The organism is Novosphingobium sp. BL-S-32, assembly GCF_056857055.1.
Window position 1 is genome coordinate 2,207,797 of sequence record NZ_CM166476.1, and the last position, 56,600, is coordinate 2,264,396.

At 61.7% G+C, this 56,600-nt stretch carries 49 protein-coding genes, 2 tRNA genes and 3 pseudogenes (2 of these 54 only partly in view); 38 read left to right on the plus strand and 16 right to left on the minus strand.

Features of this window, described 5'->3' with window-relative positions; translation table 11 throughout:
• A protein-coding gene (locus AC1VVK_RS10300) for a glycosyl transferase (protein WP_482902898.1) crosses the window boundary here: on the minus strand, positions 1-652 show its beginning. The gene continues 683 nt to the left of window position 1, outside the view; the window shows 652 of its 1,335 coding nt (coding positions 1-652); its start codon is at positions 650-652; its stop codon lies off the left edge, out of view.
• A gap of 350 nt (positions 653-1,002) precedes the next feature.
• On the opposite strand from AC1VVK_RS10300, the gene AC1VVK_RS10305 reads away from it, so the two are divergent.
• From AC1VVK_RS10305 to AC1VVK_RS10315, 3 genes are read left to right on the plus strand one after another with little or no spacing between them, the layout of a single operon-like run.
• Entirely contained in the window at positions 1,003-1,755 is a 753-nt protein-coding gene (locus AC1VVK_RS10305) for an alpha/beta fold hydrolase (protein ID WP_482902899.1), read from the plus strand.
• Positions 1,756-1,770: 15 nt separating this feature from the next.
• The gene (locus AC1VVK_RS10310) at positions 1,771-2,655 is read left to right on the plus strand and encodes a tetratricopeptide repeat protein (RefSeq protein ID WP_482902900.1); all 885 of its coding nucleotides are present in this window, start codon (positions 1,771-1,773) and stop codon (positions 2,653-2,655) included.
• Entirely contained in the window at positions 2,652-3,644 is a 993-nt protein-coding gene (locus tag AC1VVK_RS10315) for an LLM class flavin-dependent oxidoreductase (RefSeq protein WP_482902901.1), read from the plus strand. The genes AC1VVK_RS10310 and AC1VVK_RS10315 overlap by 4 nt, the downstream gene beginning before the upstream one ends.
• Positions 3,645-3,806: 162 nt before the next feature.
• Here AC1VVK_RS10315 and queG read toward each other — a convergent pair whose 3' ends face one another.
• Positions 3,807-4,871 (minus strand): tRNA epoxyqueuosine(34) reductase QueG, encoded by a 1,065-nt coding sequence (gene queG, locus AC1VVK_RS10320; RefSeq protein ID WP_482902902.1) that lies wholly within the window; start codon positions 4,869-4,871, stop codon positions 3,807-3,809.
• Positions 4,872-4,939: 68 nt separating this feature from the next.
• Here queG and AC1VVK_RS10325 point away from each other — a divergent pair, with 68 nt between their 5' ends.
• Genes AC1VVK_RS10325 through msrB form a run of 3 tightly spaced genes read left to right on the plus strand, consistent with a single transcriptional unit; the run spans position 4,940 to position 7,731 of the window.
• Positions 4,940-5,938: an ABC transporter ATP-binding protein gene (locus AC1VVK_RS10325; RefSeq protein ID WP_482902903.1), complete on the plus strand. Its 999-nt coding sequence runs from the start codon at positions 4,940-4,942 to the stop codon at positions 5,936-5,938.
• Positions 5,935-7,182 (plus strand): ABC transporter permease, encoded by a 1,248-nt coding sequence (locus AC1VVK_RS10330; protein WP_482902904.1) that lies wholly within the window; start codon positions 5,935-5,937, stop codon positions 7,180-7,182. The genes AC1VVK_RS10325 and AC1VVK_RS10330 overlap by 4 nt, the downstream gene beginning before the upstream one ends.
• Before the next feature lie 57 nt (positions 7,183-7,239).
• On the plus strand, positions 7,240-7,731 hold the full coding sequence (gene msrB / locus AC1VVK_RS10335; RefSeq protein ID WP_482902905.1) for a peptide-methionine (R)-S-oxide reductase MsrB: 492 nt from the start codon (positions 7,240-7,242) through the stop codon (positions 7,729-7,731).
• Positions 7,732-7,738: 7 nt separating this feature from the next.
• On the opposite strand, the gene AC1VVK_RS10340 is transcribed toward msrB, so the two are convergent.
• From AC1VVK_RS10340 to AC1VVK_RS10350, 3 genes are all read right to left on the minus strand, one after another.
• Positions 7,739-8,410: a PilZ domain-containing protein gene (locus AC1VVK_RS10340; RefSeq protein WP_482902906.1), complete on the minus strand. Its 672-nt coding sequence runs from the start codon at positions 8,408-8,410 to the stop codon at positions 7,739-7,741.
• Between the two features lie 214 nt (positions 8,411-8,624).
• A tRNA-Leu gene (locus tag AC1VVK_RS10345) sits at positions 8,625-8,709 on the minus strand.
• Between the two features lie 214 nt (positions 8,710-8,923).
• The gene (locus AC1VVK_RS10350; RefSeq protein WP_132387833.1) at positions 8,924-9,205 is read right to left on the minus strand and encodes an integration host factor subunit beta; all 282 of its coding nucleotides are present in this window, start codon (positions 9,203-9,205) and stop codon (positions 8,924-8,926) included.
• 277 nt (positions 9,206-9,482) lie between these two features.
• On the opposite strand from AC1VVK_RS10350, the gene AC1VVK_RS10355 reads away from it, so the two are divergent.
• The 3 genes from AC1VVK_RS10355 (at position 9,483) to AC1VVK_RS10365 (ending at position 13,859) form a co-directional block, all read left to right on the plus strand.
• The gene (locus tag AC1VVK_RS10355; protein WP_132387835.1) at positions 9,483-11,105 is read left to right on the plus strand and encodes a peptide MFS transporter; all 1,623 of its coding nucleotides are present in this window, start codon (positions 9,483-9,485) and stop codon (positions 11,103-11,105) included.
• 73 nt (positions 11,106-11,178) lie between these two features.
• On the plus strand, positions 11,179-12,564 hold the full coding sequence (locus AC1VVK_RS10360; RefSeq protein ID WP_482902907.1) for an amidohydrolase: 1,386 nt from the start codon (positions 11,179-11,181) through the stop codon (positions 12,562-12,564).
• Complete coding sequence (locus AC1VVK_RS10365; protein WP_482902908.1) at positions 12,561-13,859, plus strand: amidohydrolase family protein; 1,299 nt, start codon at positions 12,561-12,563, stop codon at positions 13,857-13,859. The genes AC1VVK_RS10360 and AC1VVK_RS10365 overlap by 4 nt, the downstream gene beginning before the upstream one ends.
• 216 nt (positions 13,860-14,075) lie before the next feature.
• On the opposite strand, the gene AC1VVK_RS10370 is transcribed toward AC1VVK_RS10365, so the two are convergent.
• Positions 14,076-14,366, minus strand: a complete 291-nt coding sequence (locus AC1VVK_RS10370) for a GNAT family N-acetyltransferase (protein WP_482902909.1) — start codon at positions 14,364-14,366, stop codon at positions 14,076-14,078.
• A 62-nt stretch (positions 14,367-14,428) separates the two neighbouring features.
• Between AC1VVK_RS10370 and AC1VVK_RS10375 the strand changes: the two genes are divergently transcribed.
• Entirely contained in the window at positions 14,429-15,424 is a 996-nt protein-coding gene (locus tag AC1VVK_RS10375) for a threonine aldolase family protein (RefSeq protein ID WP_482902910.1), read from the plus strand.
• Positions 15,421-16,350, plus strand: coding sequence for a DMT family transporter (locus tag AC1VVK_RS10380; RefSeq protein WP_482902911.1), 930 nt, complete (start codon positions 15,421-15,423; stop codon positions 16,348-16,350). Before AC1VVK_RS10375 ends, AC1VVK_RS10380 begins: the two co-directional genes overlap by 4 nt.
• Here the strand turns inward: AC1VVK_RS10380 and AC1VVK_RS10385 are convergent.
• On the minus strand, positions 16,263-17,108 hold the full coding sequence (locus AC1VVK_RS10385) for a Rossmann-fold NAD(P)-binding domain-containing protein (RefSeq protein ID WP_482902912.1): 846 nt from the start codon (positions 17,106-17,108) through the stop codon (positions 16,263-16,265). The two genes, AC1VVK_RS10380 and AC1VVK_RS10385, sit on opposite strands and share 88 nt — an antisense overlap.
• 85 nt (positions 17,109-17,193) lie before the next feature.
• Between AC1VVK_RS10385 and pepN the strand changes: the two genes are divergently transcribed.
• The 7 genes from pepN (at position 17,194) to AC1VVK_RS10420 (ending at position 24,529) form a co-directional block, all read left to right on the plus strand.
• Positions 17,194-19,824, plus strand: a complete 2,631-nt coding sequence (gene pepN, locus AC1VVK_RS10390) for an aminopeptidase N (RefSeq protein ID WP_482902913.1) — start codon at positions 17,194-17,196, stop codon at positions 19,822-19,824.
• A 10-nt stretch (positions 19,825-19,834) separates the two neighbouring features.
• Positions 19,835-20,617 (plus strand): peptidoglycan editing factor PgeF, encoded by a 783-nt coding sequence (gene pgeF / locus AC1VVK_RS10395; protein WP_482902914.1) that lies wholly within the window; start codon positions 19,835-19,837, stop codon positions 20,615-20,617.
• A 365-nt stretch (positions 20,618-20,982) separates the two neighbouring features.
• The gene (gene petA, locus AC1VVK_RS10400; protein ID WP_482902915.1) at positions 20,983-21,516 is read left to right on the plus strand and encodes a ubiquinol-cytochrome c reductase iron-sulfur subunit; all 534 of its coding nucleotides are present in this window, start codon (positions 20,983-20,985) and stop codon (positions 21,514-21,516) included.
• 23 nt (positions 21,517-21,539) lie between these two features.
• A complete protein-coding gene (locus AC1VVK_RS10405; protein WP_132387855.1) occupies positions 21,540-22,838 on the plus strand; it encodes a cytochrome b in 1,299 nt (432 codons plus the stop codon).
• 27 nt (positions 22,839-22,865) lie between these two features.
• Positions 22,866-23,678 carry a cytochrome c1 gene (locus tag AC1VVK_RS10410; protein WP_482902916.1) on the plus strand — a complete coding sequence of 271 codons (813 nt, stop codon included), beginning with the start codon at positions 22,866-22,868 and terminating at the stop codon, positions 23,676-23,678.
• A gap of 118 nt (positions 23,679-23,796) precedes the next feature.
• Entirely contained in the window at positions 23,797-24,333 is a 537-nt protein-coding gene (locus tag AC1VVK_RS10415) for an adenine phosphoribosyltransferase (RefSeq protein ID WP_132387859.1), read from the plus strand.
• A gap of 122 nt (positions 24,334-24,455) precedes the next feature.
• Positions 24,456-24,529: transfer RNA gene (locus AC1VVK_RS10420), tRNA-Gly, on the plus strand.
• A 413-nt stretch (positions 24,530-24,942) separates the two neighbouring features.
• Here AC1VVK_RS10420 and AC1VVK_RS10425 read toward each other — a convergent pair.
• Positions 24,943-25,518, minus strand: coding sequence for a sterol desaturase family protein (locus tag AC1VVK_RS10425; protein ID WP_482902917.1), 576 nt, complete (start codon positions 25,516-25,518; stop codon positions 24,943-24,945).
• Positions 25,519-25,656: 138 nt separating this feature from the next.
• On the opposite strand from AC1VVK_RS10425, the gene AC1VVK_RS10430 reads away from it, so the two are divergent.
• On the plus strand, positions 25,657-26,436 hold the full coding sequence (locus tag AC1VVK_RS10430) for an SDR family NAD(P)-dependent oxidoreductase (RefSeq protein WP_482902918.1): 780 nt from the start codon (positions 25,657-25,659) through the stop codon (positions 26,434-26,436).
• Between the two features lie 3 nt (positions 26,437-26,439).
• Here the strand turns inward: AC1VVK_RS10430 and AC1VVK_RS10435 are convergent, their stop codons facing one another.
• Complete coding sequence (locus tag AC1VVK_RS10435) at positions 26,440-27,918, minus strand: LTA synthase family protein (protein WP_482902919.1); 1,479 nt, start codon at positions 27,916-27,918, stop codon at positions 26,440-26,442.
• 250 nt (positions 27,919-28,168) lie between these two features.
• Between AC1VVK_RS10435 and AC1VVK_RS10440 the strand changes: the two genes are divergently transcribed.
• From AC1VVK_RS10440 to AC1VVK_RS10450, 3 genes are all read left to right on the plus strand, one after another.
• The gene (locus AC1VVK_RS10440; protein ID WP_482902920.1) at positions 28,169-29,446 is read left to right on the plus strand and encodes a capsule biosynthesis protein; all 1,278 of its coding nucleotides are present in this window, start codon (positions 28,169-28,171) and stop codon (positions 29,444-29,446) included.
• Between the two features lie 66 nt (positions 29,447-29,512).
• A complete protein-coding gene (locus tag AC1VVK_RS10445) occupies positions 29,513-29,779 on the plus strand; it encodes an ArdC-like ssDNA-binding domain-containing protein (RefSeq protein WP_482902921.1) in 267 nt (88 codons plus the stop codon).
• Positions 29,704-30,027: a zincin-like metallopeptidase domain-containing protein gene (locus AC1VVK_RS10450; protein ID WP_482905196.1), complete on the plus strand. Its 324-nt coding sequence runs from the start codon at positions 29,704-29,706 to the stop codon at positions 30,025-30,027. Before AC1VVK_RS10445 ends, AC1VVK_RS10450 begins: the two co-directional genes overlap by 76 nt.
• Here the strand turns inward: AC1VVK_RS10450 and AC1VVK_RS10455 are convergent.
• Complete coding sequence (locus AC1VVK_RS10455) at positions 29,931-30,203, minus strand: hypothetical protein (protein ID WP_482902922.1); 273 nt, start codon at positions 30,201-30,203, stop codon at positions 29,931-29,933. The two genes, AC1VVK_RS10450 and AC1VVK_RS10455, sit on opposite strands and share 97 nt — an antisense overlap.
• Entirely contained in the window at positions 30,148-30,429 is a 282-nt protein-coding gene (locus AC1VVK_RS10460; protein ID WP_482905197.1) for a hypothetical protein, read from the minus strand. The genes AC1VVK_RS10455 and AC1VVK_RS10460 overlap by 56 nt, the downstream gene beginning before the upstream one ends.
• A 62-nt stretch (positions 30,430-30,491) precedes the next feature.
• Here AC1VVK_RS10460 and AC1VVK_RS10465 point away from each other — a divergent pair.
• A pseudogene (locus tag AC1VVK_RS10465) lies at positions 30,492-30,644 on the plus strand (IS5/IS1182 family transposase); the annotation flags it as partial.
• A 76-nt stretch (positions 30,645-30,720) separates the two neighbouring features.
• Here AC1VVK_RS10465 and AC1VVK_RS10470 read toward each other — a convergent pair.
• Positions 30,721-31,875: a polysaccharide biosynthesis/export family protein gene (locus tag AC1VVK_RS10470; RefSeq protein WP_482902923.1), complete on the minus strand. Its 1,155-nt coding sequence runs from the start codon at positions 31,873-31,875 to the stop codon at positions 30,721-30,723.
• A gap of 183 nt (positions 31,876-32,058) precedes the next feature.
• Between AC1VVK_RS10470 and AC1VVK_RS10475 the strand changes: the two genes are divergently transcribed.
• Genes AC1VVK_RS10475 through AC1VVK_RS10495 form a run of 5 tightly spaced genes read left to right on the plus strand, consistent with a single transcriptional unit; the run spans position 32,059 to position 37,456 of the window.
• The gene (locus AC1VVK_RS10475; protein WP_482902924.1) at positions 32,059-33,222 is read left to right on the plus strand and encodes a KpsE/RkpR family capsule polysaccharide export protein; all 1,164 of its coding nucleotides are present in this window, start codon (positions 32,059-32,061) and stop codon (positions 33,220-33,222) included.
• The gene (locus AC1VVK_RS10480) at positions 33,222-34,019 is read left to right on the plus strand and encodes an ABC transporter permease (protein WP_482902925.1); all 798 of its coding nucleotides are present in this window, start codon (positions 33,222-33,224) and stop codon (positions 34,017-34,019) included. The genes AC1VVK_RS10475 and AC1VVK_RS10480 overlap by 1 nt, the downstream gene beginning before the upstream one ends.
• Positions 34,016-34,663, plus strand: coding sequence for an ABC transporter ATP-binding protein (locus AC1VVK_RS10485; protein ID WP_482902926.1), 648 nt, complete (start codon positions 34,016-34,018; stop codon positions 34,661-34,663). Before AC1VVK_RS10480 ends, AC1VVK_RS10485 begins: the two co-directional genes overlap by 4 nt.
• A gap of 7 nt (positions 34,664-34,670) precedes the next feature.
• Positions 34,671-36,515 (plus strand): HAD-IIIC family phosphatase, encoded by a 1,845-nt coding sequence (locus AC1VVK_RS10490; RefSeq protein WP_482902927.1) that lies wholly within the window; start codon positions 34,671-34,673, stop codon positions 36,513-36,515.
• A gap of 56 nt (positions 36,516-36,571) precedes the next feature.
• A complete protein-coding gene (locus AC1VVK_RS10495) occupies positions 36,572-37,456 on the plus strand; it encodes a class I SAM-dependent methyltransferase (protein WP_482902928.1) in 885 nt (294 codons plus the stop codon).
• Positions 37,457-37,471: 15 nt separating this feature from the next.
• Here AC1VVK_RS10495 and AC1VVK_RS10500 read toward each other — a convergent pair whose 3' ends face one another.
• Positions 37,472-38,353 (minus strand): class I SAM-dependent methyltransferase, encoded by an 882-nt coding sequence (locus AC1VVK_RS10500; protein ID WP_482902929.1) that lies wholly within the window; start codon positions 38,351-38,353, stop codon positions 37,472-37,474.
• Positions 38,354-38,598: 245 nt separating this feature from the next.
• On the opposite strand from AC1VVK_RS10500, the gene AC1VVK_RS10505 reads away from it, so the two are divergent.
• Genes AC1VVK_RS10505 through AC1VVK_RS10520 form a run of 4 tightly spaced genes read left to right on the plus strand, consistent with a single transcriptional unit; the run spans position 38,599 to position 46,356 of the window.
• Entirely contained in the window at positions 38,599-42,897 is a 4,299-nt protein-coding gene (locus AC1VVK_RS10505; RefSeq protein ID WP_482902930.1) for a methyltransferase domain-containing protein, read from the plus strand.
• A gap of 20 nt (positions 42,898-42,917) precedes the next feature.
• A complete protein-coding gene (locus tag AC1VVK_RS10510) occupies positions 42,918-43,970 on the plus strand; it encodes a GHMP family kinase ATP-binding protein (protein ID WP_482902931.1) in 1,053 nt (350 codons plus the stop codon).
• Complete coding sequence (locus tag AC1VVK_RS10515) at positions 43,967-45,193, plus strand: HAD-IIIA family hydrolase (RefSeq protein WP_482902932.1); 1,227 nt, start codon at positions 43,967-43,969, stop codon at positions 45,191-45,193. The genes AC1VVK_RS10510 and AC1VVK_RS10515 overlap by 4 nt, the downstream gene beginning before the upstream one ends.
• Complete coding sequence (locus tag AC1VVK_RS10520) at positions 45,190-46,356, plus strand: AGE family epimerase/isomerase (RefSeq protein WP_482902933.1); 1,167 nt, start codon at positions 45,190-45,192, stop codon at positions 46,354-46,356. Before AC1VVK_RS10515 ends, AC1VVK_RS10520 begins: the two co-directional genes overlap by 4 nt.
• Positions 46,357-46,600: 244 nt before the next feature.
• Here the strand turns inward: AC1VVK_RS10520 and AC1VVK_RS10525 are convergent, their stop codons facing one another.
• Positions 46,601-48,019 carry an IS4 family transposase gene (locus AC1VVK_RS10525; RefSeq protein WP_482902934.1) on the minus strand — a complete coding sequence of 473 codons (1,419 nt, stop codon included), beginning with the start codon at positions 48,017-48,019 and terminating at the stop codon, positions 46,601-46,603.
• A 276-nt stretch (positions 48,020-48,295) separates the two neighbouring features.
• On the opposite strand from AC1VVK_RS10525, the gene istA reads away from it, so the two are divergent.
• The 6 genes and pseudogenes from istA (at position 48,296) to AC1VVK_RS10555 (ending at position 54,025) form a co-directional block, all read left to right on the plus strand.
• Positions 48,296-49,822 (plus strand): IS21 family transposase, encoded by a 1,527-nt coding sequence (gene istA / locus AC1VVK_RS10530; protein ID WP_482902935.1) that lies wholly within the window; start codon positions 48,296-48,298, stop codon positions 49,820-49,822.
• A 10-nt stretch (positions 49,823-49,832) separates the two neighbouring features.
• Positions 49,833-50,572 (plus strand): annotated as a pseudogene (gene istB, locus AC1VVK_RS10535) (IS21-like element helper ATPase IstB).
• Between the two features lie 190 nt (positions 50,573-50,762).
• Positions 50,763-52,334 carry an IS66 family transposase gene (gene tnpC / locus AC1VVK_RS10540; RefSeq protein ID WP_482905149.1) on the plus strand — a complete coding sequence of 524 codons (1,572 nt, stop codon included), beginning with the start codon at positions 50,763-50,765 and terminating at the stop codon, positions 52,332-52,334.
• Positions 52,334-52,531 (plus strand): hypothetical protein, encoded by a 198-nt coding sequence (locus tag AC1VVK_RS10545; RefSeq protein WP_482902936.1) that lies wholly within the window; start codon positions 52,334-52,336, stop codon positions 52,529-52,531. Before tnpC ends, AC1VVK_RS10545 begins: the two co-directional genes overlap by 1 nt.
• Positions 52,532-52,787: 256 nt before the next feature.
• A pseudogene (locus tag AC1VVK_RS10550) lies at positions 52,788-53,012 on the plus strand (IS256 family transposase); the annotation flags it as partial.
• A gap of 158 nt (positions 53,013-53,170) precedes the next feature.
• Positions 53,171-54,025 carry a class I SAM-dependent methyltransferase gene (locus AC1VVK_RS10555; RefSeq protein WP_482902937.1) on the plus strand — a complete coding sequence of 285 codons (855 nt, stop codon included), beginning with the start codon at positions 53,171-53,173 and terminating at the stop codon, positions 54,023-54,025.
• A gap of 321 nt (positions 54,026-54,346) precedes the next feature.
• On the opposite strand, the gene AC1VVK_RS10560 is transcribed toward AC1VVK_RS10555, so the two are convergent.
• Both AC1VVK_RS10560 and AC1VVK_RS10565 read right to left on the minus strand, forming a co-directional pair.
• Positions 54,347-55,282, minus strand: coding sequence for a phytanoyl-CoA dioxygenase family protein (locus tag AC1VVK_RS10560; RefSeq protein ID WP_482902938.1), 936 nt, complete (start codon positions 55,280-55,282; stop codon positions 54,347-54,349).
• A 311-nt stretch (positions 55,283-55,593) separates the two neighbouring features.
• Positions 55,594-56,600, minus strand: partial view of a TylF/MycF/NovP-related O-methyltransferase gene (locus tag AC1VVK_RS10565; RefSeq protein ID WP_482902939.1) — the 3' portion only. Its footprint extends 307 nt past the window's final position; only the last 1,007 of its 1,314 coding nucleotides appear in the window; its start codon lies beyond the right edge, outside the window — the gene reads right to left on this strand; the stop codon is at positions 55,594-55,596.

Sequence of the window (56,600 nt, forward strand, 5' to 3'; positions counted from 1 at the left end):
GCAGGCGCTTGCCCATCGGCTTCATCCGCAGCCAGTCGACCAGGAAGATCAGCGGCACAGCGACCAGAGTCTGCGCCTTCACCAGCGTCGCGAAGCCGAACACCAGCCCGGCACCGATCAGTTGCAGGCGGTTCTCGCGCGCGATCACGGCCCAGCATGCGGCCATCAGCAGCAGCGTGTAGAACACCTCGGTCAGCGCCAGCGGCACATAGGCGATGGCATTGGGATAGATCGCCAGCAACAGCAGCCCCAGCCGCGCCGCGCCCTCGCTCGCGAACAGGCGGCGGCCCAGTGCGAGCGTCAGCAGCCCGATCAGTAGCGCGGACACCAGATTGAAGATCCCCAGCGTCACCGGAGAGACGCCGAACTGGCTGAACGCAAAGCCCAGCGCCAGCGGCCAACCCGGCGGCCAGAACGCGGTCGGCTGGCCCAGATCGCTGAGGTATCCGGCGCCCGAGGCCATGCCCGCCGCGCGCAGGGCATACCACTGCGCGTCCGAGCTGGGCGTCACGTCCACGAACAGCACGGCGACCCGCAGCGCGAAATAGACCGCCCAGATCGCCAGCAGGACCGAGCGTTCGGTGGCGAACCATTCCAGCCGCAGGGCCAGCCGGCTCGGTCTCGTGGGAAAATCGAGTATCTGCGCGGACATCGTGCGGCGGGATCCTGAAACGGGCGCTTGCGGAATGCCTTACGCGCTGCACGGGGGGCGCGGCAACCGTCTGGTATCGGTGCGCCCCGGAGAGGGTGTGGTCAAAGGACGGATCTCCGCACGCTGACACGAGACAATCAAACCTCGTCGTCCCCGCGAAGGCGGGGACCCCGCTTTTCTTGCGGCGTGGAAAGAAGGAAGCGGGGCCCCCGCCTTCGCGGCGGCGACGGGAGGTTATTGGGGCGAACTCATGCAGGCCTGCCGCCCAAGCTGAACCTTCACCCACTCTCCGGCATCTTTCCCCTCCTCACCCCTTGCCGTCCCCCGGCCGCACCCCCACAATCGCGGGCATGACCGAAATCCGTTTCCACGAAATGCCCGACGGGCGCCGCATCGCCCATCGTTTCACTCCCGGCGTCGGCCCCACTCTCATCTTCCTGCCCGGCTACATGTCCGACATGACCGGCAGCAAGGCTACCGCGCTGTTCGACATGGCGGTCGCCAGCGGCCGCGCCTGTCTGCTGCTCGACTATTCGGGCTGCGGGGAGAGTCCGGGCGATTTCGCCGATGGCACGCTCAGCCGCTGGCGGGACGAAGTGCTCGCGCTGATCGCCGCAGCGGGGCTGGGGGAAGTGGTGCTGGTCGGCTCGTCGATGGGCGGCTGGCTGATGCTGATGGTGGCCGAGGCGCTGCCGGACCGGGTGAAGGGGCTGGTCGGCGTGGCCGCCGCGCCGGACTTCACCGACTGGGGCGTGGCCCAGATGGACAAGAACGTGCTGGCCGATGGCGAGACGATCTGGGAAGACAATCCTTACGGCCCCGAACCCACGCCCACGCATCCCGGCTTCTGGGCGGACGGACAGGCTAACCTCATGTTGGAGCGGCAAATCGCCTTCGACGGCCCGGTCCGCCTGCTGCACGGCCAGGGCGATCCCGATGTGCCCTGGGAGATTTCGGTGCGTCTGGCCGAAAAGCTGCGTTCATCCGAGGTGCAGGTCATTCTCATCAAGGACGGCGATCACCGTCTCTCGCGCGAATCCGACGTCCATGTCCTGCTGCGCAGCGTGGCCGAACTGGTCCTTTCCCGAGCCCCGGCGGCCTGATCCGGAGACCATCCCATGCCCGTCCTGCTCCCCCTCATGCTGATGCAAGCCAATTTCGATCCGAGCGGCATCAACAGCCCGTATTCTTCGGCGCTCCCGCGTGAGATTGTCGACAAGAAGAATGAGGAGGACCGCAAGCGCCGGGCCGAGCAGGCGGCCGATGCCGCCGCCGCCGCTGGCCCGGCGGTTCCGGAGTCGAACGAAGGCTGCATGCTCGCGGTCGAATCGGACCCCGCGCACTCGGCCGAGGTCGCCCGGCAGGCGATGAACGAGGCGCAGGGCCGCACGCGCGTCCGCGCCGGGCTGTGCCTGGGCGCCGCGCTGGCCGCGCTGGACCGCTGGGACGAGGCACGCACCGCCTTCATCCAGGCGCGCGATGCCGCCGATCTCGAAGACCATGTGAGCCGCGCGCGCCTTGGCGCCATGGCGGGAAATGCCGCGCTGGGCGGCGGCAAACCGGGGGAGGCGCTGTCCATCCTCGCGCCCGCCGTCGCCGATGCCAAGGCGGCGGAGGACAATGCCCTGCTCGCCTCTATCTCGCTCGACCGCTCGCGCGCGCTGGTCGCGCTGAATCAGCTGGACGAAGCGGGGACCGCGCTGGCCGATGCCCGCACGGCCGCGCCCGGCGATCCGCAGGTCTGGCTGCTTTCGGCTACGCTGTCGCGCCGCCAGAACAAGCTGGCCGAAGCCCAGACCCAGATCGAGAAAGCCGCCGAACTCGCCCCGCAGGATCCCGAAGTCGGGCTGGAGGCAGGCGTTATCGCCGTGCTGGCGGGCCGCGACGAGGCGGCGCGGCGCAGCTGGAATTCGGTGGTCGCCACCAGCCCCAACAGCCCGCAGGCGGCAACCGCCAAGGGCTACCTTGCCCAGCTCGGCCCCGAAGCGAAAGGCCATCCATGATCCCACTTTCGGTCCTCGATCTCGTTACGGTTCGCGAAGGCGGCACCGTTGCCGAAGCGCTGGCGATTTCCGCTCGTACGGCACAAGTTGCTGAAAAAGCGGGCTACAAGCGCTTCTGGGTGGCTGAGCACCACGGCATGGACGGCATTGCCGGCGGGGCCACTTCGGTCGTGCTCGCGCATGTCGGCGCGGCCACCTCGACCATCCGCATCGGCGCGGGCGGCATCATGCTGCCCAACCACACGCCCTATGTGATCGCCGAGCAGTTCGGCACGCTTGCGGCGCTGTTCCCGGGCCGGGTCGACCTTGGCCTCGGGCGCGCGGCGGGGGCCGATGGGCGATTGGCCAATGCCTTGCGCAAGGACATCGTCGGTGCATCGGAGCGCTTCCCGCAGGACGTGGTCGAATTGCAGGCGCGCTTCGCCGGGCAGGCAGTGGGCGGCGTTTCCGCACCGCAGGCCGACGGCGCAGAGGTCGAGATGTGGATTCTCGGGTCCAGCCTGTTCGGCGCGCAACTGGCTGCCATGCTCGGCCTGCCCTATGCCTTCGCCTCGCACTTCGCGCCTGCCATGCTGGACGAGGCCGGACGGATCTATCGCGAGCGGTTCCAGCCGGGGAAAGGGCTCGACAAGCCGCACTTCATGGCCGCGATCAACGTCTTCGCGGCGGATACCGACGAGGAGGCGCATTACCTCGCCTCGTCCACCGACCAGAGCTTCGTGGCGCTGCGCACCGGTACGCCAGGCCGCCTGCCGCCGCCGATCCGCGACTATCGCGCCGGTCTGCCGGGATCGGCGCGGGCGATGCTGGAACAGGTCCGCTCGGTCAGCGCCGTCGGCACTCCGGCGCGGGTGCGGGATGAGATTCTTGCCTTCCGTGATCGGACGCAGGCGGACGAACTGATCGTCTCGGGCGCGATGTTCGATCCGGATGCGCAGATGCGGTCGCTGGAGCTGGCGATGGGGGCTTTGGAAGGGGCGAAGGTTTAAGGCGCGGATCGGGGGCGTCCTGTTCCTCCCCTGCAAGGGGAGGGGGACCGCCCGAAGGGTGGTGGAGGGGTGTCAGCCTTTCAGCCGAGCGCCTCGCCGAGAGCGTTACACCCCTCCGTCAGCCCTGACGGGCTGCCACCTCCCCTTGCAGGGGAGGAATTTCTAGGTCCTCGTCAATTCTCCGGCAGCCCAAACGGCCGCATCGGCAACCGCCTCGTCGGCGTCGCCCAGCAACGCCTCCACCACCGGCAATAGCGCCGCCCGCCCGCTGTTCCCCGCCGCATAGAGACAATTGCGCACGAAGCGATTGCGGCCGATCCGCTTGATCGGCGAGCCGGAAAACAGCTTCCGAAACCCCGCATCGTCCAGCACCAGCAGGTCCGCGAGTTCCGGCGCGGTGAGTTCGGCGCGCGGCAGGAATGCCTTCATCGTATGCGCGGTCTCCGCGAATTTGTTCCACGGGCAGACCGCCAGACAATCGTCGCAGCCGTAGATGCGATTGCCCAGCGCAGCGCGGAATTCCTCCGGTATCGGCCCCTTGTGCTCGATCGTCAGATAGCTGACGCAGCGCCGCGCATCGAGGCGGTAGGGTGCGGGAAAAGCGCCGGTCGGGCAGGCATCCTGACAGGCGCGGCACGATCCGCAGCGGTCGCGGCCGGGGGTGGAGAGCGGCAGGTCCAGCGTTGTGTAGATCTCGCCCAGGAACAGCCATGAGCCGTGCTCGCGGCTGACCACATTGGTGTGCTTGCCCTGCCAGCCGAGCCCGGCCTCGGCCGCCAGCGGCTTTTCCATGACCGGCGCGGTATCGGTGAAGACTTTGACCCCGGCCTCCCCGAAACCGCGCTTGCGGGCCTCTTCGACCAGCCAGCGGGCGAGGTGCTTGAGCGCCTTCTTGACCACGTCGTGATAGTCCGCGCCTTGCGAATAGACCGAGATCCGGCCCACTTCGGGCGTACCGGCCAGCGCGAGGGGATCGGCGGCGGGCGCATAGCTCATGCCCAGCGCGATGACCCGCCGCGATTCGGGCCAGAGCCCTTGCGGCGAGCGGCGGTGGTGGGCGCGGTCGGCCATCCACTCCATGGAGCCGTGCATGCCCTCTGCCAGCCACGAATCGAGTCGGGCCGCACGGGCGGGATCCTCTTCCGCTCCCGCTATGCCGAAGGCGCAGAAACCCAGCGCGCGGGCTTGCGCTTCAAGGTCCCCCGCCAATAGGCTCAGGGGGGGCACTTCACTTATCGGGTTGTTAACCAAGCTTGCGGATGCTCCGGTTCACGGCATGAGGATAAATGGCCTCCATGAACATCGCACTAGGAGATTGGCCCTTGGCCAGCAATGAGGGAGGTCAGGCCGACGGGCGGCCTCTCGCGATCGAGGCGCGCGGCCTCGTGAAGCGCTTCGACGGGTTCACCGCGGTCGACGGGGTGGACCTTCAGGTGCCGGTGGGCGCGGTCTACGGCATCCTTGGCCCCAACGGCGCGGGCAAGACGACGACCTTGCGCATGCTGCTCGGCATCATCGATCCGGACGAGGGAACTCGCCGGATTCTGGGCGCGGAGCGGCCGCACGACGTGGCCCATGCCATCGGCTACCTGCCCGAGGAGCGTGGTCTCTATCCGGCGATGAAGGCGACCGAGGCGATCGCATTCCTCGGCTCGCTGCGGGGCCTGCCGCTGAAGGAAGGGCGCAAGCGCGCGCACGAACTGCTCGAACGCCACGGCCTCGGCTATGCGGCGGACCGGCAGATTCGCCAACTTTCCAAAGGCATGGCGCAGCAGGTGCAGATTCTGGGCACGCTGGTCCACCGCCCGCGACTCGTGATTTTCGATGAGCCCTTCTCGGGCCTCGACGCGCTGAATCAGGGCAAGCTCGAAAAGATGATGCGCGGGCTGGCGGAGGAGGGGACGACGGTGATCTTCTCCACCCACGTCATCGCCCATGCCGAGCGGCTGTGCGACGATGTGGCGATCATCGCCGGCGGCAAAGTGCCTTTCGCGGGCCCAGTCGACGTCGCGCGCGATCGCATTCGCCCGCAAGTCCGGCTGGAAACCCGCGCCGAGGACGGTCCGTGGCGGGCTGCGCTTCCCGCCGACCTGCGGCGTGAGGGCGCGTTCTGGAACTTCTCGCTGCCCGAAGCCGGTGTCGAGCCGCTGCTGCGCGCGCTGATCGAGGGCGATGCGGGAATCCTCTCGCTCTCCATCGAGCGCGCGGGGCTGCACGATGCCTTTGTGGCCATTGCCGGTGAGGCAGCGGCGAGGGCGCTGGAAGAAAGCCCCGAACAGGAGCAGGCCCGATGAGCGACAAGACCCGCACTGGCATTCGTACGGGCCGCCTCTCGGTCCTTGCCGCCGCCTGGGTGGTGGCCCGGCGCGATTTCACGGCGATCCTGTTCAGCCGCAGCTTCTTCTTCTTCCTGCTGGGGCCGCTGTTCCCGGTGATCGTCGGCGCTTTGGCCGGCAGTGTCGGCGCGCGCGTGCAGGCGAGCGCGGAGCAGCCGGGCCTTGGCGTGGCGATGAGCGCCGCCGATGTCGATGCTCTCAGTGCCGCAAGGGCGCGGCTCGTCCCGGCGCTGGGCGATGCGATACCCAATCTGATCGTGCTGCAAAAGCTGGCGCCCGGCCAGACGTTCGACGCCCGCGCGGCGCTGGCGGGGAAAAAGGGCGTCGCTGCCGTCCTTACGGGCACGCTGGCCGAACCGGTCCTGACCGGCCCCGATGGGCTGATCGGCAACTGGCGCGGTCCGGTCTCGATGCTGGCGGTGCAGGCCCGCTCGGGTCACGTGATCGCCTATCCGGAGATCGCGCTGCAACCCGTGGCGACGAGTTCGGCGGGCGAGCGCCGGGGCCGCCTGACCACCGCGCAGAGCGCGCAGATGATGCTGTTCCTGCTGACGATGATGCTGGCGGGCATGGTCCTGTCCAACCTTGTTGAGGAAAAGGGCAACAAGATCATTGAGGTGCTGGCTGCCGCGATTCCGATGGATTCGGTGTTCTTCGGCAAGCTTTTCGCGATGCTGGGTGTCTCGCTGGTGGGCATCGGCACCTGGGCGGCGGCGGGATCGCTGGTGTTCCTGCTGGGCGGATCGCACCTGCCGCATCTGGCCGAACCGGCGGTGGGCTGGCCGATGCTGATCGGGCTGGGCGTGGTCTATTTCGCGATGGCCTATCTGTTGCTCGGCTCGGTGTTCCTGTCGATCGGTTCGATGGCGACCACCGTGCGTGAGGTGCAGACCCTGTCGATGCCGGTGACGATGCTGCAATTGATGGTGTTCTTCTTCGCCAGCTTCGCAATGACCCAGCCCGGCAGTACGGTCGAGACCGCTGCCCTGATCTTCCCGTTCAGCTCGCCCTTCGCGATGCTGGCGCGGGGGGCGCAGGATCCGGCGATCCTGCCGCATGTGCTGGCCATCGGCTGGCAGGCGCTGTGGGTCGTCGTGTTGGTGCGGATCGGCGCGCGGCTGTTCCGCTCGCGGGTGATGAAATCGGGACCGGCGCGCGCGGGCAAGCGCACAAAGGCCCGCCGCGCCGCGGAAGCCGTGTAACCGGACGGGAGCGCACGGCGAACTGGGAGTAGAGGACTGGTTGCCGGGAGAGCTTCGATGCCGATTCGATCGACGCGCCGCGAGATTCTGGGCTGGCTGGGGGTGGGCGCCGCGATGCCGGTGCTTGCCGCCTGCGGCATCGACCCGGCCGAGGCGAAGAACTATCCCGTCAGCTACAGCACGGCGGACTGGCGGCGGCGGCTGACGCCCGCGCAGTTCCACGTGCTGCGTGAGGCGGGGACCGAAGCGTCCTTCTCCTCGCCGCTCGATAGCGAGCACCGCAAAGGCACATTCCTTTGTGCCGCCGATGGCAATCCGCTGTTCTCCTCTGCCACCAAGTTTGACAGCCACACCGGCTGGCCCAGTTTCTGGAAGCCGCTGCCCGGCGCGGTGGAGATGTCGACCGACTATATGATCGGCGTCCCCCGAACCGAGGTGCACTGCGCGCGTTGCGGCGGGCATCTCGGCCATGTCTTCGACGACGGGCCGCCGCCGACCGGCAAGCGCTATTGCATGAACGGCGTGGCCATGGCGTTCCGCCCCGGCTGAGCGCGACTCAATCCTCCGGCGCGGCGGAATCCTTGGTTGCCGGTACCGCGACCTGCATGCGCGAGGTGCGCAGGGCCAATTGCTCCAGACTCAGGAGCTGGCCGAAGACCAGGCCATAGTCCGGATGCCGACGCCAGCAGACGGTGGCATCGAAGCCCGGCAACTCGCTGGCGGAAAGCCGCAGCCTCTGGCCTATCGCGAGCATCTGATCGGTTTCGATTCCGGCCCCTTGCCGCGAAAGATCGCGAATCGTGGCGGGATAGTCCTGTCCGGCAAAGGCGATCACCGCGGGATGATCGACCCGCAGGCGTACCGGGCGCTTGGGGAAGGGGCCGGCCTCGGCAATGAAGCGGATCAGATCGACCGGGCCGACGAAACGGAAACCGGCCTCACCGCCTTCTTCCCACACCTGTTCCATCGGAAAGCGCTCTCCGGTGGTGATTTCAAGCGCGTAATCGTCGGCGACGGGAAGGTCATGGAAGAGCTTGAGCTTGACCCCGCTCTCGGAAACGTCGCGCACGATGCACAGATATTCGCGCCCGTTTCCGATCAGCTTGGCCTGACGCAGCAGCAGCGCGAATCGCGGCTGGTCGCGTTGGTCAGGGGCCCGGCCGGTGGGTGCGGGCGATGGTTCGATATCGGCCTCTGCGCCCGGCGGCACGCGGTCGGGATAAGTCATGTCGTGGTGCACCCCTGTCGATCGTTCTGCCCGAATTCCGGCGAATCGCCATCCGTCCGCCATGCCGGCGCGAAGGTGAGCGACCGCGATCGGTCCTGAGACCGGTCGGATTCGATATCTGTTGCGAGCCAAGCGGGTACGTCACCGAGAATACCGATTCGCGGGTTACCGAAGTGTGAAGACTATTCCGGGGGAGGCTGTCCCGTTCAGGGGCTGGTGCGGGCGGCGGGACTCGAACCCGCACTGGGATACCCAAGGGGATTTTAAGTCCCCGGCGTCTACCATTCCGCCACGCCCGCACAGCGTGCCTGTGCACGCAGCCGCTGGCGATCTGGCAGATCGCGGCGCACCGGGCAACAGCGTAAAAGCAGGATCCGGGGACAACGATTGTCTGAAAAGAGCGATTGGACGGGCCGTCACAGCGCAACAGCCCGCGCGCTGGTGGCGCCGGCTATCTCACCGAACGGCCGTGCAAATCGGGGCAAATCCGGACCGGGCCGGAGTTTGCGGACCTCAGTGCACGTTCAGGCGCGCGCGCATTTCCTTGCCCGGCTTGAAATAGGGCACGCGCTTTTCCGGCACTTCCACGCTTTCGCCGGTTCGCGGATTGCGACCCTTGCGGCTTTCGCGGTGGCGCGTGGAGAAAGCACCGAATCCACGAAGCTCCACACGGCCCCCATCGGCGAGTCGCTGGGCGATCTCGTCAAAAAAGGTGTCGACAGCGCGCTCCACGTCTTCAGAGCGCAGTTCGGGATTTTCCTTCGAAAGGGCTTGCAGCAGTTCAGATCTGATCATCGCGCACCTTCCCTAGAGCCAGCCGAAAAAAATCCGCGGCCACGCCCGAATCACAATATTTCGCGTGACTTGGATCGCTCTGAACCAGAAAATGCCACTGCCGGGGCTTTCGCGCAATGCTCCTACCGGATGAGTTCTTTTTGGTGCTCCAGCCGGGCCTGCGCCGCTCAGCTGAGCCATTTCGCCCGGCCGCAGCCCCATTTACAGCGCCGATTTGCCCGTTAACGTCCGCTTTTTTACCGCCACGGGTCGGCGTGAACAAAGCACAAGAGGGCGCATGAAGGATATCGGAACCTGGAACGAGGGGGACTGGGTCGGCGCGATCGGCGCGATCCTGCTGTTCGCCATTTTGGCGATCGGCGGCGTCATCGCCTCGCGCAAGAGCCAGGAAGTGGTGGGCCACCCGCGCGGTCTGTTCGTGCTGTTCTACACGGAAATGTGGGAACGCTTCTCGTACTACGGGATGCGCGCCCTGCTCATCCTCTATCTCACCAAACATTGGCTGTTTGATGACGGCAAGGCGAACCTGATCTACGGCGCCTACACCAGCCTCGTCTACATCACCCCGGTGCTGGGCGGCTATCTGGCCGACCGCTACCTCGGCCAGCGCAAGGCCGTGCTGTTCGGCGGCGTGCTGCTGGCCTTCGGCCACGTGCTGATGGCGTTTGAGGGTGTCGGCGGGCAGAGCGATCCCACGATCAACGTGTTCTGGCTGGCTCTGGCCTTCATCATCGTCGGCTCGGGCTTCCTGAAGGCGAACATCTCGGTGATCGTCGGTCAGCTCTACAACCTCACCGACGAGCGCCGCGACGGCGCCTATTCGCTGTTCTACATGGGCATCAACACCGGCGCCGCGCTGGGCACGATCCTGGTCGGCTACCTCGGCGAGACGATCGGCTGGGGCTATGGCTTCGGTCTTGCCGGCATCGGCATGGTGCTCGGCCTGATCATCTTCATGGTCGGCAAGCCCGCCCTGCGCGGCCGGGGCGAGCCGCCCATGCCGCTCACCAAGAACCGCGAATGGACCTTCTACGGCATCGGCACGGCTTCGGTCGCGGTGCTCTGGGCGCTGATCCAGTTCCAGGCGGTGGTCGGATCGCTGCTGCTGATCTCGGCCGTGGCGCTGCTCGGCTACATGCTGGTCGAAGCGTTCCGCATGCCGAAGGAACCGCGCGAGCGCATCTTCGCGATCATCTTCCTGCTGGCGTTCCAGCCGATCTTCTGGGGGCTGTTCGAACAGGCGGGCGGTTCGCTCTCGCTGTTCACCGACCGCTTCGTGGAGCGCGGCGGCGTGCCGACCTCGCTGTTCCAGGCGGTCAACCCGATCTTCATCGTGACTTTCGCGCCGATCCTGGCGTGGCTGTGGCGTTCGCTCGGCCGCAAGCAGGTGGAGCCTTCGGCTCCGGCGAAGTTCGGCTACGGCCTCGTGCTCGTCGGCCTCGGCTTCGTGTCGCTGGTCTGGGGCGATGCCGTTGCCGGGCCGGGCGCCAAGGTCGGCGTGTTCTTCATCTTCCTGATCTACTGGTTCCACACGCTGGGTGAGCTTTGCCTCTCGCCGGTGGGCCTCAGTGCGATGAACCGCCTTGCCCCCCGTCACCTTGCCAGCTTCATCATGGGCGCGTGGTTCTTCGCCACGGCAGGCGGCAACTTCGTGGCCGGCATGATCGGCCAGGCGACCGGCGGCGAGCACGGTGCGATGACCCGCGAGGGCACCGTGGCGATCTATGGCACGATCGGCTGGTGGGTCGTGGGTATCGGCGTTGCCGTCATCCTCGTCGCGCGGCTGGTGAAGCGCTGGATGCACGTGGACACGCTGCAGGATATCGAACTGGAGGGATCCTCCGAGTTCGGGCTGGAGGCACAGGAAGCCGGCATCCACCCAACGCTCAAGCCGAACTGACACTTACCACCGGCCCGGAAACCAAGGTTTCCGGGCCGGTTTCGCGAATACGCTTCAAAACAGGGGAATCCACATGACCAAAACGCCGGGATTGCGGCGCTGGACGTCGCTGCTCGTGCTGGGCACGGCGCTTGCGCTCAGCGCCAACAGCGCCGACGCCAAGAAGGACGACAAAAAGGCGGCCCCCATCGTCGCCGATCCCTATCCTTCCACCTACAAGGCCTATCCGGGCACGCCCACCGCATTGGTCGGTGCCACCGTCTATGACGGGCGCGGCGGCAAGATCGAGAACGGCGTGGTCCTGTTCCGCGACGGCAAGCTGGTCGCCATCGGCGCCGCCGACATGGCGATCCCGGACGGCTACACGCGGATCGACGGCCGGGGCAAGTTCGTGACTCCCGGCGTGATCGACATCCACTCGCACCTCGGCGTCTACCCCTCGCCCGCGGTCGATGCGCTGGCGGACGGCAACGAGATGACCAACCCGACCACCCCCGACGTCTGGGCCGAACATTCGGTCTGGCCGCAGGACCCGGGCTTCACCCGCGCTCTGGCCAACGGCGGCGTCACCACGCTAGAAATCCTGCCCGGCTCGGGCAACCTCATGGGCGGGCGTACCGTCACGCTGAAGAACGTGCCCTCGATCACCGTGCAGGGCATGAAGTTCCCCAGCGCGCCTTATGCGCTGAAGATGGCCTGCGGCGAGAACCCCAAGCGCGTCTACGGCGAAAAGGGCCAGAAGCCCTCGACCCGCATGGGCAACTTCTCGGTGGACCGCCAGGCCTGGATCGATGCCCGCCACTACATGGACGGCGACCATTCTGAGCGGGATCTTGGCAAGGATACGCTGGAAGGCGTGCTGAAGGGCCAGATCCTCGTCCAGAACCACTGCTACCGCGCCGACGAGATGGCGCAGGTGATCGATATGGCCAAGGAAATGGGCTACAAGGTCACGGCCTTCCACCACGCCGTCGAAGCTTACAAGATCGCCGACCTGCTGCGCGACAATGACATCTGCGCTGCCGTCTGGGCGGACTGGTACGGCTTCAAGATGGAAGCCTACGACGCCATTCCCGAGAACGCCGCGCTGCTCGCCAATGCGGGGACTTGTGTGGTGATCCACTCGGACGACGAGAACGGCATCCAGCGCCTCAACCAGGAAGCCGCCAAGGCACAGGCCGACGGCCGCCGTATCGGCATCGACATTCCCGACGCCAAGGTGGTGGGCTGGTTCACCTACAACGCCGCCAAGTCGATGGGCATTGGAGACAAGACCGGCAGCCTCGAAGCCGGCAAGATGGCAGACGTGGTGCTGTGGAACGGCAGCCCGCTCTCGGTCTATTCCCGGCCGGAGAAGGTTTGGATCGACGGCGCCCTGATGTTCGACGCGCTGGATCCCAAGCGCCGCCCGGTGAGCGATTTCGAGCTGGGCCAGCTCGGTGAAGGAGACGTGAAATGAGCCGCCGCGCCCTGATCCTTGCGGCGCTGGCTGCAACGGCCTTCGCTCCCGCCGCTTTCGCGCAGGACTTCGCGGTGACCAACGCCACGGTCGCCACCGGCGACGGTGGCGCGCCGATCGAGCATGGCACTGTCGTCGTGCGCGGAGGCAAAGTGGTCGCGGCCGGGGCTGGCGTCGCCGTGCCCGCCGGTGTCCAGACCATCGACGGCACCGGCAAGTGGGTGACGCCGGGCCTGTTCTCGGCCGTTACCGACCTTGGCCTGTGGGATGTCGAGGCGGTCTCCAACAGCAACGACAGCGCGGCGGACAAGTCGCCCTTCAACGCCGCGCTCGACGTGAGCCCGGCGATCAACCCGTCCAGCGAGCATATCGCGATTAGCCGCGAAGGGGGTGTCACCCGCGCCAGCGTCGCGCCCGCCAACGGCGATTCGATCTTCGCCGGGCAGGGCGCGCTGATCGACCTTGGCGCCGATCCGAACGCGGTCACCAAGGCGCGGGCCTTCCAGTACGTGCAACTGGGCGAGGCCGGTGCGAAGCTGGCTGGTGGTAGCCGGGTTGCCGCGCATGTCGCGCTGCGCAGTGCCTTGCGCGAAGCGCGCGACATTGCCGCCACGCCGAATGCCGCGCGCAGCCCGGACGCCATGTTGACTCACGCCGATGCGGTGGCTTTGGCGCCGGTGCTCGACGGCCGCCAGCCGCTCTACGTCGGCGTCGAACGTGCGGCGGACATCCGCAGCGTGCTCGCGCTCAAGAGCGAGTTCCCCAAGCTCGACCTCGTATTGGTCGGGGCGACCGAGGGCTGGCTGGTCGCGAGTGAGATCGCCGCCGCCAAAGTGCCGGTGATCACGATGCCGCTGCGTGACCTGCCTTCGGCGTTCGAGGCGTTGGCGGCCACGCAGTCCAACGTCGGGCGCATGAAGAAGGCGGGCGTGAAGGTCGCCATCGGCATGTTCAGTGGCTCCAACCAGCCGCGCTATGCACCCCAGGAGGCGGGCAACCTCGTCGCTCTCGCCAAGCTGCCCGGCGCTGCGGGCCTGACCTGGGGCGAGGCGTTCGCGGCGATAACCTCGGTCCCGGCCGAGATCAGCGGCATGGGCGGAAAGGCGGGCGTTCTGGCGCCCGGCGCCGTGGGTGACGTGGTGATCTGGGACGGCGACCCGCTGGAACTGTCCTCGGCCCCGCTTGAGGTGTTCATCGATGGCGTCAAACAGCCGCTCGACAATCACCAGAGCCGTCTGAAGCAGCGTTACCGGAATCTCGACCGGACTTATCTGCCCAAGGCTTTCGACTGGTAAGGGCTTCCCCGGAGCGTGGCGCTGCAAGTGTGGCGCCACGCTCGAACACGGGGCCATCGTCCGAACGTAGAATCAGCACCCAAGCACTCCGTCGTCCCCGCGAAGGCGGGGATCCCGCTTCTGCTGGTTCGTGGCGCAAGAAAGCGGGGCCCCCGCCTTCGCGGGGGCGACGGGGTTTTAGGGGCTGAGCATGGAGTTTCGTTTCAGGGCTTCAGTTCAGGCCTTCACATCATCCCACTCCGGATGCCGCCGGAACGCCGCATCGACATAGCTGCACCGCGATCCGATCCGAAAATGGTTCTCCCGCGCGTCCGCCACCATCGCCTCGACCAGTCGCCCGGCCACGCCGCGCCCGCCGATCACCGGGGGGACAAGCGTATGTTCCGCGTAGCGAATGCCGTCACGCTCGGCCCAGATCAGGCGGCCGGTCGCGTCGCTGTCGGCGACATGGGCGATATACTCGCCGGAATTTCCGTTTTCATGGGCAGTGATAGTCACGCCGACCATATGTGGGGGCTCCTGAAAAGGTCTGCTTGACGGAGAAGGCGTCCGCTTTAGGGCATATGGCCATGAAGTTTCTCTCCGACAACGCCGCACGGGTCCACCCGAGGGTCTGGGACGCCATGAAGGCCGCCGACGAACCCGATTCGCCTTACGATGGCGACGCGCTGAGCAAAGCGCTCGACGCGCGCTTTTCCGCGCTGTTCGGCCGCGATTGCGCGGCGCTCTGGGTAGCGACGGGGACGGCGGCGAACTGTCTGGCGCTCTCGGCCATGGTCGAGCCGCACGGCGCCGTGATCTGCCACCGCGAGGCGCATATCGAGATGGACGAGGGCGGCGCGCCCGGTTTCTACCTCCACGGCGCCAAGCTGCTGCTGGCCGATGGTGAGAGCGCGAAGATCACGCCCGACGCGATTGCGCGGGTGATCGACCCGATCCGCGATGGCGTGCATCAGGTCCAGCCCCATGCCATCTCGATCACGCAGGCGAGCGAATATGGCTGCGTCTACCGGCCCGAGGAACTGGCCGCGCTTTCCGCCTTCGTGAAGGGCAAGGGGCTCGGTCTGCACATGGACGGCGCGCGGTTCGGCAATGCCGTGGCATTCCTTGGCGGCAGCGCGGCGGATGCGGCGCGGGGCGTCGATGCGCTGAGCTTCGGCATGGTCAAGAACGGGGCGATGAGCGCCGAGGCCATCGTCTTCTTCGATCCCGCCATGGCCGACAAGGTCCGCTTCCGCCGCAAGCGCGCGGGGCATCTGCAATCGAAGGGGCGCTATCTGGCCGCACAGATTCTGGCGATGCTGGAGGGCGACCTCTGGCTGGAGAATGCGCGCACGTCCAATGCCGCCGCCGCCGAAATCGCGGCGGCTGCCGGTGCGCGCTTGCTGCACCCGGTCGAGGCTAACGAGATTTTCCTCACCTCCACCGCCGCTGAACGCGCGGCGCTGCGGGCGCAGGGCTTCGAGTTCTACGACTGGGGCGACGATGCGGCGCGCCTCGTCACGGCATGGGATTCGCGGCCGGAGCACGTTTCCGCGCTCGCCCGCGCGATTGCCGCGCTGTGAGCGTGAACGCGGCGAGCGACACGGCGGCCCCCGGTTTCTTCAAGCCGGCGGTCATTCTGCCGTTCATGCTGGTGGCGCTGATCTGGGGATCGACCTGGTTCGTCATCACTGGCCAGATTGCCGAAGTGCCGGCCAGCTGGTCGGTGGCATGGCGTTTCGCGCTGGCGACGCCGGCGATGTTCGTTGTCGCGATCGCCATGGGCAAGAGCCTGAAGCTGGGCAGGGCAGGGCAATTGCTCGCGCTTGCGGTGGGCGTGACGCAGTTCTGCGGCAATTACAACTTCGTCTATCGCGCCGAAATGCACCTGACTTCGGGCATTGTCGCGGTGATGATCGGGCTGCTGCTGGTGCCCAATGCGATTCTGGCGCGGGTGCTGCTCAAGCAGCCGATCACGGGGCGCTTCGTGGTCGGCAGTGCGATCGCCATTGCCGGTCTCGCTCTATTGCTGGTCCATGAGGCGCATGAAGCGCCGCTGGGCGGCAAGGTCGTGCTGGGTACGGTCTTCGCCCTGATCGCGATGCTGTGCGCGTCGGTTTCGAACGTGATTCAGGCCAACGACACCGGCAAGGCCCTGCCGATGGTGAGCCTGCTGTCGTGGGCGATGCTCTACGGCACGCTTTGCGATGTGGCGGTGGCCTGGCTCTTCGCGGGGCCGCCGGTGATCCCGCGCGATGCGAACTACTGGATGGGGACGGCCTACCTCGCGATCCTCGGTTCGGTGGTGACCTTCCCGCTCTACTACACGCTGATCCGCCAGCTTGGCGCGGGCAAGGCTGCCTATAACGGCGTTGTCGTGATCGTGATCGCCATGTTCATCTCGACGCTGTTCGAGGGCTATCAGTGGTCGGCGCTGGCGATTGCCGGGGCGGCGCTGGCGACTGTCGGGCTGGTCGTGGCGCTGATGTCGCGCAGCCCTTCGCGGTAAGTCGCAAAGCGCGGTTTCCAGCCGAGGACGTGCCGCGCCTTGCCATTGGCGACGCGGCGGTTCTCCGCATAGAAAGCCCGCGCCATCGGGGAGAGCGCCGCTTCCTCCAGTGATTGCAGCGGGGGAAGCGGCAGCCCCGCAAGGCGGCAGGCTTCCTCCACGACGCGGTTCTGGCCGCAGGGCAGATCGTCGGAAAGGTTGTAGGCACCCGCCGGTGCCCGGAGCCCGGCGATCACGCCCGAGGCGATATCCTCGACATGCACGCGGCTGAACACTTGCCCCGGCAGGTCGATGCGATGCGCGCGGCCTTCGCGCACGCGGTCCAGCATCGAGCGGCCGGGCCCGTAGATGCCGGGAAGCCGATAGACCCGCGCGCCCAGCGCAAACCACTCGCCGTCCGCCTCGGCCCGCGCGGTGCGGCGGCCGGTGCCGATGGGGGCGCTTTCGTCCACCCATGCCCCGCCCGCGTCGCCGTAGACGCCGGTGGACGAGAGATAGGACAGCGCCTTGCCGTTCAGCGCAGGACCATAGCGCTCCAGCACCGGATCGAGCGGCTCGCCGCGCCCCTCGTTGCCGGGCGGGACCGAGGAAAGAACATGATCGGAATCGGCCAGCGCCAGGCGCACATTGCCCTCATCCTCGAACGACAGCGTGCCGTCGCGGCCGGTCGAGATCACTTCCCAGCCCATGCGGGACAGCCGCGCGGCCACCGCGCTTGCAGTGTAGCCAAGGCCGAAGATGAACAGGCGGGGCGCCATCGCTCTCGCTTTCTCTGAAAAATCGCTGCGATTTTCGTAGCGGCACGGCTGGCAATCGCAAGGCGGGGGGCTTAACTCCAAGCGTATGGACATCGCCAGCAACGCCGCCCAGCCCGAAGCCGCTCCCGCCACCACGCCCGCCGTGATCCACCGCGCGGATTACCGGCCGCCCGAATGGCTGGTTCCGGCCATCGCGCTCGACTTCCGGCTGGGTATCGATGCCACGCATGTGACCGCGAAGCTTTCGGTAACGCGCAATCCGGCGGGTGAGGGGAGCACGACGCTGCGCCTCAATGGCGACCAGATCGCCCCGCTTGCCGTCCGCGTCGACGGCGAGGCGGTGAACAACTGGCGGCTGGATGGCGCAGACCTGCTGGTCGAGCTTTCGGGCGATGCGCATGAGGTCGAGGTCGAAACCGCCGTGAACCCGGCGGCTAACAGCCAGCTCATGGGCCTCTATGCCTCGAACGGCATGCTTTGCACCCAGTGCGAGGCCGAGGGCTTCCGCCGCATCACCTTCTTCCCGGATCGCCCAGACGTGCTCTCGACTTATTCGGTGCACATGGCGGGCGACAAGGCGGCCTTCCCGATCCTGCTCTCCAACGGCAACTGCACGGCCACCGGTGAGAACGCCGACGGCACGCATTGGGCCGATTGGCACGATCCCTGGCCCAAGCCGAGCTACCTTTTCGCGCTGGTGGCGGGCGATCTCGTGGCCAACCATGCGCAGTTCACCACGCGCTCGGGCCGCAAGGTCGATCTCAACATCTGGGTCCGCGCGGGCGACGAGCAGCGCACGCAGCACGCGATGGATTCGCTGATCGCCTCGATGAAGTGGGACGAGCAAGCGTTCGGCCGCGAATATGATCTCGACCTGTTCAACGTCGTCGCCGTGTCGGACTTCAATATGGGCGCGATGGAGAACAAGGGCCTTAACGTCTTCAACACCCGCTACGTCCTGGCCGAGCCGGAAACCGCGACCGATGCCGATTACGACGGCATTGAGAGCGTGATCGGCCATGAGTACTTCCACAACTGGTCGGGCAACCGCGTGACCTGCCGCGACTGGTTCCAGCTTTCGCTGAAGGAGGGCTTTACCGTCCTGCGCGACCAGTTGTTCAGTGCGGACATGGGCAGCGAGCCGGTCAAGCGGATCGAGGACGTGCGCACCCTGCGCGGCGGCCAGTTCCCCGAGGATTCGGGCCCGCTCGCCCATCCGATCCGCCCGGATTCCTATCAGGAAATCAGCAACTTCTACACTGCGACTGTCTACAACAAGGGTGCCGAGGTGATCCGCATGATGCGGACCATGGCGGGCATCGAACGCTTCCGGCAGGGCACTGACCTCTACTTCGACCGCCACGACGGCGAGGCTGCGACGTGCGAGGACTTCGTCAAGGCGATCGAGGACGGCGCCGGGCTGGACCTCAAGCAGTTCCGCCTCTGGTATTCGCAGGCGGGCACCCCGCAAGTCTCGGTTTCGCTGACGCACGAGGGCGAGACGGCGACGCTGACGCTCTCGCAGACCGTGCCTGCCACGCCCGGCCAGCCGGACAAGCAGCCGATGCCGATCCCGCTGCGCGTCGCCCTGTTCGACCGCGACACCGGCACCCATTCGGGCGAGCGGCTGATCGTGCTCGACAAGGCCGAGGACAGCTTCGCCTTCGAAGGCTTCGCTCGCGCGCCGGTGCTGTCGATCAATCGCGGCTTCTCAGCGCCCGTTGCCATCGAATTCGAGCGCGATCCCGAAGACCTCGTGTTCCTGGCCGCGCGCGATGACGATCCCTTTGCCCGCTACGAGGCGATGCAGAGCCTCATCGTCCAGCACCTTGTCGCCGCGGTGGGCGGCGGACTGGCCGATGCCGACCGTGCTGCCGGCCGTGCCGCCATCGGCAAGGCTTTCGCGGCGATTATTGCCGACGAGGCGCTCGACGACCTGATGCGCGGCGAACTGATGATGCTGCCGACCGTCGCCTACCTCTCCGAGCAAGTGCTGGTGGCCGATCCTTACGCGATCCACGAGGAGCGCGAGGCACTTAAGCACTGGCTGGGCGGCGAACTGGCCGATGAACTGAAGGTGCTGCACGACCGCGTTTCCGCCGTTCCCTACGGCCGCGACGCGGGGGCGCGCGGTGCCCGCAAGACCAAGGCGCAGGCACTCGTCCTGATCGCCTCGGGCGACGCCGTGGAAGGTGTGGCCCGCGCCAGCGCGCAGTACCGCGCGGCCGACAACATGACCGACCGCCAGTCCGCGCTGACCGTGCTGTGCAACCTCGACGGCCCCGAACGGGCTGAGGCGCTCGCCGATTTCCACAAGCGCTATCAGGGCAATGCGCTGGTGATCGACAAGTGGTTCCAGCTTCAGGCGAGCTGCTTCCACCCGCAAGTGCTCGAACACGTCCGCGCGCTGGCCGAGCATCCCGACTTCACGCTGGGCAATCCCAACCGCGTCCGCGCGCTCTACATGTCGCTGGCGGTCAATCCGAAGGGCTTCCACGACGCGAGCGGCGAGGGCTATCGCCTGATCGGCGACTTGATCCGCCGCCTCGATCCGCTCAACCCGCAGACCACCGCGCGATTCGTGCCGCATCTCGGCCGCTGGCGCCGGATCGAGCCGGTCCGCGCCGCAATGATGCGCGCCGAGCTGGAGCAGATCATGGCCCAGCCCGATCTCTCTCGCGATGTGCGCGAACAGGTGGGCAAGAGCCTTGGCTGAGGCGCCCCAGATGAACACGGACGACGTGAGCACGGTGGAGGTCAACCGCGCCAAGCTACTGGACGGCCTGCCGCACGGCTTTCTCGGCCGTCGCGGCGGCGTAAGCACGGGGGAGGTGTCTGGCCTGAACGTTGGCCTCGGTTCGGGCGACGATCCCGTCGCCATTGCCGAGAATCGCCGCCGCGCGGTCGAGGCGGTGCTGCCCGGCGGACAGCTGGCGAGCGTCTACCAGGTCCATTCGCCGGATTGCGTGGTGGTGGGCGACACGGTGTGGAGCGATGCCGAACGCCCCCACGCCGACGCCTTGGTCACCGACCGCCCCGGCGTCGTCCTCGGCGTGCTGACGGCGGACTGCGCGCCGGTGCTGCTGGCCGATCGCGAGGCAGGGGTGGTGGGTGCCGCCCATGCCGGATGGAAAGGCGCGGTGGCCGGCGTTACCGATCGCACCATCGCCGCCATGATATCGCTCGGGGCTGAGCCATCCCGGATCGTTGCGGTGGTTGGCCCCTGCATCGCCGCCGTCTCCTACGAAGTGGACGAGGGCTTCCACGAACGCTTCCTCGCGCAAGCGGCCGGCAACGGGCAATTCTTCAGCGCCGGGCGGCCCGGTCACTGGCAGTTCGATCTGGAAGCCTATGTCGCGGCGCGGCTGGAAAGGGCCGGAATTGCCGGCATCGAGCGTCTCGGCCTCGATACTTATGCGCAGCCGGAGCGATTCTATTCGTTTCGCCGCGCCACCCACCGGGCCGAAGCCAGTTACGGACGGCAGTTCTCGCTCATCGCCGCAGGGTGATTGCCCGGAGTGATTGCTGAGGGGGATCGCCGGGGGGATCGTTTCGCCTGGACCCCCGCCATCCTGCCGCTCTTGCGTTCCGCCACGCCCCGGTCTTGCGCGCCGGGCCCTTATTGCTTGAATTTGCAGGCTCGCCCACGCCATCGTCCTGCCAAAAAGGCGGTTGGCACGTTGGATTTTCGTGTTATCAGCCCGATACGTCGGTATTCGATCCGGGGCAGACACAGTGATGTGTTCGGATCTCTCGAACCGTAATGGGGGATACCAGACTAAATAATAAGTGGTCAGGATCTGGGCTCGCCTCCGGATTACACCGGGGCGGGTTGTCGATAAAAACAAGTCAATAACGTAGGGCAAGGGCAAACATGGCTGAGGCAGACGGCGTGCGCCGGCGCGATTTCATCAATATCGCCGCAGTAAGCGCGGCGGGAGTTGCAGGCGTCGGGATCGTGGTCCCGCTCGTCAGCCAGATGTCCGCTTCGGCAGACGTGCTTGCCGCATCTTCGACCGAGATCGACATCTCCTCGATCCAGCCCGGCCAGGCGATCAAGGCGATCTTCCGCAAGCAGCCCGTTTTCGTGCGCAATCTGACGCTGCACGAGATCGAGGAAGCCAACAAGGTCGATGTCTCCAGCCTGCGCGATCCGCAGACGCTTGAGCAGCGGACCAAGGAAGGCAAGACCAACTGGCTGATCACGATGGGCGTCTGCACGCACCTCGGCTGCGTCCCGCTCGGGGCCGGTGAGGGAGAGCCGCGCGGCGAGTTCGGCGGTTACTTCTGCCCCTGCCACGGCTCCACGTACGATACCGCCGCCCGTATCCGTAAGGGCCCCGCGCCCAAGAACCTTGAGGTTCCGGTATACGAATTCACCAAAGACACGGTCGTCAAGATCGGCTGAGGCGAAGCGAGAGGATAAAGAAAATGAGCTTTCCCTGGGCCAAGGAATACAAGCCGAGCCACCCCTTCATGCAGTGGATGGACGAGAAGCTGCCCATCCCGCGTCTCGTCTACAACGCCGTCGGCGGCGGCTATGAAGTTCCGCGAAACCTGAACTATTTCTGGAACTTCGGTTTCCTCGCGGGGCTCTGCCTCATCCTCCAGATCGTCACCGGCGTGGTCATGGCCATGCACTACGCGGCCAATACCGCAGTGGCGTTCGACACTGTCGAAATGACGATGCGGGACGTGAACTGGGGCTGGCTGATGCGCTACGCGCACGCCAACGGCGCCTCGGCCTTCTTCGTCGTCATCTACATCCATATCTTCCGCGGCTTCTTCTACGGCTCGTACAAGGCCCCGCGCGAGATGGTGTGGCTGCTGGGTGTCGTGATCTTCCTGCTGATGATGGCCACCGCCTTCATGGGCTACGTGCTGCCGTGGGGCCAGATGAGCTTCTGGGGCGCCAAGGTCATAACCGGCCTGTTTTCGGCCATCCCGCTTGTCGGTGAGCCGCTCCAGCAGTGGCTGCTCGGCGGCTTTGCGCCGGACAATGCCGCGCTCAACCGCTTCTTCTCGCTGCACTTCCTGTTGCCCTTCGTGATCCTGGGCGTGGTGATCCTGCACATCTGGGCCCTGCATATCCCCGGCTCGTCGAACCCGACCGGCGTCGAAGTGAAGAGCGAGAGCGATACGGTTCCGTTCTATCCCTACTACGTCGCCAAGGACGGCTGGGCGATCGGCGTCTTCGCCATCCTGTTCTGCGCGATGGTGTTCTTCTTCCCGAACTACCTCGGCCACCCGGATAACTACATCCCCGCCAACCCGATGAGCACGCCCGCGCATATCGTGCCCGAATGGTACTTCTGGCCGTTCTACGCGATCCTGCGCGCCTTCACGCAGGACTTCCTGTTCATCCCGGCCAAGCTGATGGGCGTGATGGCGATGTTCGGCGCGATCCTCGTGTGGTTCTTCCTGCCCTGGCTGGACAAGTCGCCGGTGCGTTCGGGCGCCTATCGTCCGCTCTACCGCAAGTTCTTCTTCTTCGGCCTGCTGCCGGCGATGGCGGTGCTGTTCTACTGCGGCGGTGCGCCGGCGCAGGAGCCCTTCGTGATGCTCAGCCAGCTCGCCGGGCTCTACTACTTCGCGCACTTCCTCATCATCATTCCGATCGTCTCGGCCATCGAGAAGCCAGATCCGCTGCCCTTCTCCATCACCGAGGCTGTCCTCGGCGCGGACGAAGAAGCCAAGCTTGCCCCCTCGCCCTCGGCGACGGTTGCCTGACACCAGCTGGAACGAAAGACGAAAGACATGGCACGCATTCTCTCGATCCTCGTCGGGCTGTTCTTCACGGTCGCGCTGGCGTGGTCGTTCGGCAAGGGCGCCTACACGCAGATCACCGACCCGCCGGCGGCAACCGCTGAGCACGAATTCCACCTCGCGCCCCGCGAATATACGTTTGTGAGCGACGGCATACTCGGCCGCTTCGACCGCGAGCAGCTTCAGCGCGGTTTCGAAGTCTACAAGGAAATCTGCTCGACCTGCCACGCGATCCGCCACGTCGCCTTCCGCGATCTCGGCGCGCTGGGCTACAGCGAAGCCGAAGTGAAGGCGATCGCCAAGGGCTTCCAGGTGCCGGTGTTCAACCCGGCCACGGGTGAAGTGGAAACGCGCGCCGGCATGGCGACCGACTACTTCCCGCCGGTGGTCTACGCCGGGCAGGGCACGCCGCCGGATCTCTCGCTGATCACCAAAGCGCGTCACGAGGGCCCGCAGTACGTCCGCTCGCTGCTGACCGGCTATCAGGATCAGCCCGCTGAACTCCTGAAGAAGTTCCCGGATTCGAAGACTCCGGACGGCCTGCACTACAACCCCTACTTTGCGAACCTCAACATCGCGATGCCGCCGCCGCTGACTGCCGACGGTCAGGTGACGTTCTCGGACGGCACCAAGGCAACCAAGGAGCAGATGGCCACCGACGTGGCGGCCTTCCTGGTCTGGACCGCCGAACCGAAGCTGGAAAAGCGTCATCAGACCGGCTTGGCCGTGCTGGGCTTCCTGCTCTTCGCAACGGTGATGGGCTATCTGTCCTACCGGAACATCTGGGCCGGCAAGAAGCACTGAGGCCCGGTTCGCCGATCCGATCGAAAGCCCCGCCATCCACCCGGATGGCGGGGCTTTTCGCATCCGGCCCGGCGATCTTCGCTTTTCCTGCGTGGCCCGAGCGGCTAGGCCCTGCGCCATGACCATCGACGAGCTCAAGGCCATCGTCCGCTCTGTTCCGGACTTTCCCAAGCCGGGTATCCTGTTCCGCGACGTTACCACTCTGATCGGCAACGGCCCCGGCTTCACTGCCGCCGTAGACCTCATGGCGCAGCGCGCCGTCGCGGCGGGGGCTGAGGCCATCGCCGGCGTTGAGGCGCGCGGCTTCATCTTCGGCGCGGCGATCGCAGCGCGGCTGGGGCTGGGCTTCGTGCCGGTACGCAAGCCGGGCAAGCTGCCTGTCCCGGTGCTCGCGATCGACTACGCGCTCGAATACGGCACGGATACGCTGGAGGTCGATCCCGACGCGGTGAGCGAAGGGCAACGCGTGGTGCTGGTGGACGATCTGCTGGCCACCGGCGGCACCGCGCTCGCGGCCATCGAATTGCTCCGCCGCGCCGGGGCGCAGGTGGACCATGCCCTTTTCGCGATCGACCTGTTCGAACTGGGCGGCGGAGACCGGTTGCGCACGGCGGGAGTGACGCCGGACGCCTTGCTGGCCTTCGAGGGCCACTGATCGAAATCGCGATTATCGGGCGCTCTGCAAGATTTTCGCAAGAGAGCCGTTGACGAACCGCCGCTTCCCATGGCAAGCGCCTGCCTCTGGCGGCGCAAGTCCCATCGGCTGGTTCCGATCGGGCGGGTATAGCTTAGTGGTAAAGCTCCAGCCTTCCAAGCTGGCTATGCGGGTTCGATTCCCGCTACCCGCTCCAGAACACCCCCAAAAAGCATCTTAACGTGCGCGCAGGAATGGGCTTTTGCCGCATCTTAGTCGGCGTTGGGGAATCCCCTCCAGATTTCTCCATCCGATCCCGCTCCAGGCTGACGTGATTCGCGGCGCCCTTGTCGCCTGAGATCCGCATCATGGCAGGCGAGGTCTCTTTCGGTGGCCGCCGACTTCATGAGGGCGGGGCAGGCTCTCCGGGATTTCCAAGAATGTCTGTACCATGCCCGTTCTCGCTATAGCCGCACGAATCGTGCGGCTATAGCGAGAACGCAGGTAAGCGGCATGGAGGACGCCCTGGACACATCCACGGCACCGTTTGCCCAAGTGAGGTATCCACCGCTGATATGGTGGCGCTATGCTTCACGCGGCGGTCGTCACCTTTTCGGATCAGACCTCAAGTCATTTTTTGAGCGAGTCGATCCTGCTGCCGAACAACCGATCCCAGAAAACCGCCGAGATCGAATAGTTGCCACCTTCATCGACATAATGATGGCGCATGTGATGGCGTTTTATCGTCTGGGCGAGCCTGCCCTGCATCGGCCATTGGTGTGCGGCATAATGGACCACGTCGTACATTACGTATCCGACAATGAAGCCCAGGAACAGCCACGTGCCAGGGGCGCCCAGAATCAGCACGAAGAGACCCCACACCATTGCGCCAATCGGCACGCTAGCCGACAGCGGCATTATGCTGCGCAAGGGATCGTTGGGGGCTTCATGATGGTTGCCGTGCATCAGGAAGACGAACGCCTTCAGTATCGGCACCTCGGTTTCCCAATGGAACAGGTAGCGGTGCATGGCATATTCGAAGAGGGTCCAGACCACGAGACCAGCGAGAAACAGGCCCATTCCCGCGAGCGGGCCAACCGCGCCCCAGCCTGTCCATGCTATCGCCGGGAGGAGCATAGCCCAAGCTCCCGCGAAAACGCGCGGCGAAATCAACGTAAGCCGTTCGAGCTTCTCGCTCTTGAACAACCGAATACGTTGCGGACTAGGATCTAGCGATGGCATTGCATCCGATCTCGAGCAGTAGGGGCCGGGGTCTGTCAAGCCAATAGTACCCTCACAGGTTGAGATGTTGACAATGTAGGTCCGTTGCATCGAAGCAGCAGCATGATCTCTGGTTCCCAAGCAACAAAAATTCTTGTGACTGGCGCGTCGGGCAAACTTGGCGGTGCATTGGCGCGGCATTATGCTGGGCCAGGCGTCCATTTATCCTTGTGGGGGCGGGATGTCGTTCGTCTTTCGACACTTGCGGAAACCTGCCGGCGGGCCGGGGCATCGGCCGAGGTACGCTCGCTCGACATTTTCGACATAGCTGGGGCGGTTTCAACGCTCTTGCTCGAAGACGAAGTCGCGCCTGTAGATTTGGCCCTGTTCGCCTCCGGCTTGGGAGACGTTCGGGCCCAGGAGGACTTGGTGGAGAGCCCCGAACTCGTCGCACGGTTAGGCGTTATCAACTTTGCCGCGCCCGCCGCGATGGCGGCAGCGCTGGCCGGGCGCATGGCGGCGCGGGGGGGCGGCGGCATCGTGCTAATTGGGTCGGCCGCGGCATTCCACGCACTCCCCTTCGCTGCAGCCTATTCGGGGAGCAAGGCCGGACTTGCGCGCTTTGCGGAGGCTCTGAGGGTCGGCGTGCGCCGGCACGGAGTCACCGTGACGCTAGTCTCGCCCGGATTCATCGACACCGCAGCTGGTCGCGAAATACCAGGCCCAAAGCTGCTGATGCTGAAGCCCGAAGTTGTGGCAGCCCGGATTGCCGGAGCTGCTGCGCAGGGAAAGGCACATGCAATCATGCCATGGCCTTTTGGCGTGCTTCGATTGTTCGACCGCCTGTTGCCGCGGTTCTTGCGTGAGCGGCTCTTGCTCTCGCTGGCGCCGCCGGCGCAGTAGCCGTCAGGCTGAACCGGGTTCGCCCAGCACCGCTGCGAGGATTGCGTGGTGCAGGCCTGCCGGCGTCAGGTCCGCCTGCCGATTATTGCCGGGCACGATCCGTCCCGCGGCGTCAAGGCGCACCATTACATAGGGCGTGTGACGATCACCACCGGGAGCGGTTGCGCCCGGAATGCTGGGACGATGGTCCCCGAAGAATACCAGCAGGGCCGGGCGGCGCAGTGCGCCGAGCCGTTCGGTGAGCGTCGTTAGCATTGTATCGCTGTTGCGGACGAGGCGCAGATAGCTTTGTCCGAGGTCGCCGTCGGAGTTACCTTCCGGCGCCCAAGGGCCATGGTTTTCGATCGTGACCGCGTAGACTAGGCATGGATCTGATACACGGGCTGCGAGTGCAACGATTTCGCCGGCCACTGCTGCGTCGGTCACGTAGCGTCCTTCGCCGAGCCGGGGGGGGGCAAAGCGATCCTCACCGACTAGCTCGGCGAAGCCGCCCGCCGGCATGATTCGGTTGCGGCCGTAGAAGCGCATGTCGTGCGGGTGAACGAACAGGCTGCGCCAGCCCAGGCCTTTCAATCTCGCTGGCAGAGCGTAGGAAGTCTCGCCAAGCGCGGTGAGAAATGGGTCGTATCGCCGGAAGCCCAACTCATTCTCTTCGAGGCCGAACAGCACGCCATATTCGGTGCGCATGGTATAGGCGCCGAAGCCGCTGACCATCAGCCGTCCCCACTGGCAAGCGTTTTCGCGCGCGGCGGCCAAGCCTGGCAACTTGAGTTCCCGGTCAGCGAAAAGTTCGACTGGATCGGCAAAGCTCTCGCACTGAATGACGACGACGAGTTCGGGAGCGTCGGCCGGAGGCAATCGCTCGGCATCGGTGCAGGGCGCTGGATCGCGGCTTTCCCTCCAACGCAGCCAGTAGAGGAGCAGTACGGGAAGCAGCCCGTGTCGCAGGACATCGGCATGGGCATCGGGCACGCGGGCAAGGTTGCGTATCGGCGCAGACTTCATTGAGAGCGCCAGCACGGTAAGGCTGACCACTAGAATGCCGAGCCCGATCAGATGCGGTAACAGGGTCGCAACGAACAGCCACGCCAGCAGGGCGAAAAGAACAGCGGCCACTAGTCCTGCAATTATCCGCTGCCAGATCCGGATGGCAGAAAGATAAAACTGTGGATGACGAAATATCGCACCAATGAGGGCGAGATCCGAAAACAGCAGAGGCTCACCAAGCATGGCGTGCTTGGCGTTCGAAGCCACTGCGAGCAACGTCAGGAGAGCAAGGGCTAATCCTGCTGATACTGCGACATTGCCGCAACATGTCAGGAACAGGCCGAACAGCGCCGCCATCATCCACGAAAGCAGCCATGAACCCGACAAGCTGCGGGGCGAAGGTGTTGAAAATCGGGTATTTCGCGGACGTACCATTCCGTCCAGTAGGAGCGCAGTGAGCAGCAGTGCCGCGAATGTCAGTCCGTCGATCGTCACTGTCCTTCCGCGCTTCCAGATCCTGCCCCCGGCCCCTTCAAATACATTTCAGCAGGCGGAACTGGGCTCATAGCGAGCAGCGCCAAGGCTGTCATCAAGCGTCTCCGTCTGGCAGGTACGAGAGGGGCAGGCTTGTCGCATCCAGCATGGCGGACTAACTGCTTGGGACAAAGGCCTCTCGCCTCGTGTTCGGTGGAGCCCGGACGTGCTGCGTCTCCGGGAGATGTCATAATGGAGCGCTTTTCTGACGATGCTTGACCTTCCTGCCGACGCAGCCCCATCCGGCGCCGAGGCAAACCGGCCCGCCGTAACCGAAAAGCGCACCGTTCTGATGCTCCAAGGGCTAATGGGACCCTTGTTCCGCCGCCTTGGGCAGGGACTGACGGAAGCCGGGCACACCGTCCACAAGGTGAACTTCAATGGCGGCGATCGCCTGTTCTGGCGCCTACCCAATGGTATAGATTACCGTGGGTCACTGGAGGAATGGCCTCAGGCATTCGAGAGCTTGGTCCGTGAACGCGGCGTTACCGATGTGACGCTCTTTGGCGACTGCCGCGACCACCATCGGCCCGCCATCAAGATTTGCCGCCTGCTTGGCATACCCGTTCACGTGTTCGAGGAAGGCTATATCCGGCCGGACTGGGTCACGCTGGAGTTGGGCGGCGTCAATGGCCATTCGTCGCTGCCGCGCGATCCGGATTGGTACCGGGAGACGGCTGCGGCGCTGCCCGCGGTGCCACCGCATGCCCAGGTCCCAGCCTCTTTTCGTCGCCGAGCGACGGAGGGGCTGCTCTATAATGCTGCCGACGTGCTGACGCGCTGGCATTATCCGCACTGGAACAATCACCGCCCTTGGCACCCAGTCGTCGAAGGCGTCGGTTGGTATCGCAAGCTGCGGCGCCGCAAGGAGCGCGAGCAGCTTAGCGTACGACTCATGGCTGAGCTCGAAGCATCGAGCGCGCCGTACTTCCTGTTCCCATTGCAACTCGATTCTGACGCGCAGATTCGGTTGCACTCGCCTTTCTCGGGAATCGGCCCGGCGCTTCAGAAGATCGTGAAATCCTTCGCCAGCAACGCGCCGAGCAAGGCGCGCCTAGTGGTCAAGGAGCACCCGCTAGATAACGGCGTGCGTGACTGGCAGCAGGAAACTGCTGACATGGCCGCGCGGTTCGGCGTCGCCGACCGGGTTGACTACCTGCCCTGGGGGGACATCGTTCCCGTCGCGCAACGAGCGCGCGGCATGATAACTGTTAACAGCACCAGTGGCACTCTGGGCTTGGCCATGGGCGTACCGGTGGTGGCCCTTGGCCAGGCTGTCTACGACATCCCGGACATCACCAACCAGAATGGCCTCGACGCCTTCTGGCAGGATCCGGTCGCGCCTGATGCCGAGACTTTCGCGGCCTTCCGCCGCGTATTGGTGGAGCGCTGCCTGATCCCGGGTGGCTTTTTCTCAGAAGAAGCGATCGCCAAAGTCGTGCGCCATGCCGTGGCCCGCTTCGAGGGCAAAGCACTGGTTCCAGAATGAAGCAGAGCCAGTCTTATAGCTTGACCTCGCTCAATTTCGCTGACGCACATCCTGTGGCACCTGGTGGTGGAACGCTGCTTCGGCTCGCAGCGCTGGCTGACTAACCGGTGGGACTTGGCTGCAGGCGGGCATGTTCAACTCGGGGAGAAGGGCACGGTCATGGGCTATGCGGATCGCTTCGTGCCAAAGGCCGAGAGCGAGGAGGGGCAGAGCGAGGATCGCGCGCCCGGACGATTGCTTTCCTCAGGCGCTTTGGCGTGTTTAACCTTGAGCACATCGAAGGGCTGCCGCATAGCTGTGCCGAGGAACCGGCGGTTCCGGATGTGGCCTTAGCGATTGCGGAAGTGGGCCGGCTGATTGCGGCCACCAGCGCGGATTTCCCGATCGGAGGCGACGAGGCGTTCTGTGCGCCAAAGCAGAACTATGTGGAGGTGCACCCGCCGAGCGCTTGCCGTGAGCCGGTGAACTGGTTTCGAACAGCGCTTCAAGAGCTGACGCATAATGCCGCGATCCGGATTTTGCCGCATGACCTCCGCAGCAGGCTGGTTTTCCGGGCATCGGCCTGCTTGCAGTATGGCTGAGGAGTCCGAAGGGCGATCCATTTGCAGGCCCGCGCGAAGTTGTAACGGGCCGGGCAATCAGTGAGCCTTGTTAACGTGTCGTTGATGAACAGAGGCTTGCCCGGATGGCCGATCAGCCGATCACATTTGGCAAGATAGCCGATCAGCTTCGCAACAACGCTGGGATCGAGCGGCATCACGCCCTTTGCCGAGCTTCACCTGCCGGACGCGCAATACGTCATTATGGCGGTCGAGGTCATCAAGATCGAGCGTTAGCGCTCCGTTGATCCTCAGACAGGTGACCGCGATCAGCCCGAACAACATCGGGCAGGTCAGCCCGCGCGGGCCATAGATCGAGGGCAGCGCGTTGGTTGCTGTGATGATCGACCCGATTTCAGCGTCGGTGCAGATATGTAGGCGCAACCGGTTGAAGCCAAACCAATCAACAAATACCGATCTCTGTTCAGACGAACTCGGCGACCTCTCTCCCGCCCCGAGAGGTGATCAGACACACATTCGGGTGGATGACCCGATGGCGCCAAATGGTCCGGGACTACGAGAAGCGGATCAATGCCTCACAGACGATGATCTTCGTTGCCATGGGCGGCAATCTCCTACGAAGGAGTGCTAATTCTTGATTTTCCAAACAAACTCTAAAATCGCACGACTGGATCGGCGGCGCTCCAGCCAGAACACCGGCCGGAGCTACCTCACTCAGTTGCTAGCGTTTTGCACCGTCTGGATGGCGGCAGTAGCTGTCAAGATAGGGGTAAACATCTGACTGATCAGCTGCGTCATCTTGGCAGGTTGGTTTGCAGCAGCATTAGCAAAGTACAGCACGTCCTTGTCCCGCATCGCGAAATGCTGAGCGAGGAAGTAGGCGCCTGATTCCATCATATTAATGTGATAGACCACAGGCGTTTCTGTCCCCTGGGCGCCAGTTTCGTAGCGGAACACAAAGATCGCAGCTGCATCGCCGGCATTGGGTTCTGCGCCCCCTGCCTGTGCAACTGCCTCGACAAGCGACACACGCGAGCGGCTGAACGGAATCTGCTCAACGCGACCGGGCGCGCCAAGCACCGAGAAGGTGCGCGGGTTGTTGATCAGCATCAACCGATCGCCCGGATAAGCTCGCACGTCGAGCGCAGGATTATCATTCAGATCATTCAGGTAGATGTCGACGTTTTCACCCCGGCGGTTGACCCTGAGCATCACATCGCGCGCCGTACCACGATAGCCACCGGCAAGCGCAATCACGTCAGAGAGCGTCTCTCGGTTTGTCTGGAGAACAAGGCGCCCCGGCTTTGCGACTTCGCCGCTCACAATCACCGAATTTGTGATAACTTCAGCCTGCGTCACTATCACCTGCGGGTTCTGCGAGAGCCTTCGCAGCGACGAACGAATCAGCTTCTCCACTTCGCCGACGGTCCGTCCTAAAACGTGGAGACGGCCTGCATAAGGGATGTTGATATCGCCATCATCGTTGACACGCGTCGGCGGCAGCTTCTGAGCCTGTACACCGGGACTTGCTACGATCTGCGAGGTTTTGAGATCTCCTCCACCGCCCCCGGCTCCGCCAGTGGAGAACAAGGTCACACCAGCCTCATAGATGGTGACATCAAGAATATCACCGGGGCCAATAAGGTCTGTGGGTGGGGGAGCGTATTCGGCAAGCACCGCAGAAGCCGTAGCTGTAGGAGCAGGCGGCACGTCCGCACCGCTCCGCACCTCCGTGAGACGGATCGGCAGTTGCGCCTGGGCTGCAGACTTTTTGACCTGGCTGCCAGTGGGACCGCTCGTGGGAAGCGAAGCGCAACCGGACAGCAGACTTGCGAGTGCCATAAGGCTGGCGAACTTTTTTACCTGCATGGGGTGTGAAAACTCAGAAGACCTTGCAAGACTGCGGATTAGCAGGTGCCTTAAAGGGTGAATTCGTGATCGACAATAGCAACTTGACGTAATGCGCGAAGCTTGCGCGACGCAGCGTGTTGGACTAGCCCAAGCGCATTGGCGACGAGAGCGCCTGATAGCTTGCGAGTGCCTTGACAGCTTATGAATGTTGAACAGTCATTTCCGATAGAGGCGGCTGTGCCGGAGCGGCGTCCCGCGATTCTCGTTTGGTTGGAGAGACGGCGGTGGTTTGCGCTGTTCGTGATCCTCCCCACGCTTTTGGCCGCAATTTACTACGGGTTTATCGCATCCGATATTTACATTTCGGAATCGCGCTTCGTTATCAAAAGTTCCGATCAGAAGCGCTCGCAAATGTCGACGCTGGCGAACTTGATCCAGACAACCGGCCTTTCCGGCGGACAGGAACAGACAAATGAAGTGCTCGAATATGTCCGGTCGCGCGACGCGCTGAAGGCGTTGGAGCAGGAACCTGGCATGCGCTTGGCCTATGCAACGCCGCATGGCGATGCCCTGTCACGCTTTCCGATGCTATTCTTCGGGAACAGCTTCGAAGATCTTTACAAGTTCTATGGCAAAATGGTTGAGGCACGGCTGGATACCGAAACCAGCACTGCAATCATCTCGGTCAAGGCCTTTACCCCGCAGGACGCTCGCGCGATCAATGAGCATCTACTGAGATTGTCTGAGGGACTGGTCAATAAGCTCAATATCCGCGCCCAGAGTAAGGGCATCGCAGAGGCCGAGCGGCAGGTGGTGCTGGCGACTGAGCGGGCACGGCACGCCCGAGTTGCACTGGCTCAGTATCGCAATTCGCAGGATGTGATCGACCCAGCCAAACAGGCCGCCGGGGTGCTGGAAATTTCCAATTCCATGACCGCGCAACGAGCAGCCCTTCAGGCGCAACTTGATCAGATGCAGCAGGTCACGCCCGGCAATCCATCTATACCCGCTTTGCGCCAGCGGATCGCCGCGATTTCGACCCAGATCGCCTCGCAGGACGGTCGCGTGGTCGGCACCAACAGTGGTATTGCTTCGAAAATGGGCGGGTACGAAAACCTTTTGGTCGAACAGGAGTTTTCCACCGAAAGTCTGAACGTCGCCAACGCCGCGCTTGTTCAAGCGCGCGCTGAGGCGGTGCGCCAGCAATTCTACCTCGAGCGCGTGGTTGATCCCAACGTTCCGGATAAAGCGATGCTGCCACGTCGTTTGCTAAGTGTATTGGTCGTTGCGGCTACCGCGGCCTGCCTTTATTTTGTAGGCTGGATGCTGATTGTGGGCATTCTCGAGCACGCGCCGCAAGAGTGATGGACGCACCGATTACACTCCAGTTTCGTGAGGGCGCCCGCATCCAAATGCGCGTGCTCCATGCGCTGTTGATCCGCGAACTTCACACGCGCTTCGGGCGAGAAAATATCGGCTTCCTGTGGATCATGGTAGAGCCGCTACTTTTCGCCGGATTAGTTGCGACGATCTGGCGGTTCATGAAGGGGCCAGAAGAACACGGTGTCAGCGTTATTGCTTTCGTGGTGACGGGCTATATTCCAATCACTTTGTTCCGCCACTGCGTGGCACGGTGTTTGGCGCTCTTCCTTGCCAACAGCAGCCTGCTCTATCACCGGAGAGTGCATGTCGTCGATTTCATCTTTGTGCGATTCCTGATCGAGATGGTTGGAGGCATGATGGCGTTCCTATTCATTGGCTCCATTCTGATCATGTTCGATTTATTTCCGGTGCCTGCTGACCTCGGCATGCTGGTGGGAGGGTGGTTGCTCTATTCGCTGTTCACGCTGTCGCTGTGTCTGGTTATTGCGCCACTTTCGGAAATGTCCGAGGTGCTGGAGAAGTTTATTCCAGTGACGACATACGTCATGCTTCCATTTTCGGGAGCTTTTACGATGGTGTCATGGCTGACGCCGGGATTGCGGGCCTATATTCTGTGGTCTCCCTTCGTGAATGCAATGGAATTGATCCGCGGAGGGGTGTGGGGTGACAAGGTAGCGGTCTACTATAACATCTGGAACCCGCTCGGCTGCTCTCTGGTTCTTGCAGCAATCGGTCTAGGATTGTGTCGGCATGTCCGAAAGACGCTGGTGGTGCCATGATTGTCTGCCAGAATGTCTCCAAGATCTACAAGCATGGCGCTGGCGTTAAACGGGTATTCAGCGATGTGAATCTGTCAATTAACCGGGGGGAGCGCATGGCGTTCCTTGGCCGAAACGGCGCCGGTAAGACGACACTGATCAAGCTCATAGGTGGCGTTGAGCACCCGACCTCGGGCAAGATCTCGCGTTCGATGTCGGTATCATGGCCGCTGGGCTTTGCGGGGGGCTTTCAGGGCAGCTTGACCGGCTATGACAATGCCCGCTTCATTGCTCGCATCTATGACCGAAACTACGACCAGTTGAAGGCCTTTGTTGAGGAATTCACCGAGCTTGGTCAGCAGCTCAGAATGCAGGTCAAGACCTATTCCTCTGGTCAGCGAGCTCGGCTTGCCTTCGCCCTGTCGCTTGCGATTGAGTTCGACTGCTATCTAATAGATGAGATTATCCTTGTGGGTGATCAGAACTTCCACCGTAAATGTCGCTATGAATTGTTCGAGAAACGCGCTGATCGCGCCATGATCCTCGCTTCACACAGCATAGATGTCGTACACGAATTTTGTGACCGTGCGCTTATTATCCATGATAGCAGGGCAACCGTTTACGAGGATGTTCATCGAGCCACAGAGATATACAACAGCTTGTGAGCGAATCATGATGAAGATGATCAAACGAGGCTTCCATCGCCTCCGGACCGCTCGTCCTTCTGCGCCGTCGGGCCCATTTTTACCTGCACTAGGGCCTGTGGACGATATCCACACATTCCGTACGCCGAGCGGCCTTGCCGTTTCGGCGCAGCAACCCTCTCGATGGCTAGTGATTGGCTCCTGCCTTTCATCTGGGTTTGCAAGTATCGTTGGCGGCCTCCCTGATGCGCCGGAAGGCGATTACATTGTGTTTAACAATGCGGCGCACCTACCGGCAACACCGCCGCGTCAGATTGGCGACTATGACCTGATATTCATCCAAATTCCGCTGCGTTCTGTGGTGCGCGACCTTGCTCACGCGCGGTTGGCCTATGACGATGTGGACGGGTTCAAAGCATTATTCGAGGAATCAAGCGCACGTCTTGCGATGATGTTTGAGGCGGCCACTCGCTACTCCCGGGAAAGCGGAATTTTGACCGTGGTCTCGACATTGGTCGCTCCGCAGATGTCATCGATCGGACGGGTGATGGGGGGGCGCGACCTACGCTGCTTCACCTGGTTCGTCGATAGGCTTAACGACAGTTTGTCCGACCTTGTGGCGGGCCTCGAAAACACCTTCTTGCTCGAACTCAAGCCAATCATCAGTACGTACGGCAGCAAATATTTTCAAGACGATTTCATATGGCAGCTTAACCATGCGGCAGCAGTGGGTGACAATGATTTTGCTGGCGACCAGGACCGACTTCATCCGGTAGTGCCAGTCAGCCAGGAAATGCCCTTGCGGGGCCCCGATTTCGTCATCGCCATGTGGCACGAGATCGCCGCAATCTGGCGGACGGTGAAGCGAATTGACGCGGTCAAGCTCGTTATCTTCGACCTTGATGACACGCTTTGGCGCGGGGTCGTCGCTGAACTCGATGAGCCTGATCCAATCTCGGTCGAGGGATGGCCACTTGGCATGGCCGAAGCCGCGCTCTACCTGAAGCAGCGAGGCGTCGTTATTGCGATAGCCAGCAAAAATGATGAAGAGCGCGTCCGCGCAATTTGGGGAAGCATGTGGCAGGGCCGCCTGCGGCTCGAGGATTTCGCGGTGCTGCGGATCAACTGGCGCAGCAAGGTCGAAAATATCACTGAAATTATCAATGAAATCAATGTATTGCCGGATTCAGTGGTTTTTGTGGATGACAACCCGGTGGAGCGCGAACAGGTCGCGAATGCCATCCCCGGCATTCGCACGCTGGGATCGAGCCTTTACGACGTGCGTCGCGTCCTCATGTGGAGCGCCGAGACACAGCCTTCGATGATGACTGCAGAATCGGCTCGGCGGGGCGAAATGATCCGGGCTCAAGGGGCGCGTGAAACTGCGCGTAGCCACGCGATCGATCGCGTGGCATTCCTTGCCTCACTAGCGATCCGGCAGGACTTTCATTCAATTGGCGGTGTCGAGGATCCGAAGTTCGAGCGCGTTTTCGAACTTCTTAACAAGACGAACCAGTTCAACACTACCGGCCGACGCTGGACGCGCGAGGAGCTTAAAACCGCGTTTGCACGGGGCATGAGCATCACTGCATTTGATGTGGAAGATAAGTTTACTCCATACGGTCTTGTCGGCATGGCTCTGGTCGAAAATGGCAAAATAATCCAGTTTGTAATGAGTTGCCGAGTGATTGGGCTAGATGTCGAACTTGCCTGCCTCGACCATCTCAAGGCCGGATGTGAACGCCTTGTGGGCCGTTATATCGAGACAGGAAAGAACTTCCTCTGCTCGGACTTGTTTGAGCGCACGGGCTTTACACGAACTGGTGACGAGTGGGTTTGGGAGAGAGAGCTGGCGGAAGCATGCCAAGCCTAACTGCGGCGGATTTCACACAAGAGAACTATTGCTCACACCTCAAGAATTAATTTCAAGTGCTGATGAGAAATTCAATTGAAAAAATCGTTATAGAAAGTCTTCCTATGCAGTGTTCTGTCTGCGGCGCAAACGCAAATTTGTGGATGAATGTGGATGGGCACGACTACAGTGAATGTGATGACTGTGGTTGCATTGCATTAAATGCGGAGGATATGGCGAAAGTCGATGCCGGAACATTTCCACGTCGATATGATCCCGACTATTGGGCTAGTGAATTAGGAGCGGCAAAAGACCGTTCATGGGGTAGTTCGCTATCGAGGTTTGCAGAGACGGTGCTTTTCTGCCGCAGGCCGATCAAGAAGTTTGTCGATATCGGGACGGGACCCGGGTACCTTCTCGAAGCTCTGGATACACATCTTCCAGGGTCGAGTTCCCTGTTTTACGGGGTGGAACTATTCCCCCCCGAGGACCACTGCGGACACCCCAACTACATCATGGGTGAACTTGGTGATGTACCTCATATGTTCGATGCAGGCTTGTGTGTCGAGGTATTCGAACACCTGACACCTAGCATGTTGGCCAGACTGGCACGATCGATGGCAGATCGCTCCAATCCAGAAGCGCTTTACTTGATAAATACGGGCCTGCCAAAGTTCGTTCGCAATGAAATGCCCAGCTATATTGATCCATTAGGTCGGGGGCATATTGTTTCATGGGGACTGCCGGCGATCCGCACGATTTTTGAGCCGCTGGGTTTCACGGTGTTCGAGTTGATGGGACGCGATTGGGCATTCGTTCTAGAATATCGGGGGAAGGAATCCCTGCCTCCAGAAGACAGAATCTGGACGGCACCGGAAGATAACCGAAAAATCCTCATGGACCCGGTCATGGGGAGTGTGTTTTACAGCCTCGCTATCGACGGCGCGCGGGCCTATAGATAGGCAGGCGCTCCTTGGCTACTTTTGGCAGCAGAAGACGAACGTGCCGCCGACATGCTCGTCGACCACGCCGTGCCTTAGGGAAATGACATAGCGCATGAAGGCGTTGGAAAAACCTGCGCTGCGGGCACGGTCGAGGATGTCCCAACCTGGCGTTTCAAACACCAGGACACCTTTGTCGTTCATCGGATCGCCGTGATATTCGGGTTCGAGCAGATGGACGAGGTTGCCGCTATCATCCAACATGGCGCGCTTCAGTGATGTGTCGCTGAAATAATTGAATGGCACGGTGCCCACGTGCCAACCGCCGTGACGTAAGACCCGGCAAATTTCGGCCAATGCCTCATCTACCGAGGGAACGTGTTCGAGAACCTCGTTCGTCGAAACGATGTCGAAAGAATCCGACTTGAGCGACAGGTTTTGCAAATCTTCAAAGGGGATGGGATACATCGCCTCGCGCTGTATTGGGTCAAGCGTGAACTCGGATCCGGTGAAGCGCGGATACACCCCTCGCATTCGCAGCGCGAACGGCGTAGTTGCTTCGGCCGCGTAGATCGCGGGGGAATAAAGCCTCTGCTCTTCGATAATCTGGTTGATTACCAACAGGACTGCCCGCACCCGTGAACAAACGCCACGATAGCTGAGACCCTCACGCAAAGCAGAGATGTTTTCAAGTTCGCTGTTGGCAATGTGCAAGGCTGTGAGTGGTTCGATGCATCCGTTTGTGACAATCGACGCAGCCCATTCACGGAATAAATCCTGGTTGCACAAGTCGCCGTGTAACTGTCGGAACGACAGCCAATCGGCAAGGCTGGAAATGTCTTCCATAACTTCCATTTGCATGGCGTCCCCGGCATGGTCGATTGATTTGTTTAGGCGTGGCCATTCCAGTTTCAACACCGATGTCTCCTGGGCAGGAATTCAAACACATGCTCGGTCAATCATCACGTACTCTGGCCGCATATTATGACACATGCAATAATTTGATCGTTCAAAAAGCGCTCCGCCAAATTTCTGTAAATTCTGTGAGGCACGAGCTTTACAGGCACGGTCTCGGCACTATGCAAAGGTGTTCCGATTGATGCCCGGCGGGAGGGTACTGGCCCATCGCGCTGCGGGGTTTGAACAAGACAGGCACGAAAAGAATGAACCGGGAACTGGAACGTTTTGACCCAGCTGAGCAGGCTGGCCGGATTTCGTACGAACACCTCCATCGGTACGCGCTTTGTCGCGAATACGTGGCAGGGATGCGAGTGCTCGATATGGGGTGTGGTACCGGATACGGTAGCGCAATCCTTTCCGGCGCTGCCGCGAGCGTCATCGGAGTTGATATCAGTGATGTGGCAATTCGCGCCGCCCGGAAGCGCTATGGAAGTGCGACGAATCTCGAATATCGGTGTGCGAACTGCTACGATATGCCCTTCGAGGACGGCAGCTTTGATGCCGTTGTTGCCAACGAAATCATCGAGCATGTTGAGGATCATGACGCATTTGTTGCCGAGGCGCGGCGCGTCCTCAAGTCTGACGGCCTGTTCCTTGTTTCGACGCCCAACAAACCGGTCTATAATCGCTACAAAGCCCCCAACGTCTACCATGTCTCGGAGATGGACGTCTTCGAGTTTCGCAGCCTCTTAAGCCGCTACTTTTCGAATATCCGTCTGACAGGAACCCGCATGGCGCTGGTTTCGACGAGTTTCGTACTGGACGGATTTGAGAAGCTAGGAAATTCGACCAACGCCACGGTGTTCCGAGGGATGACTTCGAAAGCGGTTGGCGAAGGCATTGCAAAGGATGAATTCCGTGTTAGCGATCCCGAATATGTCCTAGCGGTCTGCGCGCAGCGTGAATTCGACGCTCTGGAAAACCATTCCAGCCTGTTCTACTCGCGCGAGGATGACTTGTGGCTAGAGCACGAGCAGATCATGGGGTGGGCTTCGAGGCTTCACGAGGAAGATGAATTGCTGCGCGCCCATCTGCAAGGCGCGCGCGAGGATCTCGAAGCTAGGGTGGCAGAACGGGACGAAATACGGCGGGAGAGTCAGGCGCTGCAATCGCGATTGGATGATCTACGCAGCGCGTCCTCTGCGTCAACAGAGGCTCTAAACCAACATCGACTTGTCCTTGAACGGGAGGCCTCGCGACAGCTTGAGATCACTTCGCGGCTGCTTGGCAAAATTAGCGGCATTGCAGTGGCCAGCGACCCGGTGGCGGTAATCGAAGGGCTGTTCGAAATTCAAACGAAGTTCACCGTGCAGCAATCGCGGCTTGAAAAGTTGGACGAGGCCGAGCGCAGAGCTCAGGAACTGGCGGTCGAACTCGACGAGATACGTCAGACGCGAGCGACCGAGCTAGCGAGAGCCGACGAGACTATCCGGTCATTGCATGGAGTTATTGCAGAAGGCCGATCCGAGCTTGCCAGGGTGCAACAAGAGCTCCAGTTGGTTCAGAGCGATGACGCCGTTGCGGTGCAGCCGTTCGGGATTGCTGCTCCGCAGGGGGAAGGCAGCGGTTTCGGGCAGTTGCAGGCCCGACGGCAGCAATTCGTCACTTCTCACAGGATCATTCGCTCACAGCTAGCCGACGCGACGCGCGCTATGCAGGGGCGCATCCCTCAAGCACAAGCCCGGCAAAGGACATGGAAACATAAGCTGCTGGCCCTCCCTGCACCTCTTAATACGGTGCTTTTCGACAGGGAATGGGTTGCAAGGCAGTTGCCGGGCAAAGGCAGACTTTCGCTTCGAACATTTGTAGTCGATCCGCAATACAATCGGATCGATCCACATCCGCTGTTTTCCGCCGGTGAGTATCTGGACCGCTATCCCGACGTAGCGGCAGCGGGAATGTCGCCGCTTTTGCACTATGTGCTTCATGGCTGGCGCGAGGGCCGCGAGCCGCACCGTTATTTCGCCAACGACTGGTATCTACACAAGAACCCGGACGTGGTAGCCGAAGGAACGATCAGTCCGCTCGATCACTACCTGATCCATGGTTGGCGTGAAGGACGCTGGCCTAACCCAGTGTTCGATCCGCAAGGCTATCTGGACCGTTATCCCGACGTCGCGCAGGCAAATCTCGAGCCACTCACCCACTACATTATGTATGGGAAGGCGGAAGACCGTGAGCCTCTTGGTCGCTCGCTAGATCCGAATTGGCGACGTTTCGTGCCGTCTTCCCGACGTGCGATTACACCGATGGATTATCTGCTGCACGATCCTGTGGCTGAGGTTCCAGTCGATCCCGCTGCCCTGCAGCAGGCTGGCAGAGATCACAGAGACTGGCCGCCGGCCCCGCTGGGCAATTACTGGCCTCCACAGCGCCTGCGTGACTTCATCGTCGAGGGATATGGCGAGAAAGTGCTTGGTCTTTACTGGTACGCTCTTTCAGTAATGGAGTCGTTCAGCGCTTGTGCTGATGAGTTCGCGGCCTCGGATACATGTGCGCAGATCGTTTCGCGTCTGCGCTCGCTGTCGAAAAGCAGAGCAGCAGAAGCCAACACGGTGCCGGATGCCTCGGTCATCATTCCCGTCTACAACAACATACTAGACACGCTACTTTGCCTACTCACGGTACTGGAATCGGATGGCGAGTGCACGCTTGAAGTCATTATCGGGGACGACTGCTCAAGTGACGCCACGCAGCAGATCATCGGTGATATCGCCGGGGTGGGCGGTGCAGTTCGTTATATGCGCCACCCCTCGAACCTTGGTTTCCTTGGCAACTGCAACGCAGCGGCCGCTCAGGTGCGCGGACGACATGTCGTCCTACTAAACAATGATACGCTGGTCATGCCACGATGGCTCGACAACCTGCTCGCGCCGTTCAACGACGTCGAAGGCGTAGGCTTTTCCGGAGCCAAACTGATCAACTGGGATGGCACACTTCAGGAAGCGGGTGGCATCTTCTGGGAAGATGGTTCGGCATGGAACTTCGGTCGTGGGCAGGAAAACGCTCGTGCTCCTGAATTCACCTATATGCACGACGTGGACTACTGCTCAGGCGCGGCAATTGCGATCCCGGCGCATTTGTGGCGCAAGGTCGGTGGATTCGACCCATTGTTCCAACCCGCCTATTGTGAGGACGCCGATCTTGCTTTCCGTCTGCGGGCCGAGGGTTATCGTACCGTACTGGCAGCGAGTTGCGAGGTAATCCACCACGAAGGTCGCAGCCACGGTCGTGATCTATCGGCAGGGATCAAGGCCTATCAGGTTACGAACCAGCAGCGCCTGCTTGAACGCTGGCGCGACGTTTTGGCGCGCGAGAACTTCCCCAATGCGCGAAACGTCTTACGCGCACGCGACCGTTCGCGGAACAAGCGGCACGTCCTCATTGTGGATCACTACGTACCGCAGTGGGATCGCGATGCCGGATCGCGCACCATGCGCCAGTTTATGGATACGTTGGTTGACGATGGCTGGGCGGTCACCTTCTGGCCAGACAATCTATTCCGAGATCCAGACTATACACCGGCCCTGCAAGCCAGGGGCGTGGAGGTGATCTACGGCAAGCAGTTCGCCGGCGGATTTGCTCGGTTTCTTGAGGACCGAGAGGGGCTTTATGATGCGGTTCTGCTAAGCCGTCCGCACATCTCGGAACGGTATATCGACGATGTTCGCAGGCTTTCCTCGGCGCGGATCGCCTATTACGGTCATGATGTACATTTTCAGCGCATGATCGCACAGCGAGAAAAAGGCGATGAAACGGTCCCTCCAGCAGCGATTGAAGCGCAGCGTCGTCAAGAACTGGACATCTGTTCGCGCAGCGACACAGTCCTCTACCCAAGCCGCGAGGAGGCTGAACTGATAAGGGGCCTCGTTCCGGGGAATGTCAGGGTCATGTCGATTGCTGCCTACAGCTTTGCGAAAGCCAAGCTCGATTTGTCGCGCGCTTCGCTTGTGGCACGAAATGCTGATAGACCGGACGTCGCAACGCTGCTCTTCGTCGGCGGGTTCGCCCATACGCCCAATATCGACGGCATTCTGTGGTTTTGCGACAACGTCATGCCGTTGTTGCGGGAGACAGGACTTCGCTTCAGGCTTGTGATCGTCGGGTCCAATGCTGGAGCCGATGTCTGGTCGCTTGAGGCAGGCGATGTCGAGGTCCTTGGCTTTGTTACGGATGAGCACCTTGCGGAACTCTATCAAACGGCAGCCGTCGTCGTTGCGCCGTTGCGCTTCGGTGCGGGGGTGAAAGGCAAAGTGGTAGAAGCGATGGCTAATGGCGTTCCCGTGGCGACTACAACAATTGGTGCGCAGGGTCTGGAAAACGCAGATCGCTACCTTTTTGTTGGAGATACTCCGGAGGAGCTTGCCGATGCAGTGAAGTCTGCGCTCGACCCCGAAACGGGGCGAAAGCACGCTGCAAAGGCGCTCGATTATGTCGAGGACCATTATTCTGGTGCAGCCATTAGTTCGGCTCTACGCAAAGCATTCGCCGCTTCGGAATGATTCAAAGCCAAGAAGGGATTATGTCTCAGTCACTTCGCCATCCTAATGTGCGTGCCCGCGCGCCTCTTCGCCTCGGCCTTGGGGGCGGCGGCACCGACCTTGCGCCGTACTGCATCGACCATGGCGGTGTTGTTCTCAACGCCACGATAGACCGCTACGCCTACGCCCACCTCGCATTGCGGGATGACGATGCGATCGTTTTCAAGGCAGATGATCTTGCTCGAGAGGAAACGCTGCCTTGCATGATCGATTTCGATATATGCGATGGACTTCGCCTGCATCGCGCTGTCTATCGGCACATGATGGTCAGTTACAACGACGGTAAGGCCATCCCGCTGACCATCAGTACCACGATCGACGTGCCGGAAGGGTCAGGCCTTGGCGCGTCTTCCGCGCTGACCGTGGCGCTGATTGAAGCATTCGTTACAGCGATGGAACTGCCACTCGGACCTTACGAGATCGCGCGCCTCGCTTTCGATGTTGAGCGCGTGCAGTTGGGCATGGCGGGCGGCCAGCAAGATCAATATGCAGCTGCATTCGGTGGACTCAACTTCATCGAATTTCTGCAAGGCGGCACGGGCGTAATCGTCAACCCGCTACGGCTGAAGTACGATCACCTTTGTGAATTTGAGTCATCACTGGTCATTTGCTTCAGCGGCCAGTCCCGCGAGTCCGCCAGTATCATTAGCCAGCAGCTCGGTGGACTGAAGCAGCATGATCCAGGAGCAATCAGGGCGATGCACGAGATCAAGGAACATGCCTTCGCCATGAAGGGCCGTGTGCTGGCTGGTGACTTCAAGGGTATGGCGGACGTTCTGCGGCAGTCCTGGCTGGCGAAAAAGCGCACAGCTTCCTCAATTAGCAATTCCACGGTCGACCAGTTGCTAGAAACGGCAATGAATGCGGGCGCATGGGGAGGCAAGGTTTCTGGCGCGGGCGGCGGCGGATTTATCATGCTGCTGACAGATCCCGAGAAGCGTTTCGGCCTGATCCGTACGCTCAACGCCGCCGGTGGAAACGCAAGCGCGATCAAGATGACGTTCGAAGGCGCAGAAGCGTGGGTGGTGGAATGATCGTCCGACAGTGCGTGATCTTGCTGGGCGGGGCCGGAACCCGCCTGGGAGCACTTACCCGTGATACGCCCAAGCCGCTTCTGCCAGTGGGCGGGAAGCCCTTCGTTGATGTGTTGGTCGGTGAGGCGATAAGGCGTGGCTTTAGCGATATCGTGCTGCTCGCCGGGCATAACGCACATGTTGTGGACGATTACGCGCGGGGCCTTTGCCAGCGCCTTCCCGCAGGCGTTCGGCTCACTGTTTTGACAGAGCCGGAACCCTTGGGAACAGGGGGAGCATTGACCCATGCGCAAGACTTGCTTGCCGATCATTTCCTGCTCTTGAATGGCGATACTTGGTTCGATTTCAACTGGCTTGATCTTGCGGATCTTGCGGTGGAGGCTAGCGCGATCGCCGCACGGGAAGTGCTTGCTGCGGATCGTTATGAAAGCCTGCTCCTGGCGGGAGACATGGTCTCCGCAATTGTCCCGCGTGGTTTGGGCAGCAGTCCCGCGCTCATCAATGGCGGGGTCTACTGTTTGCGAAAGGCCGATCTCGCCGGGTTTTGCGGTAAGTTCTCGATAGAGGACGACTTGCTGCCGCACCTTGTGGCTCAAGGGCGGCTGCGCGCGCGACGTTATGAGGGCTTCTTCCTCGACATAGGCATTCCGGAGACTTTTGCTTCGGCCCAGGTGGACATCCCTCGCCAGCAACGTCGTCCGGCATTGTTCCTTGATCGTGACGGTGTGCTTAATCATGATCTCGGTTATGTCGGGTCATCCGAACGCTTCGACTGGGTTGATGGCGCGGTCAAGGCCGTCCGCCTCGCCAATGATCTGGGCTTCTATGTTTTCGTCGTCACCAATCAAGCTGGTGTTGCGCGCGGGTATTACGGAGAGGAAGACGTTATTGCCCTTCACCTTTGGATCTCGGCGCAACTACGCGAGGCCGGGGCCTGGATCGATGATTTTCGCTATTGTCCACATCATCCGGAAGGGGTTGTCGAAGCCTATCGTGGAACCCATGCTTGGCGAAAGCCAGAGCCGGGGATGCTGCTCGACCTAATGGACACTTGGCCGGTGCTCCGTGAGAACAGCGTGCTTGTCGGTGATCAGCAGAGCGATGTTGATGCTGCTGGAGCTGCCGGCATTCGTGCTGCACGCTTCACTGGCGGCAACCTTCTTGATTTCGTCATTCCGTTGCTCACTGATACCGCTCTGGGAAAGAATCGACTGGCGCAATGACCGGCCCGCAGGAAAAGAACGTGATGATGATCAACCCGGAAGCTGCCGTTTTCGAGGCGCGGCAACGGGCGCGGGCGTGGTTTCTCGATTCGGCGGCACCGCTTTGGGCAAGGCGTGGGCGCACGGCGTCAGGTCTGTTTGCGGAACGCATGTCGCTCTCTGGTGAGCCTGATTCCTCCTACTTCCGCACATTCGTTCAGGCGCGACACATCTATTCCTTCATCACCGCAGGCAAGCTAGGCTGGACCGGGCCGTGGCGGGATATCGTCGCAGAAACTATCGACGTGCTGGTATCTAAAGCTCGCCGTGCAGATGGATTCTATGTTCACCGGCTCGATGTTGAGGGCGCCCATCTTGATCTACGCGCCGACCTCTATGATCAGGCGTTTGTGCTTTTTGCGCTTGCTACTGCAGGCGATGCACTCGGCCGCATCGATTTGTATGATCGTGCTGAGGACCTGCTCGACCGGATCGAGACAAAATGGCGCCACCCAGCAGGTGGCTTCCGAGAAGGTGAGATCGTCGACGCCAGAGTCCGGCGACAGAATCCCCACATGCATCTGCTGGAAGCTTTCCTTGCTCTTCACGAAGCCAGCGGACGTGAGCGCTTTCGGACCGCGGCACTCGATATCGCAAGCCTTGCGGCAACGCGTTTCATCGACCCGGATACCGGGGCGTTGCTAGAATATTTTACTGACGACCTTGAGCCAGCCGCAGGTGTCGAGGGGCGAATAGTCGAGCCTGGCCATTGTTTCGAATGGGCGTGGTTATTTGAACGTCTTGCACAGTCGGGATGGCAGGACGGCGCGCGCGTCGCTGACAGGCTCACAGCTTTCGCACGGCAACATGGCATTGATGGGCTCCGCAGGGTAGCAATCAATGAAGTCTTGCTCAACGGAAGCGTACACGATTCCCGGGCCCGCCTTTGGCCACAGACTGAAAGGATCAAGGCTGCGGCAACGCGGTTACGCCGACTGGGTACTGCTTGCGAAAGACAAGAACTGGCAGCCGCTGCGTTGGGATTGGAACGCTATTTTGATGTTGCGGTACCGGGGTTGTGGCGGGACAAGCTTGCTGCCGACGAAACATGGATTGAGGAGTTTGCACCGGGAAGCTCGCTCTATCATATCGCGTGCGCATACTGTGAACTGCTGACCGATTGAGAGCAGGTGTTTCTGTTTCTGGTTCTGATTGGATCGCGAGGTTTGCGATTAATTTAGCTTGAATCGCCCTCGGGTTACCGCGGACGCGTTGACGAAATTTCATAACCTCCTGACCGACGCCCTCGTCATGAGAGCGGTCGATGGGGCATGATCTGGAAATCATCTCCGAGACTTTGCACTGCTACTACCGCCATGCCCTCAGGAGCCAGGCGCGCACGTTGAAAGTAACCATCCGATTGAGCTTTCAATTACCCACAAGTGGTTCGGCGGCGAGCTCGACCCCAAGTTGGATGTCCATGAGTCGGGTCCAACCTCGCCACATGATCATGTTGCCGGGCGGCGGATCATGTCGTCGACCGAGATAGCCGCCCAAGCGCGCGATCTCAGTCAGGTACGATGAAATCGGCGGCGCGGTTGCAGTCATTCTCCCGGCGCGGGCGGCAATTCGGTCAATGATCTCGATTTCGGTGGCTGTCAGTGCGGACCCGGGATCATCATTGGGGTGCGCTCTGTTCAGCATCGTGAGCCAGAAGATTCGCCAGCCCAGAATGCAGAATATGGCTATCAGGTTGACCAGTCGCTCGGCTGCGCGCAGCTTGAGTTTCTCGGCGTTGAAGCCTGACTTGAGGATCTTGAAGAACAGCTCGATCTTCCATCTCATCGAGTACCAGGCCATTTTCTCGATCGCCTCCGCGGCCGTTCCGACAGGAAGATCGGTGAGCAGCTTCCAGTCGATCGGTTTGCGCCCTTCGGGAGGGTCGACTTCCACGGCGTGGATCACGGTCAAGCTGAGTGGTGGGTAGCGCCGCGCTTTGCCAATGGGCGGCAGAACGCCGATGCGCTTGTACTTCAGGGCCAGTTTCACGCGGCTACCGTCGGCGATCTCGAACTGGTGATGTCCCTCGACAGCGACCTCGGCCATCTCGGCCGACACGGTGTGCTTGCCGTCGCCGGCCAGACGATCAACGCAAGTGCGGACGACAAAGTGGGTCCCGAGCTCCTGCGTCGCGCAGTAGAATTCATAGATGTCGTTCTCGCGATCGCCGACGTGAACGATGCGGGCGGGATCCCCTCCGAGCAATGCCGTCGAGCCGCGCATATTCTCGAGCCAGCGAATGCTTTCTTTTGTCTCGATCGGCACGCGGGTCTGGTTGACCTTGCGTTTGAGCGCCAGCAGCCCTTTGAATTGTGCACGGCTCCAGAAGCGGGCAGCTGTCAAGCCGAGGGGAAGCCCTTCAAGCGTGATGGCCAGACTGGCATGCATCATCACGCCGCACAGCTTGTGCTGGCGCCAGCGGCCTTCCTTGTCGCGCCCGCTGTTCACATGCTTGGTGTAGCCGATGCTGTCTGGTGCTGATCGCTGGTAGACGAATTCTGTGGTGTCCTGCAGCACAAGCAGGGTGCCATCGCAGATGGCTGCACGACGCGCTGTCGCTTGGAAATGGCCAGCCAGAATGTGCTCTTCGGTGACCGAGCTGTTCGACAAGAAGCGGTACGCCGCTTTGGTGTTTGCCCAGTCTTCACACGCCAACGGCTGACCTGTTGCGCTGTCCAAGCAGCACATCAGTTTGCGCAGCCGATTACCAAGCCGAGCATCGCCGAACCTGGTGTTGTCTATTTCTCCGTCGATCCAGGTCTCACCTTCATCTCCGTCGTTCGCCATGGCACGCACCCCGCAGGTTCCGTGCCTGAGCAGGAATCACAGCCGAGTCAGAGGCTTCAACCGTAATGCGCTTGCGGATTCCGGGGTTATCGCGCGCACCATTCCGAATTGATGGCGCGCAGGATTCCGAGGTGATCGCGCGCAGCGTTCCGAGAATTATCCGCGCAGCATTCCGAGATGATCGCGCGCAGTTTGGGATGACGTGAAGCCTGATCGTTGGGACCAATTCACTGGCTGAGCAGCCAGGAGGATTGGATGCCGACGAGGAGGATTGCGATGCGCCATGTGCGCGAGATATTGAGACTGAGCCTGGACGCCAAGCTCTCGACCCGAGCTGTAGCAGAGCATGTCCGGACGGGGGCGACCACGGTACGCGACACGCTCAGGCGGTTTGATCAATCCGGGTTATCCTGGCCATTGCCACCCGAGATTGGCGATGCGGATCTGGAGGAACGGCTCTACGGCGTACCCGGCGTCAAACCCGGGCGGCGTAAGCTCCCGGAGCCGGACTGGCCGGTGGTAGCGCGCGAACTGAAGCGCAAGCACGTGACACTGCAAGTGCTTTGGGAGGAGTACCAGGCCGAGCATCCGGACGGGTATCGATACTCGAGATTTTGCGATCTGTTCAGACGCTGGGAAGGCCGCCTGCCGCTGGTCATGAGCCAGAACCATGCCGGCGGCGAGAAGCTGTTCCTCGACTACGCTGGCGACACGGTGCCGGTCGTGGTGGACCGCAGGACCGGAGAAGTCCGCGGTGCCCACATCTTCGTCGCCGTGATGGGCGGATCGAGCCTGTCGTTCGCCCTGGCAACGTGGACCGAGCAGTTCCCCAACTGGATCGCGGGCAACAATGCCGCCTTCGCCTTCTTCCGCGGCGTTCCCCAATTGCTGGTGCCCGACAATGCCAAGGTGGCGGTGATCAAGGCCTGTCACTTCGATCCTCAGGTGAACCGCAGTTACACCGACATGGCCCGGCATTACGGTACGGCGATCCTGCCGACGCGGCCGCGCAAGCCGCGGGACAAGGCCAAGGTCGAAGCCTGCGTCGGTATCGTCGAGCGCTGGTTGCTTGGCCGCTTGCGCAACCGGATCTTTTACAGCCTCGCCGAGGTCAACGCGGCGATCGCCGAATGCCTTGCCGATCTCAATGATCGGCGCGTGCTGCGCCAGTTCGGCAAGACGCGCCGCCAGCTGTTCGACGAAGTCGATGTTCCAAACCTCAAGCCGCTGCCGGCAGAGCCGTGGGTTCACGCCGAATGGCGACGCTGCCGCGTCGGGCTCGATTATCATATCGCGATCGAGCGGCATCATTACTCCGTCCCGCACCGCTTCGCGCGCCGCGAGGTCGAAGCCCGCTTCACTGCCAGCACGGTCGAAATCTTCCTGGGAGGCGAGCGTATCGCCGTGCACATGCGCGGCAGCGGGAATGGCCGGCACACCACCGTCCCCGAGCACATGCCCTCCAGCCATCGCCGCTACGGCGAATGGACGCCGGCGAAGATCCGCGAAGAGGCAAGCCGGATCGGGCCAATGCTGTCCTTGCTGGTGGAGAAGGTCATCGAGGCAAAGCCCCATCCGGAACAGGGCTACCGGTCCTGCCTGGGCATTATCGGGCTCGAGAGGCGCTTCGGTGCCCAGCGGCCTGAGGCCGCGGCGCTGCGCGCGCTGGAAATCCAGGCGCGCAATTATCCGTCGGTCAAATCGATCCTCGAGAAGGGGCTCGACCAGGTGCCCGTTCCCCAATCCCCCGAGCAAGAGCCGATCATCCACTCCAACATCCGCGGCTCAAGCTACTACAACTGAAGGAGCAAGAATGCTGAAGCATCCCACTCTGGACCTTCTGGGCCAACTCGGCCTCGCGGCATGGCCAAGGCCTTCGCCGAGATGGAAAGCAACGATGACGCAGCCAGTCTCAGCCACGCAGAATGGCTGGCGCTGCTGCTCGACCATGAGGCCACCTACCGAAATGACAGACGCCTCGCTCTGCGCCTGCGACATGCCAAGCTGCGGCACCGCGCCGTGCCCGAGGATGTTGATTATCGAACGCGGCGCAGCCTTGACCGCCGGCTCTTCGAAACGCTGCTCGCCGGAGAATGGATCTCCAGGCACGAGAACTTGGCCATTATCGGCCCGACCGGCATCGGGAAAAGTTGGTTGGCCTGTGCGATCGGCCACAAGGCTTGCCGCGATAACCGTTCGGTTCTCTACACCCGGTTGCCGCGGCTGATCGACGAACTCACCCTGGCCAAGGGTGACGGCCGTATCGCTGCTCGCATGAAAAGCCTTGCCAGGGTCGATCTGCTGATCCTGGACGATTGGGGTCTTCAGCCGCTCGACGGCAACGCCCGGCACCATCTGCTCGAAATCCTCGAAGACCGCTACGGTCAGCGCTCCACGCTGGTCACCAGCCAGCTTCCGGTGGCCCGCTGGCATCAGACCATAAACGATCCGACCTACGCCGATGCGATCCTGGACCGCCTCGTTCACAATGCACATCGGCTCGAACTCGAGGGGGAATCCATGCGTCGACCTGCAGCCGCCGCCCCGGCTTGACCAAGCCGCCAACATAGGTGACATCCACAACCAACGATCAGGCGCTTCAACTGCGCGCCATCAGATCGGAACGCTGCGCGGCATCAAATCGGAATGCCTGCGCGCGATGGTCGGAATCCGCATGCGCTCACGGGAATCACGCGTGCGACCACTTGTGGGTAATTGAAAGCTTCACCGGACGGCTACTTCGCTGAAGGCGATAATCGCCGACTTGCAGGCGGAAAACGCGAAGCTGGCGGCAACGGTACGTGCACATGATCTGGTGGTTCAGGCACTGCGTCTGCGCATTGCAAAACTTAAGAAACAGGCCTTCGGCAAATCCTCGGAAAAAATCGAACGCGAGATCGAGCAGCTGGAATTGGCGCTAGAGGACATTCTGGTCGCCGCGGCACAAACCGTCGCTTTGCCGAGCGATGTCGAAGAGGATGAGACCACTGCGCATGTAGACAGCGCACGGGCCATGGCCCGGCGTCCGCGCGTTGCGTCCGACACGCCGCGCGAGCGAAAAGAACTCGACCCGGGCAGCGCCTGTCCCGATTGCGGGGGCGAGTTACGCCTCGTCGGCGAGGACATGAGCGAAATCCTCGAGATGATCACAGCCAGGCTGAAGGTGATCGAGGTAGCGCGGCCGAAGAAGTCCTGCCGCTGCTGTGAGATAATGGTGCAGGTGCCGGCTCCGAGCCGTCCGATCCCCGGCAGCATGGCCGGAAGCAGCCTGCTTGCCTACGTGCTCGTCTCAAAGTTCGACGATCACTTGCCGCTGTACCGCCAGAACGAAATCCTTGCCCGCATGGGCGCTGACATTCCCCGCAGCACGCTGGCTGACTGGTGCGGCAAGGCCATGCGAACCCTGCAGCCTCTGGTCGAGCGTATTGAGGCCTCGGTCCTGGCCAGCGTCATTATCCATGCCGATGACACGCCGATCCAGGTGCTGGATCACACAAGGCGGGCCAAGGGGCTCGGTAAGGGCGTGAAGCAAGGCAGGATCTGGGGTTATGTCTGCGATCAGCGTCCGTGGAACGGGCCGGCACCGCCAGGTGTAGTTTATCGCTTTGCCCCCAACTGGAAGGCGGAGCACGTGCAAAACCACCTTGGCAGTGCGAGCGGCATTCTCCAGGCCGACGCTTACAAGGGGTATGCGAAGCTGTACGAGCCCGGCGCGGATGGCAAACCGCGCTTCCGGGAAGCTGCTTGCTTCGCCCATTGGCGGCGTGACTTCCACGACATCTGGAAAGCGAACAGATCACCGATAGCGCGAGAGGCCCTCGATCGTATCGGCCAGTTGTACGACATCGAACGTGAAATCGCCGGTAAACCTGCCGATGTTCGGCGTGCCGTCCGCCTGGAGCATAGCAAACCCAAACTCGAGGCGTTGCGCGCCTGGGCCGAGCAGCAACTTACCTGCATCCCCGTCAAGGGCGACTTGGCCAGCGCTATTCGTTACGGCTTGGGTCGCTGGCAAACCTTCTCATTGTTTACCGAGGATGGGCGCGTCGCCATCGATAACAATGCCGCTGAGCGAGCCGTGAGACCTATCGGTCTCGGAAGACGCAACTGGCTCTTCGCGGGCTCCGAAGCAGGCGCTGAAACCCTTGCGCGGGCCATGACGCTTATTGAAAGTGCCAAGATGAACGGTCTCGATCCGCAGGCTTATCTCGCCGACGTGCTCGGCCGTATCCATGATCATAAGATCAACCGGATCGAGGAATTACTGCCTTGGAAATGGGTGCCGATGAGTGCGCCGCAGGCCCTCGCAGCCTGATGGCCACGATCACTCACGTGCGCACTCTGGCCTATGCTGCCAAAATGCTCGGTGAGAACGTGGAGTTGTTGGAAGCCATCGTCTGGAACGGCGACAATCTGACGTACGGCGCCATCATCAGCGTTTACACCGGCCCGGACGAGACCATTACGGCGCTAACCGACGAAGGCATCGACGAACTGTCAGATATGCTTTGAGAAGCACGCCGCACCACCCAGACCTGGCGCGGCTTTCTCGATGACTTCGTTGACGATCCCGAACTCGCCGCTCGCCTAAAGGCCCAACCACCACGGTAACAATCGGACGGTTACCGTTGAAATCGACCATGCATGGCAGATCCTCCCAATGATGCGCGAGGAGCTTACCTCAGCAGCAGCAAATGTGAGTCAGAGCCAGTTCTCGATGAAAATCCCGGGTCAGTTCTCGGTGAAACTCAACAGAGCAGCACAATAAATCAGGAATTCAGTATCTTCGATACCAAATGAGATTCTTGATCAGGTGTTGGCGGGTACTGACGTGGCAGCCGCGCACAGTCAGGGCGGCTTGCTGGCTTCCCTGAAGAGAGCTTTTGCCGAACGGACGTTCAACGCGGAGATGGATCACCATCTTGGCAATGAGGATCAAGGGAATTCCAGCCGGAACGGCTATGGCCGCAAGACGGTGACGATCGACAGTGGTTAGATCGAGATCGAAGTGCCGCGCGATCGGGGCGGCAGTTTTGATCCGCATACGACGTACGCCGAAAATTATTTGCAAGATCTATCTGCCTACGACACCATGAGATTTGATCCTTTTGGCGGAGGTGAATTATGTTTCGAAGCGAGAGAAATCTTGACTTGCTTGGAGTTTCGGCCGGAACCGATAAGTCTAGGCTCCGCAATGATTATCTTCGTCACTATGAACCGTTTTTGCATAAATACCGCGACCAACAAATCACAGTTCTTGAAATTGGCGTCCACACCGGAGCCTCTCTCGACATGTGGGAGGCGTATTTCCCCAATGCTCAAATTGTCGCGATCGACATTAGTGAGGAGGTACTGAAATACGCGAATGGGCGGTCCAAGGTCCATATCGGTTCGCAGGCGGACGGGGAGTTCCTCGCGCAGATCGGAGAGGAATATCGGCCTGATATCATTATCGATGATGGTTCGCACATCCCAGATCACCAGATATTCAGCTTCGAACATCTCATTCGCTACGTGAAGCCGAATGGGCTCTACATCGTGGAGGACGTGCCAATCGGCAAGGCTGAAGGGTATTTTTCGGATTTGGTGCCCGAAGTGTTCCGGAACGCGCGGCCTCATGGGATCACCACCGTTTCCGCTATTCCACAGGCATTCCTTTTCACGAAGGCACCTGTCGACGAGTTCGATGACGATTATGCGACCCTAGAGCGAATCGCGCGCGGCTCGCGGCTCAAGGCTGAAAGCCTGTTTTTCCTCGCTGAATACATGCAGAACCGAGGAAGGCCAGCCACAGAAGTCCTCCGTCTCGCGGAGGAAGCTTCGGATCTAGAGCCCTACAACCAATGGATGCATTATTTTATAAGTGGGGTGTGCCATTTATCCGGCGACGCAGGCGGCGCGAGAAACCGTGCGCAACTCGCGGTAGACTGGGCAAAAAAGATATCGGGCGTCGTCGCTTTGCCGATTCAGGAGCATTACGATCGTGTTCAGAATGCTGACCAGTAGCGCAACACATGGCCGTTTCCCCAAACCTTCCATGTTCTTGTGATGCCGGGTGGCCGGATCAATGAACGGATCCGGTCTCGCCTCTTCCGTCGGGTATGGCGGGAATCCGCAGCCAAGGCCACCTTCCCTTTAAATGCCGAGCTGTGATTCCGGCGCGGTGGTTTGCTCACCTTTACTCCTGTCACGCAGCCGTACCGGCCGCCGTCAGGCAGATCATCCACTTATCTCGCTGTCCAGTTTTTCCAGGTCACCTTCTGCCCCTCGATCACGTTGCAATTAACACTGGCTGCTGGACCTGACCGAAAACCTTCAAAGTCAAGCTTATGGTGTTTTCATTCTGAGCGCTCGCATCACTCGTCCTGGCAAGGACTGGCGTCGCTTACGCTCGGAAGGTGGTGGCATAACCAATTCACCCAGATAGGTATTGGGACGGGGTTCTCCGTCACTGATAGATACGAGTTCGCGCAATTGCAGGCGGCCGAGCGTTTCATCGGAAAAAGCGGGGGTGTAGTAAATGCAATCGTCGAAATAGTAGTGCGTGACTTGCGACCAGCGGGTGAGCTTGGGGTCGCTCTGATGGCTACCGCCGTGCAGTAGGTTTGCGCACCAGATCAGGGCCTGCCCTTTGCGCGCGATGAAGCGTTCCGGCTGCACGTTATAGGCAGAACAAAGTGCGTCCCAGGCCGGGCCATAGGGATCCTGCGCTGAGGCAAGATTGCCGCCGTAGCCGCGTCGGCCGATCAATCCATTGGTCATGATCGGCCAGCGATGGGAACCGGGCAGATAGAACAGCGGTCCGGCTTCCGGACCAATGTCTTCCATTGCTAACCAAACTCCACACATGAACCGCTCGGGCAAGCTAGAGAAATGCACAGAATCCGAATGCGCCGCCTGTTCGGTGCCGACCGGAAAGTTCAGCGTCTGGAACGGAAAAGCTCGGCGGCCGTAGAGCTTTGACAGGAGATCCAAAACCGCTTCGTTGGCGGCAATGGCTCGTACGTCTTCGTCGAAGGTCCAGGCGTCTTGAACGCGGCGTCCCCCAGCATTCTTGATGCCTTCCGGACTGTCAAAGTCGACCCCGTAGTGCGGCGAGAGATTAGCCCTGATCCGGTCAATCCGGGCTTCGACTTCTATGTCCGGAAAGTCGAGGACAGCATAACCGCGCTCATGCAGGTCATTGGCGATCCGCAGCTCCTCCGACGTCAGGCCCATTTCGGCCTTCATCGTCGAGAACAGCGGAGATTCGATCAGCGGCATGCCGGGGAGGAGATTTGTAGTCACAGCAGCTTGGTATAACGATGTGTTCGGCCGTGCAATCTCGTCGTTGTTACCGAGGAATGTCCGGGCGTAAAATTGGGATAGCGCCATTGGATTATAATGGGCCTCACATTGGCGCCGTTCAGCAATCCAATAGCTCCTTCATTGTTAAATTCTCTTTCGATATTTACCGGATGATTTTTCTCAGATAACGACAGTGATATTCAGAGTATGTTATCGAAAACGAGACCTTGTAGCCTGACATGAAGGAAAGGGGCGCTTGTCCTTTCCTTTTAGTGCCCAGCATATCATCAGAGAGCTTTGGCAAAATCCATCAAAACTTTACTATCTATCACCGGCATTCCGCCTAACCGCGACCAAAAGGCGCCAGTAAAGCCAGCGACGAATCGCCCGGTTAGCGGTCGACCGAGTTCTTCGCTCCGCGCCATTACGGGTGGGACGGGATTATCGGGGCTGGGAGTGGTAATGATCTCGCCGTTCTGGAACATCGTGGCGTTACATTCGTGACTGAACAAGGTGCCGCGTGGATCGAGCCGGTCGATAGCGGATACGAGATCACCCGCGGAGGATTCAAGATCTACGTCCATCCACAGGCACAGGAGCGGCGGTGGTGTAAAATCGCGAAGACTGTCCGCGAAGAAGCCTTTGTGGAAAGTTACCGCGTCCAACGCGCCGAAGCGGCCAACATGATCGCGCACTTCATCAAGACTGCCAGCATATTGACCCGCCTCGTAACCTGAATCGGGCGATGGGGGCAGGCCCTCGAAGGAATCGAATACGTGCATTTGCAGGCCCAAAAGCGCGCAGGCCTGGCTCAGCATTGCAGTGCTGTACCCCTTAAAGCATCCGAACTCCGCGAAATCGCCCTCCACTCCGGACGCTTTCAACACATAGAGCTGGTGAATGATCGCGAAGAGCTCGTTGATGGAGTTCGGCTTACAATGGAAGTCTGCCGATCCGGCCGCGGCCTTGGTGTTAGTTGCGGGGAAATGGCGTGCCACAAAACGGCAGTGAGCCAACATAGTAACCAAATAGCGGGCGTAGTCGGCAATGATCGGCATTGCATTAAGGTCCGGCGTGCGCATTAGTGTGAGCAGCCGGCCAACAAAGTGTCGTTGGCCTTGCACGGTATCGAGGTTTGCGCAGGCTTCTGGCCAACGCGTTGCAACAGCATCGATCACGCGGGGTGGGAAGGGGCCAGCAATGTTGCTCGGCGGAGCCTCCTTCAACGCAAGCACAGCTTCGGCTCCGGCCATCGATAGCGTTGCGAGGGTCGCCCTTGGCCGCCAGCCTTGCC

What these genes read in the sequence shown, in the direction of transcription:
- AC1VVK_RS10505 (WP_482902930.1), top strand. Translation starts at nt 38,599, where the DNA reads ATGAACCGGGAACTGGAACGTTTTGACCCAGCTGAGCAGGCTGGCCGG.
- AC1VVK_RS10370 (WP_482902909.1), bottom strand. Translation starts at nt 14,366, where the DNA reads ATGGTCGGCGTGACTATCACTGCCCATGAAAACGGAAATTCCGGCGAG.
- AC1VVK_RS10520 (WP_482902933.1), top strand. Translation starts at nt 45,190, where the DNA reads ATGACCGGCCCGCAGGAAAAGAACGTGATGATGATCAACCCGGAAGCT.
- AC1VVK_RS10455 (WP_482902922.1), bottom strand. Translation starts at nt 30,203, where the DNA reads ATGCCGCTCGATCCCAGCGTTGTTGCGAAGCTGATCGGCTATCTTGCC.
- AC1VVK_RS10305 (WP_482902899.1), top strand. Translation starts at nt 1,003, where the DNA reads ATGACCGAAATCCGTTTCCACGAAATGCCCGACGGGCGCCGCATCGCC.
- msrB (WP_482902905.1), top strand. Translation starts at nt 7,240, where the DNA reads ATGCCGATTCGATCGACGCGCCGCGAGATTCTGGGCTGGCTGGGGGTG.
- AC1VVK_RS10490 (WP_482902927.1), top strand. Translation starts at nt 34,671, where the DNA reads ATGATGAAGATGATCAAACGAGGCTTCCATCGCCTCCGGACCGCTCGT.
- AC1VVK_RS10340 (WP_482902906.1), bottom strand. Translation starts at nt 8,410, where the DNA reads ATGACTTATCCCGACCGCGTGCCGCCGGGCGCAGAGGCCGATATCGAA.
- AC1VVK_RS10330 (WP_482902904.1), top strand. Translation starts at nt 5,935, where the DNA reads ATGAGCGACAAGACCCGCACTGGCATTCGTACGGGCCGCCTCTCGGTC.
- AC1VVK_RS10405 (WP_132387855.1), top strand. Translation starts at nt 21,540, where the DNA reads ATGAGCTTTCCCTGGGCCAAGGAATACAAGCCGAGCCACCCCTTCATG.
- AC1VVK_RS10440 (WP_482902920.1), top strand. Translation starts at nt 28,169, where the DNA reads ATGCTTGACCTTCCTGCCGACGCAGCCCCATCCGGCGCCGAGGCAAAC.
- AC1VVK_RS10515 (WP_482902932.1), top strand. Translation starts at nt 43,967, where the DNA reads ATGATCGTCCGACAGTGCGTGATCTTGCTGGGCGGGGCCGGAACCCGC.
- petA (WP_482902915.1), top strand. Translation starts at nt 20,983, where the DNA reads ATGGCTGAGGCAGACGGCGTGCGCCGGCGCGATTTCATCAATATCGCC.
- AC1VVK_RS10355 (WP_132387835.1), top strand. Translation starts at nt 9,483, where the DNA reads ATGAAGGATATCGGAACCTGGAACGAGGGGGACTGGGTCGGCGCGATC.
- AC1VVK_RS10415 (WP_132387859.1), top strand. Translation starts at nt 23,797, where the DNA reads ATGACCATCGACGAGCTCAAGGCCATCGTCCGCTCTGTTCCGGACTTT.
- istA (WP_482902935.1), top strand. Translation starts at nt 48,296, where the DNA reads ATGCGCCATGTGCGCGAGATATTGAGACTGAGCCTGGACGCCAAGCTC.
- AC1VVK_RS10310 (WP_482902900.1), top strand. Translation starts at nt 1,771, where the DNA reads ATGCCCGTCCTGCTCCCCCTCATGCTGATGCAAGCCAATTTCGATCCG.
- AC1VVK_RS10350 (WP_132387833.1), bottom strand. Translation starts at nt 9,205, where the DNA reads ATGATCAGATCTGAACTGCTGCAAGCCCTTTCGAAGGAAAATCCCGAA.
- AC1VVK_RS10475 (WP_482902924.1), top strand. Translation starts at nt 32,059, where the DNA reads ATGAATGTTGAACAGTCATTTCCGATAGAGGCGGCTGTGCCGGAGCGG.
- AC1VVK_RS10430 (WP_482902918.1), top strand. Translation starts at nt 25,657, where the DNA reads ATGATCTCTGGTTCCCAAGCAACAAAAATTCTTGTGACTGGCGCGTCG.
- AC1VVK_RS10510 (WP_482902931.1), top strand. Translation starts at nt 42,918, where the DNA reads ATGTCTCAGTCACTTCGCCATCCTAATGTGCGTGCCCGCGCGCCTCTT.
- AC1VVK_RS10525 (WP_482902934.1), bottom strand. Translation starts at nt 48,019, where the DNA reads ATGGCGAACGACGGAGATGAAGGTGAGACCTGGATCGACGGAGAAATA.
- AC1VVK_RS10485 (WP_482902926.1), top strand. Translation starts at nt 34,016, where the DNA reads ATGATTGTCTGCCAGAATGTCTCCAAGATCTACAAGCATGGCGCTGGC.
- AC1VVK_RS10365 (WP_482902908.1), top strand. Translation starts at nt 12,561, where the DNA reads ATGAGCCGCCGCGCCCTGATCCTTGCGGCGCTGGCTGCAACGGCCTTC.
- AC1VVK_RS10325 (WP_482902903.1), top strand. Translation starts at nt 4,940, where the DNA reads ATGAACATCGCACTAGGAGATTGGCCCTTGGCCAGCAATGAGGGAGGT.
- AC1VVK_RS10375 (WP_482902910.1), top strand. Translation starts at nt 14,429, where the DNA reads ATGAAGTTTCTCTCCGACAACGCCGCACGGGTCCACCCGAGGGTCTGG.
- AC1VVK_RS10410 (WP_482902916.1), top strand. Translation starts at nt 22,866, where the DNA reads ATGGCACGCATTCTCTCGATCCTCGTCGGGCTGTTCTTCACGGTCGCG.
- AC1VVK_RS10315 (WP_482902901.1), top strand. Translation starts at nt 2,652, where the DNA reads ATGATCCCACTTTCGGTCCTCGATCTCGTTACGGTTCGCGAAGGCGGC.
- pepN (WP_482902913.1), top strand. Translation starts at nt 17,194, where the DNA reads ATGGACATCGCCAGCAACGCCGCCCAGCCCGAAGCCGCTCCCGCCACC.
- AC1VVK_RS10470 (WP_482902923.1), bottom strand. Translation starts at nt 31,875, where the DNA reads ATGCAGGTAAAAAAGTTCGCCAGCCTTATGGCACTCGCAAGTCTGCTG.
- AC1VVK_RS10560 (WP_482902938.1), bottom strand. Translation starts at nt 55,282, where the DNA reads ATGCCGCTGATCGAATCTCCGCTGTTCTCGACGATGAAGGCCGAAATG.
- AC1VVK_RS10385 (WP_482902912.1), bottom strand. Translation starts at nt 17,108, where the DNA reads ATGGCGCCCCGCCTGTTCATCTTCGGCCTTGGCTACACTGCAAGCGCG.
- AC1VVK_RS10480 (WP_482902925.1), top strand. Translation starts at nt 33,222, where the DNA reads ATGGACGCACCGATTACACTCCAGTTTCGTGAGGGCGCCCGCATCCAA.
- AC1VVK_RS10360 (WP_482902907.1), top strand. Translation starts at nt 11,179, where the DNA reads ATGACCAAAACGCCGGGATTGCGGCGCTGGACGTCGCTGCTCGTGCTG.
- pgeF (WP_482902914.1), top strand. Translation starts at nt 19,835, where the DNA reads ATGAACACGGACGACGTGAGCACGGTGGAGGTCAACCGCGCCAAGCTA.
- AC1VVK_RS10545 (WP_482902936.1), top strand. Translation starts at nt 52,334, where the DNA reads ATGGCCACGATCACTCACGTGCGCACTCTGGCCTATGCTGCCAAAATG.